This is a genomic window from Blastococcus tunisiensis (assembly GCF_900112815.1).
Classification (GTDB): Bacteria; Actinomycetota; Actinomycetes; order Mycobacteriales; family Geodermatophilaceae; genus Blastococcus_B; species Blastococcus_B tunisiensis.
Genome location: NZ_FOND01000029.1, coordinates 1 through 48,383, shown reverse-complemented (window position 1 = coordinate 48,383; position 48,383 = coordinate 1). Strand labels below are relative to the sequence as shown.

Sequence of the window (48,383 nt, the reverse complement as noted above, 5' to 3'; positions counted from 1 at the left end):
GCCAGTGCCCGGGCCAGCCCGAACCCGGTCGGCCCGGCCTCGTAGGTGACCGCCGCCGGACCCGGCAGGCCACGCACCCACTCGATCACGGTGTCGGTCGTGGGTACCAGCCGCTTCTTGATCAACTCGCCCGTGACGCCGTCGATCGCCGCCGCGGACACCGATCGTGCGTGCACGTCCAGCCCGACGCTCGTACGCTCCACACCCATCGGGGCCTCCCACACATGTCGGATAGGCCGGGCAGGGGCTCCTCCCCGGTAACCCACGTTTCTGGTGTGGAAGGCCCCGACCCGCAACCGCTCCCCACGGGATCGGTCGGGTCATACCGTCTGAGCGCAGGGCTCACCCCGGGACGAGCACCGACCAGGCGTGCCGCTCCACCCTCCAGGTGCGGGCGTCGACACCCTCCTCGACGTCCCCGTCGGCGTTGACGTCGACCGGGGCCCCGGAGAAGGTCACCTCCCGGCCGCGGAGCACCAGGACGTCGGGACGGTCGACGTGCCGCCCGCTCGGCAGGGCAGCGGCGAACGCGGCCCGGGCCACCGCGGACGTCGCGGTGCTGACCACCACCTCGGCCAGCCCGTCGTCGGGGACGGCGTCGGGGGCCAGGAGGGCGCCGCCGCCGATCGTGGCGCCGGTGCAGACGGCCAGCATGAGCACGTCGGTGCTCCCGTCGGCCGCCCAGCCCTCGCTGCCGTGGACCGCGACCCGTCCGTCGACCTCGACCCGGAGCGGCCAGCCCGAGCTGGTGACGCCGGCGATCGCGGCGCCCAGCGGGAAGGCGGCGGTGCCGAGCCGCTCCTTGAACCGCAGTGCCTCGGCCGCGGCGAGGGCGCCGACACCGACGTGCACGGCGTTGACGGCGAGGCCGCCGGCGTCGTCGCGGACCAGGTCCAGCCGCCGCGGCGTGCCGTCCAGCACCACGGCCGCCGCCTCCGCCGGGTCCAGCGGGAGGCCCAGCGTCCGCGCCAGGTCGTTGCCGGTGCCGCGCGGGACGATGCCGACGGGCAGCCCGGGATCCAGCACCCCCGCCCGGTCGAGGGCGCGGACGGCGGCGTGCACCGAGCCGTCCCCGCCGATCACGACCGGCCGACGGTCGCCGAGGCCGGACACCGCGGTGCGCAGCTCGGCCTCGTCGGCGGTCGCGGCGACCGTCACGTCGGCTCTGCGGCGCAGCGCGGCCACGGCCGCCTCGACCGACTCGTCGTCCGTCGTGCCCGCCGCGCCGTTGACCAGCACCAGGAGTCGCATCCGCCCATGATCGCCGTCCGGGGCCCGGTCCGCGTGCACGACGGCCCGGTGCTCACCTCATCGGGCGGGCAGCACCGTGCCGGTCACGTCACCGAACCCGATCCGACTGCCGCCCGGCCCCGGTGCCGAGGCGGTGACCGTGACGACGTCCCCGTCCTCCAGGAAGGTGCGGGTCGTGCCGTCGGCGAGCGTCAGCGGCCGCGTCCCGTCGGCCGTCAGCTCGAGCAGCGAGCCCCACCGGTCCGGCGTCGCGCCGCTGACCGTGCCCGAGGCGAACAGCTCGCCGGGTGACAGTGCGGCGCCGTTGACGGTCAGGTGTGCGAGCTGCTGGGCCGGCGTCCAGTACATGTCGCGGAAGAGCGGCCTGCTGACCACCTCCCCGTTGAGTCTCACCTCGAGGGTGAGGTCGAGACCCCAGCGAGCGTCGTCGTCGCGCAGGTAGGGCAGCAGTTCGGTGTCGCGGGGCGGGGCCGGGAGCCGGGCGGCCTCCAGCGCGGCGAGCGGCACGATCCACGGCGACATGGAGGTCTGGAAGGACTTGCCGAGGAACGGGCCGAGCGGCACGTACTCCCACGCCTGCAGGTCGCGGGCCGACCAGTCGTCGACCAGGCAGACCCCGAACACGTGCTCGGCGAAGTCCGTGACCGCCACCCGCTCCCCGGGCTCGGACGGCGCCCCGACCACGAAGCCCACCTCGGCCTCGAAGTCGAGCCGGCGGGTCGGGCCGAAGGGCGGGAGACCGTCCGACGGCGGACCGAGCTGACCGCAGGGCCGCACCACCGGCGTCCCCGACACCTCCACGGTGCCCGCGCGCCCGTGGTAGCCGATCGGCAGGTGGCGCCAGTTCGGCGGCAGCGGGTCGCCGTCCAGGCGGAACAACCGGCCCACGTTCTCGGCATGCGCCTTCGAGCTGTAGAAGTCGACGTAGTCGGCGACCCCGATCGGTCGGCACATCCGCACGTCGTCGAGCGGGAGCAGGTGCGGCTCGACGCGGACCCGGTTCCGCTCGTCGGTGAGCCACTCGGTGACCTGCTCGCGCCGGTCCTGCCAGAGACCGGGGCCGGCCACGAGGAAGTGGTCGAGGGTGCTGCGGTGGTGGATCAGGTCGTCGGTCATCGCGAACAGGTCGAGGACGAGGTCACCGATGCGGACGCCGTGCCGGAAGCCGACGCGCCCTCCGCCGAGGAACACCCCGAGCGGCAGGTTGTCGATGCCGAACCCGGTGTCGTCCGGCAGCTCCACCCAGGTCACGCGTTCTCCTCGCCGGCGCCCGTCGGCCGCGTGCCCAGAGGTGCTCCGTTCACGGGTGAGCTCGCACGCTCGCTCACCGGGACGGCCCGCGCCCCGACCAGGACCAGGCGTACCGGCCGTCGTCCACCGCCGTGCCGCCCTCCCCGAGGTGCAGCGGCCGGAACGTGTCGACCATGACGGCCAGCTCGTCGAAGCGCTCCGCGCCCAGCGAGGCCTCGACCGCCGCCGGTTGCGGGCCGTGCGAGTGCCCGCCCGGGTGCACGGTGACCGAGCCCTTGCCGATGCCCGACCCCTTGCGGGCCTCGTAGTCGCCGTCGACGTAGAACATGATCTCGTCGGAGTCGACGTTGGAGTGGTAATAGGGCACCGGCACCGCGAGCGGGTGGTAGTCGACCTTCCGCGGCACGAAGTTGCAGATGACGAAGTTGGGGCCCTCGAACACCTGGTGCACCGGCGGCGGCTGGTGCACCCGGCCGGTGATCGGCTCGAAGTCCGACACGCTGAAGGCGTAGGGGTACAGGCAACCGTCCCACCCGACGACGTCGAACGGGTGCTCCGGGACGACGTGGACCGTGCCGGCCAGCCCGCCCGGGCCGTCGCCACGGTGCTTCACGTACACCTCGACGTCGCTGCCCTCGGCCAGCAACGGTTCGGCCGGCCCGCGCAGGTCCCGCTCGCAGTAGGGCGCGTGCTCGAGGAACTGCCCGTACTTCGAGAGGTACCGCTTGGGCGGCGCGATGTGGCCGTTCGCCTCGACGGCGTAGGTACGCAGCGGCTCGTCGCCGGTGGGGAGCCAGCGGTGCGTCGTCGCCCGAGGGAGGACGACGTAGTCGCCCGGACCCACGTCGAGCGCACCGAACACCGTCTCGACCCGCGCCCTCCCCCGCTCGACGAAGACGCACTCGTCGCCCACGGCGTTGCGGTAGAGCGGGCTGGGCAGGCTGCTCACCGCGTAGGAGATGCGCACGTCGGCGTTGCCCAGGACCAGCCGCCGGCCGGTCACCGGGTCGACCGCCTTGTGCTCTTCCCCCGGGAAGAGGTCGTGCAGCCGCAGGTGCCGGGGCAGGAGCGGGGTGTTGGGCGTCGTCGTCTGGTCGGGCAGCTCCCAGGACCGGGCGTCGACCAGGGAGGACGGGACGCCGCGGTGGTACAGCAACGAGGAGTCCGAGGAGAAGCCCTCCTCCCCCATCAGCTCCTCGGCGTACAGCCGGCCGTCGGGACGGCGGAACTGCGTGTGCCGCTTCGGCGGGATCTCCCCCACCTGCCGGTAGTGCGCCATCGAACTCCTCCGTCCGGACCTTCTGCGCCGGGAGTCTGCGGATCCACGGCCCCCTTCCAGGGGCCCACCCTGAGCTCGCGAAGGGTGGGGAGGAAGGGGGTCCTCCTAGAAGTTGCCGCGCTTCTCCTGCTCGCGCTCGATGGCCTCGAAGAGTGCCTTGAAGTTGCCCTTCCCGAAACCGAGCGAGCCGTGCCGCTCGATCAGCTCGAAGAACACGGTCGGCCGGTCGCCGGTGGGCCGGGTGAAGATCTGCAGCAGGTAGCCGTCCTCGTCGCGGTCGACCAGGATGCCGCGGCTCTTCAGCTCCTCGATCGGCACCCGCACGGTGCCGATGCGCGCCCGGAGCTCCGGGTCCTCGTAGTAGGACCCGGGGGTGGGGAGGAACTCGACGCCCTCGGCCCGCATCGCGTCGACGGTGCGCACGATGTCGTTCGTGGCCAGCGCGACGTGCTGGGCGCCGGCGCCCCGGTAGAACTCGAGGTACTCGTCGATCTGCGACTTCTTCTTGCCCGGGGCCGGCTCGTTGAGCGGGAACTTCACCCGGTGGTTGCCGTTGGCGACCACCTTGCTCATCAGCGCCGAGTAGTCGGTGGCGATGTCCTCGCCGATGAACTCGGCCATGTTGGTGAAGCCCATGACGCGGTTGTAGAAGCCGACCCACTCGTCCATGGCGCCGAGCTCCACGTTCCCGACGACGTGGTCGACGGCCTGGAACAGCCGCTTCGGGGCGCCGTCGCGCGGGACGAAGGACGACGTCCGCTCGACGTAGCCGGGCAGGTAGGCACCGGCGTACCGCGAGCGGTCGACCAGCGTGTGCCGGGTGTCGCCGTAGGTCCCGATCGACGCGAGCCGCACGGTGCCGTGCTCGTCGCTGACGTCGTGCGGTTCCTCGAGAACCGTGGCGCCCTGGGCGCGGGCGTGCGTGATGCAGCGGTCGACGTCGGGCACCGCCAGTGCGATGTCGACGATGCCGTCGCCGTGCCGGCGGTGGTGGTCGGCCAGCGGGCTGTCCGGGTCGTAGGCACCCTGGACGACGAACCGGGCGGCGCCCGAGCGGAGGACGAAGGAGTGGTGGTCGCGGTTGCCCGTCTCGGGACCGGAGTAGGCCACCAGCTCCATGCCGAACGCCGACTGGAAGAAGTGCGCGGTCTGGACGGCGTTGCCGACGACCCAGACCAGGGCGTCCCAGCCGCTGACCGGGAAGGGATCCCCGGACTCGTCGTACTCGACCAGGCCGACGAGCTGCTCGAGCTGGGCGAGGTCCAGTCCGGCCAGCCGCTCCTGGTCGTTCAGTGTCTGCTCGAGGCTCATGGACGCTCTCCACTCCCGGGTCGACGGCGCTGTCTCCCCGACTGCACACCCCTCCGGGCGGCTGTGCAACGGGCGCCGGTGCAGCTGGTCCACCTGCCCGTTCGAGCCACCTCCCTGGTGGTCGGACTGCACAACCCGCATAGTTCGGGCATGACCGGACGCCGCACGCTGGACGAGCTGGACGTCGCCCTGCTCGCCGCCCTGCGGGACTCCCCGCGGGCGGGCGCCCTGGAGCTGTCCCGGATCACCGGGGTCGCCCGGGCCACCGTCTCCGCCCGGCTGCAGCGGCTGGAGGACGACGGCGTGGTGACCGGCTACGGGCCGGACGTCGACGTGGCCGCGGCCGGCTTCGGCGTCCAGGCGTTCGTGACGTTGGAGATCGCCCAGGGTGCCCTCGAGGACGTGCAGCGCGATCTGGAGGCCATCCCCGGTCTGCTCGAGGCGCACGCGACGACCGGCAGCGGGGACGTGCTCTGCCGGGTGGCGGCCAGCTCGCACGCGGGCCTGCAGCAGATCCTCGTGGACCTCAACCGGTCGTCGGCGATCGTCCGGTCGACCAGCGTCGTGGCCCTGTCGCCGCTGGTCCCCTGGCGCACGCTGCCGCTGCTGGAGTCCGAAGCCGCCCCCGGCGCCGGCCGCTCGGCGATGAACCGGCGCCCGGGCACCGTTCGCCCATAGCCGTTTCGCGGAACGGTGGGCGCCAGTGCGCAGTTCTCGCCGCTGGAACTGCAGACGGGCGCACACTGTTCGGGTCGCGGCGGCCGGGCTAGAGCAGATCCGCCAGCAACGCTGCCGCGCGCCGGGCCCCGTCGGTCTCGACCGGGCGGTAGGCGAGCTCTCGGGTCACCTCCTTCGCGATCGCCTCGGCGAACGCGTCGGGGTCCGTGGCGTCCTCGTAGGGCAGGCACCGCCCGGCCCCGTAGCGGTCCAGGCGGTGCCGCACGTGGAGATTCTGCTCGAAGTGGTTGCGCAGCGGGACGTAGACGAACGGCTTGCGCAGCGCCGTCAGCTCCATGCACGTCGTCAGCCCGCCCTGCACCACCGCCAGGTCGCAGGCGGCCAGGTGCCGGTAGAGGTCGGGCAGGTAGCCGGTCACCATGACCCCGGGGGTCCCGGGCAGGGTCGCCGGGTCGATCCGCGGCCCGGTGACCACGAGGAACCGCAGCTCCGGCACCAGGCGCCGCACCCCCGGGACGGCGTCCAGCACCCGCCGCACCAGGGGGCCGCCCACCCCGGAGCCGCCCACGGTCACCAGGCAGAGCTTCTCGTCGGGGCCGACGCCGAGGTCCCGCCGCAGCTCGTCGGTGCCCGCCAGCGCCGCCGGGTCGAACCCGGTGACGTAGCCGGCGAAGTCGAAGTTGGCCTCCGTCCACTCCCGGATCGGCGGCAGGCCGGGCCCGAAATCGGCGTCGACGACGTCGTCGGGGCTGCCGACGAAGACCGAGCGGTCCCGCACCCGACGGAACCGGGCCCGCTGCTCGATCATCTCCGCGTTGTAGTCGGCCGTGAGCGCCGCCTCGGCCGCGCCGCCGGCGGGCATCGGCAGCCAGCCGACGAAGTCGGTCATCCAGGCGAAGGCGAACCGCTTGAGCTCGGGGTTCTCGTGCAGGAAGTGGTCGACGTCCCAGGCCTCGTCGGCGATCACCAGGTCGTAGTGCCCCTCGGCGACGACGTCGGCGAACACCATGAAGTTGTTCACCAGGATCTCGTCCATCCGGCGGATGGCCTGGAAGGCGTGCAGGTCGTGCTCCCCCAACTCGTGCTCCACGTGCCCCGACTCGCTGGCCAGCCAGGCCGAGGCCGGGTGGATGCGCTCGCCACGCTCGGCGAGCACCGTGGTGACCGGGTGCTGCGCCAGCCAGTCGAGCTGCAGGTCCGGGTGCCGGAGCCGCAACTCGGCCGCGATGGCCGCGTCGCGCTGCGCGTGCCCCAGCCCGATCGGCGACGACAGGTAGAGCGCCCGTTTCGGCCGGCGGGCGGCCCGCGTCCACGTCGTCCGCTCGACGCGGGGGCACACCCGGTCGACGAAGGCCCGGATCAGGTGGTTGATCCGCACGGGATCGCGGGCGTGCGGGCCGTGCCCGCTGCCCTCGAGCAGCACGAGCGAGCCGCCGGTGAGCCCGGCCAGCCGCTCGCCGACCGCGTGCGGCCGCACGTGGTCCTCGGTGCCGTGCACGACGGTGACCGGGCAGCGGACCTGGCGGCAGAGCGGCTCCAGGGGGAGGCAGACGGCGCCGTCGCACCCCATCCGCCCGGCCGTGGTGTCGACCAGCGTCCGCGGCGCCACCTCGCGGCCCCACCCGATGGCGTCCTCGATCTGCTTGGAGGAGTGCGGCTCGCTGTACATCTGGCCGAAGAAGAAGGACAGGAAACCGTCGTAGTCGTCCTCCAGCCATGCGTACCGGTTGTAGCGGGCCCAGCCCTGCCGCGCCTCGTGCCGCAGGCCCCACGCGTACTGCTCCCGCTCCGGCTGGGACACGGGGAAGCCGCAGGCCGGCGCGATGGCGAACAGCCCGAGCACCCGCTCGGGGTGACCGGCCGCGACGTGCACCGACCAGGTGCCGCCGCACGACAGCGACACGAGGACGGCGGCCTCGGTGCCCGTCGCGTCCATCACCGCGAGGGTGTCCTCGGCGTACTGGTCGTCGGTGTAGGCCGCGGCCCCGGCCGGGCGGTCCGACCGACCGCTCCCCCGGCCGTCGAAGGTCACCACCCGGTAGTGCCGGGCGAGGTAGCCGATCTGGGCCTTCCAGTGCCGGGACGGCACGATGGACCACGTCGGCATCAGCAGCACCGTCGGGTGCTGGTCCCGGCCGAACACCTCGTAGGCCAGCCGGACGCCGTCCCGCTCGACGACGCCCTGGACGTCGGGGTCACGGGCCCGGCTCGGTGCATGCACCACGTCGGCATCCTCCTCCTCGGCGGCCCGCCGCCGGGCCGTCCGCATCGCGGTCACGGCCGGACCTCGAGGACGTTGTTGAACGGCGTGTTCGCCACCGCCGCGAACCGGCGGAAGCCCGCCGTCGTCGCCACGTCGCGGATCCGTGCCGGGCCTGCCTGGGTGCCCAGGGCCAGGCCGACGTCCTGGGACAGGGAGGCAGGGGTGCACAACAGCGTCGAGAACCCGTAGTAGGCCCGCCCCACCGGGTTGAGGTTGTCCTCGACGTGGTCGCCGGCCATCGGCTCCACGATCATCCAGGTGCCGTCGTCGGCCAGGGTGTGCCGCACGTGACGGGCGGCCCCCACCGGGTCGCCCATGTCGTGCAGGGCGTCGAACGTCGTCACGAGGTCGTGGCCGCTGCCGGTGAACTCCGTGGCCGGGGCGACCTCGAACCTGACGCGGTCGGCGACGCCGGCCTGCTCAGCCCGCCGGCGGGCGATCGCGATCGAGCCCTCGTGGTAGTCCGAGCCGACGAACGTCGACCGCGGGAAGGTGCGGGCCATGAGGATGGTCGAGGCCCCGTGCCCGCAGCCGACGTCGGCGACGGTGGCGCCCCGCTCGAGCTTCTCCACGACGCCCTCGAGCGCCGGCAGCCACTCGCCGATCAGGTGGGCGTTGTACATCGTCCGGAAGAACCGCTCGCAGCCGACGTGCACGTCGCCGTTGTGCGCGTGCCAGCCGATGCCGTCGCCGGTGCGCGCCGCCCCGATCACCGCGGCGGCGTCGCGGACGGTGCCGTGGGTGAGCTGGAAGAAGCCGGGCAGGTAGGCGGGGCTGGTCTCGTCGGTGAGCGCGGCGGCCTGCTCCGCGGGCAGGGTGTAGGTCCGCGTCGCGGGGTCGTAGTCGAGGTAGTTGCCGGCCGCCTGGGCGGCCAGCCATTCCCGGGCGTAGTGCTCGTCGGTCCCGGTCCGCTCGGCCAGCTCGGACGGCGTGATCGAGGCACCGTCGGCCATGGTCCGGTAGTAGCCCAGCGCGTCGCCCATGACGACGAGTGCGGTGTTGAGGGAGGCGCCCACCTCGTCGACGGCGCGGAAGACGAAGGCCATGAGCTTCTCCGGGTCGATCGGCCGCGGGGCAGGCCGGACGGGGGTGGTGGGCAGCTCGGTGGTGGTCATGACAGCTCCTCGGATCGGGACGGTTCGGTCACTTCCGACCCTGGTCGGCTGGGCCCCGCCGTCGCATCAGGGCACCCCCCTGGGATCTCCCTAGACTCGGCGGATGCTGCTCGGTCGCGAGCGCGAGCGATCCCTGATCGCGGGCCTGCTGTCGGGCGCGCGGGTGGGGCAGAGCGCCGTCCTGGTGCTGACCGGCGACGCGGGCATCGGCAAGAGCACGCTGCTCGACGACGCCGCCGCCTCGGCCGCGGGCATGCAGGTGCTGCGCGCGACCGGCACCGAGTCCGAGACCGAGGTGCCCTTCGGCGCGCTGCTGCAGCTCCTCCGGCCGGCGCTGGTGCACCTGGACCGGATCCCTGCCCCGCAGGCCGAGGCCCTGGGGTCGGCCCTGGCGCTGCGACCCGGGACCGGCAGCGACCGCTTCGCCGTCGGCGCCGCGACGCTGAGCCTGCTCAGCCGCTTCGCCGAGGACGGCGCGCTCGTGGTCCTGGTGGACGACGCGCACCTGCTCGACCAGCCGTCGGCGCAGGCGCTGGTCTTCGCCGCGCGGCGGCTGACGGCCGACCCGGTGGTGCTCCTGGCCGCCGTCCGCGACGGGCGACCGTCGGCCCTCACCGACGCCGGCCTCCCCGTCCTGCACGTCGGCGGGCTCTCCCCCGCCGCCTCCGGCGAGCTGCTGACGTCGACGGGGCGACGACTCGGCAGCTCCGTCGCGGCGCGCCTGCACGAGGCGACGGGCGGCAACCCCCTGGCCCTCCTGGAACTGGTCGACGACGTGCCGCTCGTGGAGTCCCTGCCGCCGGGTGCGCCGGTCCCCGTCCCGGCCCGGATCGCCCGCGCCTTCGCGCTGCGGGCCGACCGGCTGTCCGCGCCCGCGCGCACCGCGGTGCTGGTCGCCGCCGTCGGCGGTGCCGACCTCGCCGTCGTCGCGCGGGCCTGCGGGCTGCTCGGGATCGATGCCGCGGTGCTGGACGAGGCCGAGGCCGCGGAACTGCTGCGGGTCGCCGCCGGGGTCGTCGCGTTCCGCCACAACCTCGTGCGCTCGGCGGTGTGGTCGGAGGCGCACCCCGGCCTCCGGCGCGACGTGCACCGCGCCGTCGCCGCCGCGCTCCCCGAGGACGACGTCGACCGGCGGGCCTGGCACCTGGCCGAGGCGGCCCTGGGCCCGGACGAGGACACCGCCCTGGTCCTCGACGCCGCGGCCGCCCGTGCCCGGGACCGCGGCGCCCATGCGGTCGCGGCCACCGCATCGGAGCGGGCGGCCCGGCTGAGCCCGGAGCCCGCCGGAGCCGTCCACCGGCTGGTCGCCGCGGCCGACTCCGCGTGGCGCGCGGGCCTGGCCGGCCAGGCGACGGCGCTGCTGGCGCGCGCCGAGGAGCTGCCACAGCCGCCGGCGCTGCGGGTCAGCGCATCGGGGCTGCGCGGCACGATCGCCGCCCGCACGGGCTCGGTGGAGAGCGCCCGCGACGAGCTCATGGCGGCTGCGGACCTGAGCGCGCCGACCGATCCCGACACGGCGATCCTGCTGCTGGCCGACGCCATCCTCGCCTGCTTCATCCTGGCCGACATCGCCACCGTGGCCGACGCCGCCGCCCGGATCGACCGGCTCGTCTACCGGGCCGTCACCGAGCCGGCCCGGTGGACGGCGGCCGTGGCGACAGGCGGGGCCGGCGTCCTCACCGGGCACGGGGGGCCGGAGCGGATCCGCCGCGCCGTCCGGCTGCTGCGTCCCGAGGGACCGCTGTTGCGGGACCCGCGGCTGGCACCCTGGCTGGTGCTGGGCGTGCTGTTCCTGCGCGAGCGCGGCACGGGCCGCGACGTCGTCACCACCGTCGTCGACGATCTCCGGCGGCGCAGCGACCTGGGCGGGCTGCCGTTCCTGCTCTTCCTGATCGCCCGCGACCAGGCCACGGACGACCGGTGGGACCTCGCCGAGGTGAACTACACCGAGGGCATCCAGCTCGCCCGGGAGACCGGCTCCACGTCGGACCTCGCCGCGTGCCTCGCAGGACTGGCGTGGCTGGAGGCCCGCCTGGGCCGGGAGGCCGCCTGCCGGGCGCACGCCGCCGAGGCGCTGGAGATCTGCGCGCCCCGGCACCTGGCGACCTTCCAGGTGTGGTCGCTGTCCGCGCTGGGCGGCCTGGAGCTCGCCCTCGGCCGGCCGCAGCAGGCGCTGGAGCACCTTCGGCGCCTCGACGCGCTGCTCGCCGGCGTGGGACTGGTCGACGTCGATCTGTCCCCTGCCCCGGAGCTGGCCGAGGCGATGGTCCATCTGGGCCGCACCGGGGAGGCCCGTGCGCAGGCGGCCCGCCATGCCGCCCGGGCCGCCGAGAAGGGCCAGCCGTGGGCCCTCGCCCGGGCTGCCCGGGCCGTGGCCCTGACCTGCGAGGATCCGGAGTTCGATCGTGAGTTCGCCCGGGCGCTCGACTTCCACGAGCGGACGCCGGACCGGTTCGAGCTGGCGCGGACGCAGCTGGCCTACGGCGCACGGCTGCGGCGGGCGCGGCGTCGGGTGGACGCCCGCGTCCAGCTCCGCGCGGCACTGGACACCTTCGACGCCCTCGGCGCCGCCCCGTGGGCCGAGCAGGCTGCGGGAGAGCTGCGGGCGACCGGCGAGACGGCCCAGCGACGGGGGGCCGACACGGTCGGCGACCTGACACCGCAGGAGCTGCAGATCGCCACCCTGCTGGCGGGTGGCCGCACGACCCGGGAGGCGGCCGCCGCGCTCTTCCTGAGTCCCAAGACGGTCGAGTACCACCTGCGGCACGTCTACCAGAAGCTCGGGGTGTCCTCCCGGGCCGCGCTCTCCAGCCGCCTCACGGAGCGGACCTGAGCCGATCGGGCAGGTCCCTGCGTGCGTCCGCTGCGGCGGCCTCCGACGTTTGGCGGGCGGAGCGCAACCCTGGTGTCCCCGGGGCTCCGCCCGAGGACAGCATGTGCGACTCCGCACAGTCTCGCAAGTGGACGTCCAGGACGTCTCTGGACACGTCGGGCGGCTCGCCCCCGTCATCGTGGAGGACGACGACCGCGACGCCGACGAGCCGGAGACACCCGCCCGCGTCTAGCCCCGACACCCCGGCGCCGAGGGCGAGGCATCGGGTGTCGCCGTTCCCGCGCATCCGCCCCGGCCGCCGGCGCCGAAGACCGCACGGTGTTCGTCTTCCTCTTCGCCGTGCCGGTGCTGCTCGTCGTCGTCCTCGGCTACGTGATCGGCCACGCCGTCTGGACCTGGCTCGCCGGGATGGTCGACGCCGGCTTCGGGACGTCGCTCACCGAGGGGGCCGAGATCGCCGGCTGGACGTCGGGCGTCCTCCTGCTCGCCGGCACGGTGCGGGCCCTTCTCGTCGTCCGGTGCCGGCGGGCGCGGTAGCGAGGAGGCCGAGGGCCGCCTTCGGCGATCCCGTGGTGACGGCCCGCAGCCCCAGCACCGGGCGGCGGACCGGACGCGAGGACGCCGGGACGCGCGGGACCGGCCGGGCCGCTACGGTTCCGCCCATGACTGCGCTCCGAGGGACGCGATGAGCGACGACGTCGTCGCCGAGGTGCTGGCCGCGGAGGACCGCCGCTACGAGGCGCTGCTGGGACCGGACCTGCCCGCGCTCGAGCGGCTGTTCCACGACCGACTCAGCTACGCGCACTCCAGCGGCGTGCGCGACACCAAGGCCGAGTACCTCGCCAAGATCGAGAACGGGTACTACGACTACTCGCGCCTGGACCACCCGGTGGAGCGGGTCGACGTCCTCGGCGACACCGCCGTCGTGGTGGGCCGGATGGACGCCGACCTGCTGGTGGAGGGGACGCCGAAGACGCTCGACGTGCTCGCCCTGGCGGTGTGGACGCGCGACACCGGCGAGTGGCAGCTGCTGGCCTACGCCTCTACGCCGCTGCCCGCCTCGACGCCGCTGCCCCGCGGCTGATCCCCGCCGGTCACGGCGCCTTGGGGATCATGATCCACAGGATGATGTAGACGAGCTCGCCCACACCGAAGAGACCGAAGAGCACGAAGGCCACGCGCATGAGCCCGCGGGAGAGGCCGAAGCGATCGGCCAGCGCCGCGCAGACTCCCGCGATGACCTTGCCGGACCGGGGCCTGACCAGTGTCGATGCCATGCCGTGCCCCGTACCCGCGGTCCGGCCGGGCGAACACGCGCCCGGCCGGGCCGGTCAGCGGCTGCGGTAGAGCCGCGTCGTGATCGGCAGGAAGACCGCCGCCAGCACCGCGGCGACGACCAGGGCGACGACGATCGCCTCGCCGTCCGGGGTGCCGTCCATCAGCGACCGGCAGGCCGTCGCCAGGATCGAGATGGGGTTGACGTCGACGAAGGCCTGCAGCGGGCCGGGGAGGGTCTCGGGGTCGACGAAGACGTTGGACAGGAACGTCAGCGGGAAGATCCCCATGAAGCCTGCGTTCATCACCGCGTTCGGCGAGCGCAGCAGCAGCCCGAGCACCGAGAACACCCACGACAGCCCGAACGAGAAGACGACGACCAGGGCGAGCGAGGCGACCGCGCCGCCCACGCCGGCGTCGGGGCGGTACCCCAGGGCGACCCCCACGGTGATGATCACCGTGCCGGCGATGACGTAGCGGACGCTGTCCCCGAGCAGCGAGCCGAGCAGTGGCGCCGGCCGCCAGATCGGCAGCGAGCGGAAGCGGTCGACGACGCCCTTGGTCAGGTCGGTGTTGAGCGAGACGCCGGAGTAGACGGTGGTGAACAGGACCGACATGACCAGCAGACCGGGCAGCGTGTAGTCCAGGTAGGCGCTCGTCGAGCCGGCGATCGCGCCACCGAACAGGTAGGTGAACATCAGCAGGAACATGACCGGGGTGACGGTCACGTCCAGCAGCTGCTCGGGGACGTGCTTGACCTTGAGCATGCCGCGCCAGCCGAAGGTCAGCGCCGTCGACAGCGGCCCCGGCCGCGGCGGCCGGGCGGTGGTCGCGATGGCCTGGCGGACGGCGGCGGTGTCGGCGCCGCCGGTCGTCGAGGTGGCGGTGCTCATGACGGCTGCTCCTCGAGGGTCGGGTCGCGCTCCTCGGCCAGGTGACCGGTGAGCGCCAGGAAGACCTCGTCCAGGCTGGGCTGACCGAGGGAGAACTCCGCGATGCCCACGCCGGCGCGGGCGAGTGCGGCCACCCCGTCCGCGGCCAGGGCGGCGTCGGAGCAGGCCACCGACAGCGCGGCCGGGTCGGGCTCGAGGACGACGGCGCCGACGACGCGCTCCAGGATGCCGGCGGCGTCGGGGCGGCGGTCGGGGTCGAGCAGCCGCACGTGCAGCCCGCCGGCACCGACCGAGGCCTTGAGCTGTGCCGGGGTGCCCTCGGCGATCACCCGGCCGCGGTCGATCACCGCGATCCCGTCGGCCAGCTGGTCGGCCTCCTCCAGGTACTGGGTGCAGAGCAGGATCGTCGTGCCACCCGCCTGCAGCGCCCGCGCGATCTCCCACACCTGCCCGCGCGAGCGGGGGTCCAGGCCGGTCGTGGGCTCGTCGAGGAACATGAGCCGCGGCGTCACGACGATGCTGGCGGCGATGTCGAGCCTGCGCCGCATGCCGCCGGAGTAGTGCTTCACCAGCCGGCCGGCCGCCTCGGCGATGCCGAAGGCCTCCAGCAGCTCCTCCGCCCGGGTCCGGGCGCCCGGGCGCGACAGCCCGAGCAGCCGGCCGAGCAGGATCAGGTTCTCCCGGCCGGTCAGCTCCTCGTCGACCGAGGCCAGCTGGCCGGTGAGGCTCACCAGGCTCCGGACGGCGTCGCCCTCGGTGCGGATGTCGTGCCCCAGCACCCGGGCGCTGCCCGCGTCGGGCGGGATCAGCGTGGCCAGCATGCGGATGACCGTCGTCTTCCCCGCGCCGTTGGGCCCCAGGACCCCGTAGATGGATCCCTCGGGCACGGCGAGGTCGACCCCGGCGACCGCCTGCGTGGCCCCGAAGGACTTCACCAGCCCGGTGGCCTCGATCGCGAGCGGTGCGTGCGTCGTCATCGGTCTCCTCCCCCTCGCCCCCGCAACTCCTGTCCCCTGTCAGACGCAGGGTGCTCGCCGAACTGAGCGGTCGCCACCGACTTTCCTGCCCGACAGCGCGCGGATCCGGTCAGCCGCGGGGCGCGATGTCCAGGAGGTCGCCGGGTCGGCAGGCGAGGACGTCGCAGACCGCCGTGAGGGTGGAGAAGCGGACGGCACGCGCCCGGTCGTTCTTCAGCACGGAGAGGTTCACCACCGAGACCCCGGCCCGGTCGGCGAGCTCGGCGAGCGTCATCCCCCGGTCGGCCAGCACGGCGTCGAGCCGGCAGACGATGCGGTGACCGGTGGTACCGGTGTCGGTGTCGCCTCCGGTCACACGAGCCCGTCGACGTCGGCGGCCATCGCCGCGCCACGGCGGAACGCCTCGGCGACGCCCAGGATCACGACGGCGAGGGCGACGGGCGCCAGGGAGAACGAGGTGACGACCGTGAACCGGGAGCCGTCCGAGAGGACGCCCAGGTGCTCGAGCGCGGCCACCGCGGCGGCCTCGCGGAGCACCGGCGCGAGGATTCCCCCGGCCACCACGGCGACCGCCACCACAGCCAGCCAGGTGGGGTTGCGCCGTGCGAACGGCCGTCCCGTCCGCACGGTCCGCAGCACCTGGGCGAGTGCCAGCGCCCCCGTCGCGATCGCGAGGAACAGCACGACGTCGCCCGACTGCGCCAGCAGCCGCAGCCCGAGGGGGAGGTCCGGGACGTGCAGTCGGACCGGGATGAGGTTGCCCAGCAGGGTCGCACCCTCGGGGAGGTCGAGCCGGTCGTCCAGGTCGAGCCGGACCCGGTCGCTCAGGTCGACCCACACGTCGGCGGCGTCCCGGATGAGCCCCTGCACCAGGAGAACGGCTGCGACGAGGGCCGCCCCGGCGGAGACCAGCGCCAGCACGACTGCGTAGGCACCCGCTGCACGGGGGCCCAGCAGCGGCTTCGTCGTCGGCATGGCGGGGACCATATCGACAGTCGTTATGCCAGGGGAAGCGCTCCACGCCGGGGAAGGTGAGGGACGCGGGTTCGCCGTGACCGCCCGGCCGGTAGGAAGGGGGGATGACCGACGCCGCTCCCACCCTCGCCCAGCTCGCCGCCGAGGAGGAGGAACTGCAGTTCGCCCGGTTCACCGCCGACGACGCCTGGGAACTCGGCTCCGCCCTGGTCGCCACGGCGCGCGCGGACCACCTGCCCGTCGCCGTGGACATCACCCGCAACCGGCACCAGCTCTTCCACGCGGCGCTGCCCGGGGCGACGCCCGACAACGACTCCTGGATCCGCCGCAAGCGGCGCGTGGTGAACCGCTTTGGCCACAGCAGCCTGTTCGTGCGCCAGGACAGCATCGAGCGCGGGACGACGTTCGAGGCCGAGTTCGGCCTGGACCCGGACCGCTACGCGGCCCACGGCGGCGCCTTCCCGCTCCTCGTGCGCGAGGTCGGCCCGATCGGTGTCGTCGTCGTGTCCGGCCTGCCCCAGGTCGAGGACCACCGGCTGGTCGTCGGCGCCCTCCGGGACCGGCTCGGCGGCTGACGCCGGTTGCCCGAGCGACCGGTCGGCGCGCCGGCCGCCGGTACGCTGGGGACGTGCCGCCCGCCGACCCGCCTGCCCCCGGAGCACCGGTGAGCGGGTCGCCGCAGCAGCCCGGTCCGGACGTCGGGCCGGTGGCCGGGCCGGCGAAGGACGTCGTGCGCCCCGACCCGTTCCGCTGGATCTGGTACGCCCTGGGCGGCGGACTCCCGGCCCGGTTCGCCCCCTGGGTCCTGCACGACACGACGACCCGCACCTGGGCGGTGCGGCACGTGCTGCGGTCGATGACCCAGCTGGCCGTGCCGATCGCGCTGGTGCTGCTGCTCGTCCCCGGCGAGTTCTGGATCCGCGGCATGGCCGCGCTGGGCGGGGTCTTCCTGGGGCTGTTCTTCTCCGTCGCGTACATGCCGGAGACCACCGAGAACCGGGTGGTGCGCGCCGGGTACCCGGCCGGCACGGCGACGGCCGCCCGCGACCGGGCGGCGCAGGCACGCGAGGTCGAGGAGAGCGTGCGCCGCCGGGCCGCCGCCGGCCGCCGGGCCGAGCGCTACCGCGCCCGGCTGGGGCGCTGACCGCCCGTCCGCCGTCCGGCCGCCCCGGGGCGTCCTGACCTGCGCGGCGGCCCGCCGCGCGCCCGGAGCGGTGGCACCCGGCGGGTAGGCTCGTCGGCGATGAAGCGCGATGACCGGCGTGGCGAGAGGTTCACCTACGAGGGCGTGGACATCTCCCCCGCCACCGGCGAGGTCACCTCGCGGTACTCCCTCGACGGCCGGCCCTTCCGGGAGGTCGTGCACCTCCCGGGAGACCTCGACTGGGGCTCACCGGGTGTCGCCGCGGCGGCCCGCGTCCTGTTCCTGCTGAGCGGCATCTCCTACTACAAGACCGCCGCGCCGCCGGTGATCGATCTCGGCGACACCCCGGTCACCGCGGACGAGATCGCCTTCCTGCGCGAGTTCTACGTCCAGGGCCTCGGCGAGTTCAGCTACGTCAACGACCTGCCCATCGACGACCTGCAGATCGTCGGCGGTCGCCCCGACCTGGCCGAGCCGGTGCCCTGGCAGCTGCCCGAGGAGCGGCCGCTGATCCCGTTCGGCGGGGGCATCGACTCGGTGGTGGTCGTCGAGGAGACGAAGCAGCAGTTCCCGGACAGCAGCCTCTTCATCGTCGGCCGGTTCGACCCGATCGAGGACGCCGCGGCCGTCACCGGGCTGCCGATCGTGCGGGCGAGCCGCACGCTGGACCCGCAGGTGCTGCGCAGCCGCGAGCTCGGGTTCCTCAACGGGCACGTCCCGGTCACCGGGGTCCTCTCCGCGATCGCCGTCCTCGCCGCCGTGCTCGACTCCCGCAGCGCGGTGATCATGAGCAACGAGTGGTCCGCCTCCTCCCCGACGATCGAGGTGGACGGGCGGGGGATCAACCACCAGTACTCGAAGTCGCTGGACTTCGAGTCCGGCTTCCGCACGCTGCTGGGCGCCGTGCTGCCCGGCTTCCGCTACTTCTCGGCGCTGCGGCCCTACTCGGAGCTGTGGGTCGCCGAGCGGTTCGCGCAGCTTCCCGAGTACCACCCGGTGTTCCGCAGCTGCAACCGCGCCTTCCACGTCGACCCGGCCCTGCGCGCCTCGGCCTGGTGCGGCGAGTGCGACAAGTGCGCCTTCATCGACCTGATCCTGGCGCCGTTCCTCCCTGCCGAGCAGCTGCGCGCCGTCTTCGGTGGCCGGGAACCGCTGGACCGGACGGAGATGCTGCCGCGGTTCCGCGGGCTGCTCGGCGACACCGCCGCCACCAAGCCGTTCGAGTGCGTCGGCGACGTCGGCGAGTGCCGGGTCGCGCTGGAGCTGGCCGCCGCCCGGCCCGACCGCGCCGGCAACCCCGTCCTCGCCCAGCTGCGCGCCGAGCAGCCACCGGCACCTGCGCCGGCCGACCGCTACTTCGCCCCGATGGGCGAGCACTTCATCGAAGCGCCGTATGCCGCCGACGATCTCCTGGTCTGACCTGCGCGACCGCGCGGTCGGGGTCTGGGGGCTCGGGGTCGAGGGCCGGGCGAACCTCCGGAAGCTGGCCGCTCTCGGCGTGACCCCGCGGGTCATGGTCGACGACCGGCCGGCCACCGCCGACGTCGTGAACACCGGGGCCGGCGGGCTCGAGGCGCTGGCCTCCTGCGACGTCGTGGTGAAGTCCCCCGGCATCTCCCGGACCCGGGAGGATCTCCGGGCGCTCGAGGCCGGTGGCGTGCCGGTCACCGGCGGGCTGGGCCTCTGGCTCGCCGAGGCCGACCGCGACCGGGTGCTGTGCATCACCGGGACCAAGGGCAAGAGCACCACCACCGCGATCGCCGGCCACCTGGTGACCGGGCTGGGCCAGCGGGTGCTGCTGGGCGGCAACTTCGGGACGGCGCCCTGGGACCCGGAGGCACCGCAGGACGTCGACTGGTGGGTGGTGGAGACCTCCAGCTACCAGGCCACCGACGTGACGCTCGGCCCAGCCGTCGTGGCCGTGACCTCGCTGAGCGAGGACCACCTGGACTGGCACGGCGGCCCCGGGAACTACTTCCGCGACAAGCTCTCGCTGTGCCGGCGTCCCGGGGTCCGGCGGGTGGTCGCGGACGGCGACAGCCCGCTGGTGCGCGCGCACGCCGAGCTGCTCGGCCCCGCCGTGACCTGGGTGCACGCCGCCGACGACCCGGGCTGGACGGGCGGCCTGGGGCTGCTGGGCGAGCACAACGTGCGCAACGCGCTGGTCGCCCGCGCCGCGCTGGTCGAGCTCGGCGTCCCGGGAGCCGACGACGACGGGCGGATCGCGTCCGCGGCGACGGGGTTCGCCGGTCTGGGCAGCCGGCTGCGCCCGGTCGGCCGGGTGGCCGGCGTGGACTTCGTGGACGACAGCCTGTCGACCAACGTGCTGCCGACCCTGGCCGCCGTGGAGGCCTTCCGCGGGCGGCGGGTGGCGTTGCTCGTCGGCGGCCACGACCGCGGCATCGACTACGCGCCGCTGGCCGACGGGCTCACCGGCCGCGCCGACCTGGTGGCGATCTGCCTGCCCGACAGCGGGGCGCGGATCGCCGCGGCGCTGCAGGCGGGGGCGCCGGACGTCGAGGTGCGCGAGGTGGCGGACCTGGCCGAAGGGGTGCGCTCCGGCTTCGACTGGGCGCGGCCGGACGGCGTCGTCCTGCTGTCCCCCGCCGCGCCGAGCTTCGGCCGCTACCGCGACTACCAGGAGCGTGCGGACGACTTCGTGCGCACGGTGGAGTCGCTCAGCGGGAGCTGACGGCTGCCGGGCGCGGGCGCACCTCGCGCGCGCCGGCGAGCGCGTGCCCGTCCTCGCAGACGAGGGCCAGGTGCACCGGCGCCCCGCAGCCGCGGTGCTCCAGCGCCAGGGGGGCGACGCCGTCCTCGGCCAGGTACCTGTCGCCCCACTGCATGAGCGCCACCAGCGTCGGATAGAGGTCGATCCCCTTGGGGGTCAGCCGGTACTCGTGCCGCTGACGCTCGCCCTCGGCCTGGTAGGGCACCCGGTGCAGGATGCCCTGCTCCACGAGCGTGGCCAGGCGGTCGGTCAGCACGGCCTTGGGGGCGCCCAGGTTGCGCTGGAGGTCGGCGAACCGGCGGACGCCGAGGAACGCCTCGCGCAGCACGAGCAGGCTCCACTTCTCACCGACCACGGCGAGGGTGCCGGCCACCGAGCAGCGGGACCGGTCCAACGAGGCGTCGCTCACACCGGGAGTCTAACCGGGCTGGGTTCACTTGACGAACCCTAAACGGAGGAGCACAGTTCGTTCTACGAACCCAGGAGGCCGGGATGGACATCGCGCTGTCTCCGCAGGTAACGCCGTGCGGCGGTCGGCAGTTCTGGCCGCTGGAACTGCCGTCTGTCGCACACGGTCGGCCGAGAACAGCGCCTGGCGGGCGCCGTGACGCTCGACGTCGACGTCGACGTCCTCACCGTCACGGGTCCGCTGCCCTCGGAGCCGGTATCCGCGTCCGCGCGGCCGGACTCCCTCCTCGCGACCGCTCACCACTGAGAGAAGAAGAAGGAACCGCCATGTCCCGCCTGCACACCTCCCTCGCCGCCCGTCGCGCCGCCCGGCGCCACCTACGCGAGGAGCGGGCGCTCGCCCGCGCCCTGGCCTCGGCCCCCACGGTCGAGTCGGCCCACGAGATCGCCACGCTGTCCGCCCGCCGCTGACCGCGCGCAAGGCCCGCCCGCCGGGGCGTCGCGCCGCTACGGTCGGGCGGCATGGACGTCTGGTCCAGCGGTGCGCGCTACGACGCCTACGTGGGGCGGTGGAGCCGGCCCGTCGCGGCCGAGTTCGTCCGCTGGCTCGACCGGTCCCCGGGCGCCCGGTGGCTGGACGTGGGCTGCGGCACGGGCGCACTCACCGAGGCCGTCCTCTCCGCCGCCGCGCCGACCACCGTCCTGGGCGTGGACCCCTCCCCCGGCTTCCTCGCCTCCGCGCGGAGGTCCGTCCAGGACCCCCGCGCGCGGTTCGGCGCCGGGGACGCACGGGCGCTGCCGGTCGGGAGCGGCTCGTTCGACGCGGCCGTCTCGGGGCTGATGCTGAACTTCGTGGCCGAGCGCACCGCGGCCCTGGGCGAGCTGCGCCGGGCGGTCGGGCCCGGAGGTGAGGTCGCCGCGTACGTCTGGGACTACCCGGCCGGGATGCAGCTGATGAGCGCCTACTGGGACACCGTGACGGAGCTCGGCCTCGCCGATCCGGCCGCGCACGAGGCGGTACGGTTCGGATTCTGCCGCCCCGGCGCGCTGCGCGCCGTGTTCACCGCGGCCGGCCTGACCGACGTCCGGACGACGGCGATCGTCGTCCCGACGACGTTCCGGGACCTCGAGGACCTCTGGTCCCCGTTCCTCGGCGGCACCGGACCGGCACCCGCCCACCTGGCATCGCTGCCCCTGGCCGATCGGGACTCCGTCCGGGACGGCGTCCGGAACCGGCTGCCCGCGGCGGAGGACGGCTCGATCCGGCTGACCGCGCGGGCCTGGGCCGTGCGGGGCTCGGCACCCTGAGCCGCAAACCGGCGGGCACGACGACCGGACTGCTTCCGGCCGGCGGCCGGATCCGGGACAGTGGGCGTCTCCGCCGAAGGAGGGCACCGTCATGGGCAACCACCGGTCGATAGTCGCCGGGGCTCTCGCGGGATACGTCGCCAGCCGCACGATGGACGCCGTGACGACGGTGTTCCACGGCCGCCAGAGCGAGGCCTCACGGCGTCGCGAGCAGGAGCTCGCCCCCGGCGGCGCCCTGGTCCAGCTCGGCACGCAACTCGGTGCCGCGGCGGGCCGGGAGCTCGACCCCGCCGCTGCCGGCCGGGTGGGGGTCGCCGTCCACCGGACGCTGGGCGTCACCTACGGGGTGATCGCGGCCGGGCTCGTCGAGCGCGGCTGGCGGCCGGTGCCGGCCGGCCTGGCGGTCGGCGCGATGGCCTTCCTCGTCGTCGACGAGGGCACCGCGCTGCCCATGGCCACGTCCTACCCCCTGGTCAGCCACCTGCGCGGGGTCGTCGGGCATGCGACGGTCGGCGGAACCATCGGCGTCCTGCTCGCCCTGACGGCTCCCGACGGGCTCAGCCGGCGTCCGGGCGCGACCGGCAGGCGTAGAGGAACGCCGGCGGCACGTTGAAGGGCGAGATGCGGCGGCGCACCGAGGTGAACAGCCGGTGCAGCTCGGACTGGATGAGCGGCGAGTACTGGATGACCAGCGCCACGCCGTCAGGGCCGAGCGCGGCGGGCATGGCCTGGAGGATGCGCCGGCGCAGGCCCGGCTCGAGCGAGGTGAACGGCAGGGCGCACACCAGCACGTCGGCCCGCTCCCCGCCCAGGTGCTCCCCGAGGTTCTCGGCCGAGTCGCAGACCACCTGCAGCCGGGGGTCGTCGAACCGGTCGCGCAACACCTCCGCCAGGCGCGGGTCGATCTCCAGGGCGACCAGCCGCGCGTCGGGACCCATGCGGGCGAGGACCTCGCCGGTCTGCGACCCCGTCCCCGCGCCGAGCTCGACCACCAGGGAGGCGCCGGGCACGTCCGCCATGTCGAGCATGTCGCGCACGGCGAGCCGTGAGGTGGGCAGGATCGCGCCGACCTGGCGCGGGTTGGCGACGAACGCGCGGAGGAAGCGGAGCCGATCGGCCAGTTGCTGGTTCATGCAGCCCTTCCGGAGCCCGGTGGAGCGGGTCCGGTGCCCGGCTCTCCGCAGCACGATGGCACGGACGACGCCGCGATGCAGCCCTGCGGCGCCCGCGCCACCCTCCCGGACGCTCCCCGGACGGGTGACGCGACCGGTCGGAAACACGCTGGTGGGAGCCGACGTCCCCACGATCGCGCCGGACAGCGTAGGGTTCTCCTCGGTCGCTGTTGTGCCTCTGCTTCGTTCTTGAACGTCCGCAGTCGTCTTCTGCCTGACGTTCCTCTCGGTCCTGCCGGTGGTGCAGCGACCCGAGGACCGGCACTAGCTGGTCCGGACACCCCCAGCACGGAATGAGAACAGCATGGCTCAGGGCACTGTGAAGTGGTTCAACGCGGAGAAGGGCTTCGGGTTCATCGCCCAGGACGGCGGCGGCGCCGACGTCTTCTGCCACTACTCCGCCATCGTCTCGGACGGCTACAAGTCGCTCGACGAGGGCCAGCAGGTCGAGTTCGACGTCACGCAGGGCCAGAAGGGCCCCCAGGCGGAGAACGTTCGCCCCATCTGATCCATCGGGACGGGGGTCACGGCGCATCGCGCCGTGGCCCCCGTTCTGCTTTCCCGGCCCGGGTCCGACGTCGACCGCACCGGGCGGACCGCGCCTTTCCGGGACCCTTCCGGCGCGCGGGTGCGGGGCCGTCCGGGGGGCGCCGTAACGTTCACGCCATGAGTCGCACGCACCCCGAGCTCCGCACCCCGCCACCACTGACCGACGGCGGCCTGCGCGTGACCGCCCTGGGTGGCCTCGGCGAGATCGGCCGGAACATGACGGTGTTCGAGCACCGCGGGAAGCTGCTGGTCGTCGACTGCGGCGTGCTGTTCCCCGAGGAGCACCAGCCGGGCATCGACGTGATCCTCCCGGACTTCACCTCGATCCGGGACCGGCTCGACGACGTCGTGGCGATCGTGCTGACCCACGGCCACGAGGACCACATCGGCGGCGTGCCCTACCTGCTGCGCGAGCGCGCCGACATCCCGCTGGTCGGCTCGAAGCTGACGCTGGCGTTCATCGAGGCCAAGCTCAAGGAGCACAAGATCCGGCCGGTCACCGTGGAGGTGACAGAGGAGGACCTGGTCGACTTCGGTCCCTTCGGGCTGGAGTTCCTGGCCGTCAACCACTCGATCCCGGACGCGCTCGCCGTCGCCATCCGCACCGCGGCCGGGCTGGTCCTGCACACCGGCGACTTCAAGATGGACCAGTTCCCCCTGGACCGCCGGATCACCGACCTGCGCGGCTTCGCCCGGCTCGGCGAGGAGGGCGTGGACCTCTTCCTCACCGACTCCACCAACGCCGAGGTGCCGGGCTTCACGACGTCGGAGGGCGAACTCGTCCCGGCGATCGAGAAGGTCTTCCGCACCGCGCCCCGCCGGGTGATCGTCTCCAGCTTCGCCAGCCACGTGCACCGGATCCAGCAGGTGCTCGACCAGGCCCACGCGCACGGCCGCAAGGTGGCCTTCGTGGGCCGGTCGATGGTCCGGAACATGGGCATCGCCCGCGACCTGGGCTACCTGAACGTGCCCGACGGCCTGGTCGTGGACATGAAGGTCCTGGAGAAGCTGCCGGCCAACCAGGTCTGCCTGATCTGCACCGGGTCCCAGGGCGAGCCGATGGCCGCGCTGTCCCGGATGGCCAACCGCGACCACGTCATCCGGATCACCGAGGGCGACACGGTGCTGCTGGCCAGCTCGCTCATCCCCGGCAACGAGAACGCGATCTACCGGGTGATCAACGAGCTCACCCGCTGGGGCGCCGACGTGGTGCACAAGGGCAACGCGAAGGTGCACGTCTCCGGGCACGCGAGCGCCGGCGAGCTCGTCTACTGCTACAACGTCGTGCAGCCGCGCAACGTGATGCCGGTGCACGGCGAGTGGCGGCACCTGAAGGCCAACGCCGAGCTCGCGATCCGGACCGGGGTGCACCCCAAGGGGGTCGTCGTGGCCGAGGACGGGTTCGCCGTGGACCTCGTCGACGGCCGGGTGCGGATCGCCGGCAAGGTGCAGGCTGGCAACGTCTACGTCGACGGCCAGACCGTCGGCGGGGCCACCGAGACGCACCTGAAGGACCGGCGCAACCTGGCCGAGGAGGGCGTCATCACCGTGGTCGCCATCGTCGACGCCGACACCGGCCTGCTGGCCGAGCCGCCGGACTTCCTCGCCCGCGGCTTCGTCCACGACGAGCGGACCTTCGACGCCGTGGTCCCCCTGGTCGAGAAGGCGCTGGCGAAGGCGGCCGAGGAGGGCGTGGGCGGGGCGACGCAGCTGGAGCAGCTGATCTCCCGCGCCGTCGGCCAGTGGGCGCACCGCACCTACCGGCGGAGCCCGATGATCATCCCGATCGTCATCGACGCCTGAGCCGGCGTCCCGTCCCGAGGGGGTGACCCCGCCGGGGCGGGAACGCCGGCCGCGGGCGCAGCGTTCTGGATCTGGGCCCGCCTTCAGCTGCACCCCCGTGCTGCCGATGCTCCCCGTGGGACCGGCACCGACGATCGAGGAGTGGTCAGTGGACTACCTGCGCCAGCTGCAGATGGAGCGACCCGTCCTCTTCTGGGTGGTGGTGCTCGTCGCCTTCATCGTCGGGTTCCAGCTGCTGATCTTCGTGGCCGGGCTCGTCCTCGGCCCGCTCGGGCTGCCGCCGTGGGCACCGCTGGTCGCCGTCCTCGGCGTCCTCGTCCTCATCGCGCGCCGCCAGCAGCGGTGACCGGCCCGGCGCCCTCGCGGCGCTGACGGTGCCCCCGGCCGCTGAGCCGTTCCGCACGGCAGTCACCCGTCGGGGACGGTGCGACCGTCCCCGACGGGGAGATCAGGCCTGGCGCTGCAGGACGAAGTCGTACCGCGCCTCGATCCAGGGCACGTCGATCGACCCGCCGTCGGGCGTGGGGCCGGGCTCCCGCTCCTCGAACCGGACCACCAGCTCCTGCTTGGTGCCGAACACGACGTCGCTGTCGAGGTACTCCGCCCCCTCCTGGAACAGGTGGGTGATCAGCGGCTCGAAGCCGGGCTCGTTGATCAGGAAGTGGATGTGGGCCGGGCGGAAGTGGCTGATCGCCGTGCGGCCGATGAGGTCGCCGACCGGCCCGTCCATGGGGATCGTGTAGCCCTTCGGTGCGATGGTGCGGACGCAGTAGCGGCCGTCCTCGCGGGCGGCGTACTTGGCCCGGAGGCGTGCCTCGTCGACCTCGCCCAGCTGGGCCTCGTAGACGCCCTCGTCGTCGGCCTGCCAGACGTCGAGCACCGCGTTCGGCACCGGCGCACCGCCGAGGTCGCGCACGGTGCCGTGCACGAAGAGCGGCACCCCGGCCAGGCCCTGCGACATGTCGCCGCCGAACCCGAGGTCCGGGGAGCCCTCGATGTGGAACGGGCCGAGCACGGTCGCCGGAGTGGCGGCCGGGTCCAGCCTGTGGTTCATCTGGACGACGAGCATCGACAGGCCGAGGACGTCGGAGGCGAGGATGAACTCCTCGCGCTTCTCGTTGCTGATCTGGCCGGTGGCGGTCAGCCACTGCATCGCCGCCATCCACTCCGCCTCGGTCAGCCGGACCTCGCGGGCGAACTCGTGCAGGTGCCGGACCAGGGCGGTCATCAGCTCCGCCAGGCGCGGGTCCTTCGCCGTGGCCCAGCGCTCCACCGCCAGGTCGGTGATGTTCTCCTCGGTGACCAGCTGCACGGCTTCCTCCTGCGGTGGTGGTGCGGTCGGCGGGCGCCGGCCGCGGAACGGTCGGGTCAGGGTGTCAGGACCAGTCGCGCCGCGGCCCGGCCCTCGGCCTGGCGGGTCCAGGCCTCGGACACCGCCTCCAGGGGCAGGACCTCGTGCGCCACCGAGATCCGCCCCTGCGCGGCGTGCCGGGCCACCGAGGCGAGCGCGTCGGCCCGCTCGGCCGGGGTCAGCGCGTTGTTCGTGTACCCGAGCACGTCCGCCGAGCGGCTGCGCAGCACGGCCGAGGAGAACTCCGCGACGTCTCCCGAGGCGCCGCCGAGGTTCACCAGGCGCCCGTGGTCGGCGAGCACGCGGGAGGCCGCGGTGGCCGCGATCCCGAACACCGGGTCGACGACGACGTCCGCCCGGCCGCCGCACGCGTCGGCGAACCGGCCGGTGAGCGCGTCGACGTCGCCCTCCAGCGGCACCACCGCGTCGGCACCCAGCCGGCGGGCCCGCTCCTGGGCACCGGTCGACCGGCACACCGCGACCACGCGGCCCGCGCCGAGCACCCGGGCGGCACCGATCGCGGCCTGGCCGACCGCGCCGCCCGCGCCGAGGACGAGGACGGTCTCCCCCTGCGCGAGCCGGGCGCGGTCCGCGAGCACCATCCACGCGGCCACGGCCGAGAGCCCCATTGCCGCGAGGGATGCGTCGGGCAGGTCGACGTCCACGGGCACGAGGTCGGCCTCGGCGACGGTGCAGCGCTCGGCCAGGCTGCCGTCGCCCGGCGCCATGCCCGCGCTCGTGGCGAACCAGACGCGGGTCCCGGCCGGATGTGCGGCCGACTCCTCGACCACGCCCACGCCCTGCACCCCCGGCACGTAGGGGACCGCGGGGCGGCCGAAGTAGGAGGTGCCGGAGGCCGCGAGCTGGTCCAGCGGCACGATCGGCGCGGCGGTCACCCGGACGACGGCGCGGCCCGCGGCGGGCGCGGGATCGGGGTGCTCCGCGTGGACCGGGGCCTCCCCCGGCGTGGACAGGACGGCAGCGCGCACGTCGGCCTCCTCAGGCGCTCGCGTCGCCCCCGGCCGCCGGCAGCGGCGCGGGTTCGAACGGGTCGGGATCGACCGGCCGGTTGTTCAGGTCGACCGAGAGGAACACGTCGTTGGCCACCGGGTGGCGCAGCTCCTCGGCGAGCTGGCCGATCAGGCCGGCGGTGCGCGCGAGGAGGGCGAACCCGCGGAGCAGCTCCAGCGGCAGCCCCAGGTCGGCCAGCGCGGCTCCGCACACGCCCGCTCCGTTGAGCGGCAGCCGCTTGCCGAGCACCTGCTCGTGCACCCGGCCGATGGCGGTGAACAGCGACAGGTGCGGGCCGACCAATCCCTCCTCCGTCGCGATCTCGATCAGCCGTGGCGTCCGCGGGTCGCCCTGCTTGTGCACGTGGTGGCCGAGGCCGGGGACGAAGCGTCCCGCGGCCCGCTGGGCGGTCACCGTCTCCAGCGCCAGCGCGTCCCAGCCGGCGTCGTCCGTGGGCAGCCCGCCGTCGGTCCGGGCCAGGACGTCGTGCAGGAACCGGCCGCAGTCCTCGGTGACGCCCAGGAACCGGGAACCGCCGCCGAGCAGGCCCGCGGCGAGCGCGCCCTGGATCGAGTCCGGCGCCGACAGGTAGGTCAGCCGGGTGACGATGGCGGTCGGGGTGAACCCGTGGTCGGCCAGGGCGGCCAGGACCGCCTCGAACACGCGGGTCTCGCCGGGCGTGGGACGGCGCTGGGTGGCCAGCCAGAAGGACAGCTCGCCGAAGCCGACGGTGCCCATGACGTCCCGGGCGAGGTCGGTGCCGAGCAGGGTGATCGTCTCGAGGCTCGCCGCCCCGAGCGCCGTCGGGTACACCGGCTGGTCGGTCACGGTCGCCCCTCCTCCGCCGGGGTGCTGAGCCAGGACCGGATTTCGGCGCCGTGCTCGTCCAGGCCCGGCGGGGGCAGCCGGTAGTCGGCGGCGGTGGCGGAGAAGGTGATCGGGTTGCGGATCGAGGGCACCGCCGCGTCCCCCTCGCCCGCGGTGATCACCGGGTCCAGGCCGATCTCCTCGGCGAAGGCGACGCCCTGGTCGATGGTGTTGATCGGCCCGCACGGCACGCCGGCGCCGATGATGTCGCGGAACCAGTCCATCTTCGAGCGGGTGCGCAGCCGCTCGACCAGCAGCGGGCGCAACTCGTCCCGGTTGGCCGTCCGGTCCTCGTTGTGGCGGAACCGCGGGTCCTCCACCAGCTCGGGCAGCCCGAGCACCCCGCACAGCTTGCGGAACTGACCGTCGTTGCCGGCGGTGACGATCAGGTCGCCGTCGGCGCAGGGCAGCGGTTCGTAGGGGAAGAGGCTCGGGTGGCTGTTGCCCATCCGGAAGGGCACCACGCCGCCGGCGACGTAGGCACTGGTCTGGTTCACCAGTCCGGACAGCGCCGAGGACAGCAGGTTGACCTCCACGTGCTGGCCCCGGCCGGTCTCGCGCCGGTGGTTGAGCGCCGCCAGGACCCCGATCGTCGCGTGCAGGCCGGCCATGACGTCGAACAGCGCGACGCCGGCGCGGTACGGCTCGCCGTCCGGGTCGCCGGTCAGACTCATGAAGCCCGAGATCGCCTGCACGATCAGGTCGTACCCGGGCAGCTGGGCGCCCCCCGGCCCGCTGCCGAAGCCGCTGATCGACGCGTAGACGACGCCGGGGTTGACCGCCGCCACGCTGTCGTAGTCCAGCCGGAAGCGGCCCAGGCCCCCGGGCTTGAAGTTCTCCACGAACACGTCGGCCCGGCGGGCGAGCTCCTGGGCCAGCGCCGCGTCGTCCGGGTCCTTGAGGTCGAGGGCGACCGACCGCTTGTTGCGGTTGGCGCCGAGGTAGTAGGTGGCCACCCCCTCGCGCACCGGTGGCTGCCAGGTGCGGGTGTCGTCGCCCGCGGGGCCCTCCACCTTCACCACCTCGGCGCCGAGGTCGGCCAGCAGCATCGTGCTGTAGGGCCCGGCGAGGATGCGGGAGAAGTCGGCGACGAGGATGCCGGACAACGGCCCGCGGCCCGTTCCCGCCCCGGCGGCCGGTCCTGGAGTCATCGTGTCGCGTTCCCTTCGGCCAGCGGTAACGGACGGGCGTCCGCGGATGCGCCCTGCAGTCTCTTCACGCCCGGCGGGCGCTGTCAACCGGGACGGCGGCGGCGTTCCGGATGGGAGGCCTCCCCCCTTGACAGTCCGGCGCCGGCCCGTGAGGGTGACCTGCATCGCACCCGTTCGCCGCTCTGCGGACATTCGTCCGGATGCGGGACGACGACGTCCGAGGAGGAGACGATGACCCATTCCGAGCCCGCTCCCGAGCCAGGCCGCCCGGTGGTCCTGCGCGGCGGGACGGTCCTGACCATGGACGACAGCTGCACGGTGCTCCGCGACGCCGACGTGCTGGTGGTCGACGACCGCATCGCGGCCGTGGGGCCCCGCCTGGAGGTGCCCGAGGGCACCCAGGAGATCGACGCGAGCGGCGGCATCGTCATGCCGGGGATGATCGACACCCACCGGCACATGTGGCAGACCGCGATGCGCGGGTACGGCGCCGACTGGACCCTCACCCAGTACTTCGTCTGGTACTACCTCGAGCACGGCAAGAAGTTCCGCCCGGAGGACATCGCGGCCGGCAACCGGCTGGCGGCCATCGAGTCGCTGGACGCCGGTGTCACCACGACCGTCGACTGGTCGCACAACCTGCACACCGTCGACCACGGCGAGGCCGCGATCGACGCGCTGCGGTCGGTGCCCGGCCGCTACGTGATGGCCTACGGCAACATCCAGGCCGGCCCGTGGGAGTGGGCCACCGACCCGGCCGTCCGCGCGATCCTCGAACGCCTGCGCGACGCCGGCGACGACCTCATGGGCGTCCAGCTCGCCTTCGACGTCACCGGCGACCCGGCCTTCCCCGAGAAGGCGGCCTTCGAGGTGGCCCGCGACCTGGGCATCCCGGTCACCACGCACGCGGGCGTGTGGGGCGCGACCAACGACGACGGCATCCGGCTGATGCACGAGCACGGCTTCATGACGCCGGAGACCGTGTACGTGCACGCCTCGACGCTCACCCGCGACAGCTACCAGCGGATCGCGGCCACCGGCGGCTCGATCTCGGTGTCCACCGAGTCCGAGTGCAGCGCCGGCCAGGGGCACGCCCCCACCGAACAGGTCCTGCAGTACCAGATCCCGGTGTCGCTGTCGATGGACACCAGCGTCTGGTGGAGCGGCGACATGTTCTCCGCGATGCGGTCGACCCTGAACGCCGACCGCATGTCGGAGCACCTGACCGCCCACCTCAAGGGCGACACGATCACGCACCTGCGGCTGCGCGCCCAGCACGTGGTCGAGTGGGCGACGAAGGGCGGCGCGCACGCGATCGGGCGCACCGACATCGGCTCGCTCGAGCCGGGCATGAAGGCCGACGTCGTGCTGATCAAGAACGACGCCTCCCCCGTGTCGTTCCCCATGCTCAACCCGTTCGGGCACGTGGCGTTCCAGGCGCAGCGCGGGGACGTGCACACCGTGCTGGTGAACGGGCGGGTGGTGAAGCACGACGGCAAGCTGGTCGGCATCGACCTCGCCCCGGTCCGCCGGGAGATCGAGTCGACGATCGACCACCTGAAGGGCGTCTGCGGCGAGGACGTCTGGGAGCAGGGCATGTTCCCCGACATGCCCGAGGCCGAGGCGTCCATCCTGGCCAACCCGTACCAGTACTCCGACTACGAGGACGAGTCCAAGCGCGCCGGCGGCGAGGACCGCGTCCTCGGCCGCTGAGCAAGGGCCACCCTTCCCCCACGCCTCGCACGCCCGGCACGGGGGGAAGGGTGGCCGTACCAGCACGGCGGAGCCGACGAGGAGGACGAGCATGGCCGGACGTGGCACGGGGCCGGACTTCGTGGAGGCCCTGGCGCGGGGGCTCGACGTCCTCGCCAGCTTCGACGCCGCCCACCGCAGCATGTCGCTCACCGAGGTCGCGGCCGCGGCCGGGCTCGCCCGTCCGACGGCCCGGCGGCTGCTGCTGACCCTCGAGGAGCTGGGGTTCGTCCGCAGCTCCGGCGGCGCCTTCTCCCTCACCCCGAAGGTGCTCACCCTGGGGATGGCCTACGCCGGGTCGCTGGGCCTGTGGGAGATCGCGCGGCCGCACCTGGAGGCGCTGGTGGCCGGCACCGGCGAGTCCTCGTCGATGGCCCAGCTGGACGGCTCGGACATCGTCTACGTCGCCCGCGTGTCCGTGCCGAAGATCATCGCGTTGCGGGTGGAGATCGGCACCCGCTTCCCGGCGGTGCAGACCTCCCAGGGCAAGGTCCTGCTGGCCGCCCTGGCGCCGGACGAGCTGGCGGCGACGCTCGCCGTCCCCAGCCGGGCGGGCCTGCCCGCCTACATCGGCCGCTCCGCCGACCAGCTGCAGGCCGAGCTCACCGAGGTGCGCGCTCGCGGCTGGGCCCTCGCCGACGAGGAGCTGGCCCCGGGTGTCCGCTCGGTCGCGGTGCCCGTCCGGGACGGCGCCGGCATCGTCCGGGCCGCCATGAACGTCACGGTCCACGCGTCGGAGACCTCGCGGGAGCGGCTGCTGGAGGAGCACCTCCCCCGCCTGCTGCGCACCGCCGGCGACGTCAGCGCCGAATGGGCGCTGTGGCAGTCCCGGCCGCACACCGAGATCGCTTCCCCGGACGGCGTCGCGACCGCCTGAGCCGCGCGGCGCCGGTCACCCGGGCGGCGGCCGCTCGGCGACGAGGTCCCTCTGGTACCAGGCGACGTCGTGCCAGCGGCCGAGCTTCCAGCCCACCCGGCGGTAGGTGCCCACCGGAGCGAAGCCCAGTGCCCGGTGCAGGCCCTCGCTCGCCTCGTTGGGCAGGGCGATCCCGGCGAGCACGGTGCGGATGCCCCGGTCGGCCAGCCGGTCGAACAGCGCCGAGTAGAGCGCCCGGCCGCCGCCCGCGCGGCGCCGGGAGCCGTCCAGGTACACGCTGACCGTCGCCGACCACCGGTAGGCGGTCCGGCTCATGAACGGGCCCCCGTAGGCGTACCCGGTCACCCCGCCGCCGTCCTCGAGCACCAGCCACGCGTGCTCCCGCTGGGCCGCCGCGATCCGCTGCGCCACCTCTCCGGCGTCCGGCGGTTCCGTCTCGAAGGAGATCGCGGTGTCCCGGACGTAGGGCGCGTAGATCTCGGCGCACCGCGCCGCATCCGCCGGGACGGCGTCGCGCACCACGCCCGGGCCGTTCGTCGTCACCGGACCATGATCGTCGGCGTCCTGCCCGCTCCCGCGGGCACCCCGGTCGGCGGCCCGACGCGGTGCGGCCCGGCACTGGTCCCGGTGCATCCGGTCACAGTCGATCCACAGCCACCCCGCAGCTCGTCGCCGGGTGGGGGGAGGACGGTGCAGAGGCATGGACGACCCGCACGACTGGCTCTTCGACCCGACGGCCGCCCACCGGCTCGTCCTCGCGCGGCGGCCCTCCCCCGGGTCCGGCGTGGTCCCGGACGTGGTGTCGGACGTGGTCTGGTCGGACGTGGTGCGGCTGCTCCGCTGGGCGACCGCCGACGCCGGCGGGCTGGCCGAGGTCGAGTCGGGGCGGTGGTGGCGGCTGGCCGCCGAGTGCGGCGCGCTGCTGCGGCGGCTGCCCGGGCTGGCCGACGAGCTGGCCGAGCCGTGGGCGCTCGACCCGGCCACCTGGGGGGGCGCACCGGCCGACGGGCGGGCGCGGGTGGCCCTAACCGCGGCGCGGCTGACGGCACTGCTGCGCTCCGGGGAGCCGGTGTCGCTCCGCCGCCTCGCCGGCGAGGTCGACGCGCTGGGTTCGGCGGCGATCGCCGCGCTGGTCGAGCAGGCGCCGTGGGCGGCCGCTCCGTGATGCCGGCCCGGCGCACGCTCGACCTCGTGCTGCTGCTGACGCTGGCCGTGGTGGTGCTGCTGACCCTGGCGCCGACCGGGAGCGGCTGGACGTGGGGGGCGCCCCTCGCGGAGCTGCGCTGGTACGCCTCGGGCTGGGACTCGCCGACCGCGATGCTGCAGCTGACCGGCAACCTGGCGCTGCTGGCGCCGTCGGCCGCGCTCGCCGTGGCCCGGTGGCCGGGGCTGGCGGTCCCGCACCGGCTGGCGGCCGCGTCGGTCGGCGGCGCGACCGCGATCGAGCTGATGCAGTGGGCGCTGCCGCTGGGCCGCGTCGTCTCACCGCTGGACGCGCTGCTCAACGCGGCCGGCGCGGTGGCCGGCGGCCTGGTCGCGGCCCGCCTGGCCGCCGGCACCGGGCAGCAGGCCGGGCGGCCGCGGTAGGAGCGCTCCGGCGGGGCCGCGCAGCAGGTGCCACGGGCAGTGTGCCACCGTGTCCGGCTGTGGTGAACGTCCTCTCGATCCAGTCCCACGTCGCCTACGGGCACGTCGGCAACGCCGCCGCCGTCTTCCCGCTCCAGCGCCTCGGCATCGAGGTGTGGCCGGTGCACACCGTCCAGTTCTCCAACCACACCGGGTACGGCGAGTGGACCGGCCGGGTGTTCGACGGGCAGGCCGTGGAGGAGGTCGTGCAGGGCATCGCCGACCGGGGCGTGCTGGGCAGCTGCGACGCGGTGCTCTCCGGGTACCTCGGGTCGGCCGACATCGGGCACGCCGTCGTCGGGACCGTGGCGCGGGTCCGGGCGGCCAGCCCCGGCGCCGTCTACGCCTGCGACCCGGTCATCGGGGACGTCGGCCGCGGCGTCTTCGTGCGCCCCGGCATCGCAGAGTTCATGCGCGACGTCGCCGTGCCGGCGGCCGACGTCGTCACGCCCAACCACTTCGAGCTCGACCTGCTCTCCGGGCGGACGACGCGGACGCTGCCGGAGGTCGAGGAGGCGGTCGCCGCGGTGCAGGCCCTCGGGCCGGGCGTCGTCCTCACCACGTCGCTCATCACCGACGACACCCCGGACGACGCCGTCGACCTGCTGGCCTCCGAGGGCGGCCGGCACTTCCGCGTCCGCACGCCGCGCCTGGGGCTGTCGGTCAACGGCGCGGGGGACGCGATCGCGGCGCTCTTCCTGGCGCACTGGCTCGACACCCGGTCGGCCGACGTCGCACTGGGCCGGGCCGCGGCCTCGGTCTTCGGCCTGCTGCAGCGCACCGAGAACGCCGGCTCGCGGGAGATCCTGCTCGTGGCCGCGCAGGACGAGTTCGTCTCCCCGACGCGGACGTTCACGGTCGAGGAGGTCTGAGCCGACGCCGGGCTCAGCCCAGGGACAGTGCCCGGACCAGCAGCCGACCGGCCGCTCCCCCGGCCTCGGTGGCCACCGCCAGCGCCCGCGGGACGTCGAGGTCGTCGAGCAGCGCGTCGGTGACCTCCTCCTGCGCGGCCTCCGCCACCCCGGGCCGGGCCGCGGCGGCGTACAGATCGTGCAGCTTCCCCGTGGCCGCGCTCAGCAGCTCGGGCCGGAACTCCCAGCCCTCGGCCCAGCGCCGGTCGAGCAGCATCAGCCGCACGGCCGCGGCCGGCGTGGTCTCCAGCAGGTCGGCCACCAGCGTCAGGTTGCCGGTGGACTTCGACATCTTGGCACCGTCCTGCGACACCGCACCGACGTGCATCGCCCGGCGGGCGAACGGGGCGACGGACACGGCCGCCTCCACCATGGCGGCCTGGTATGCGTGGTGCGGGTAGCTCAGGTCAGCACCGCCGACGAGCACGTCCACGGTCGACCCGAGGGTTGCCGCCGCCATCGCGGCACACTCCGCGTGCCAGCCCGGCCGTCCCCAGCCCCAGGGGCTCGGCCACGCGGGGTCGGTCTCCCCCGAGGGACGCCACAGCGGGACGTCGAAGGGGTCCTCGCGCAGCGGGTCGCCGGGCTCGTCGCCGAAGGCGGCGGAGAGCTCCAGCGCGGCGGCGCGGTCCAGCCCGGCCCGGGCGGGCACGTCGGCGCCGCGGAAGAAGACGTGCCCCTCGCGCTCGTAGGCCGCGTCCCTGGCCAGCAGTGCGGCGGTCAGCTGCAGGACGTGGGTGACGTAGTAGCGGGCGCGGGGTTCGAGTGTGGGCCGGTGGACCGCCAGCTCGTCCATGTCCCGCTCGAACAGGTACTCCTGGCTCAGCGCGAACTCGTCGTAGTGCTTGCCGCGGGCCTCCGCGGCACGGGTCAGCACGTCGTCGACATCGGTGACGTTGCGGCTGCTGACCACCTCGACCCCCGCCAGGTCGAGGACGCCGCGCAACGCGTCCGCCCACACGAAGGTCGCCGCGTGCCCGAGATGGGTGACGTCGTAGGGCGTGATCCCGCAGGTGTAGACGCGGGCGGTCCCGAGCATCGGCAGGGACGCGCCGGCCAGCCGCAGGTCCGCGCTCCGGACCGGGCCGGCGGTGGCCACCCGGCCGGCGGCGCCGAGGACTCCGGACGAGGGCGCGGGACGAGGAGCCATCCCTGCATCCTGCCCGTGTCCCCTCCGCCTGCGCCGCCCGGCTCCCTGCGCCCGCCCGGCCCCTCTCTCAGGTCCGGCCCCTGAGCATGAGATTCCAGTACATGGCCGGCAGCCCGTAGCGCTTGACCAGCCACATGTCGTAGCGCTCGTGGGTGGTGTCGATGAACGGGATCGTCGGGTGCGGCTGCAGCGAGTAGTCGAACTCGCAGAGCAGCATCCGGTCGCGCGCGGTGGTGATCGGGCAGGACGCGTAGCCGTCGTACCGGGCCGGCGGCTCCGTCCCGGCCATGGCCGCCAGGAGGTTCGCCACCACGACCGGCGCCTGCTTGCGGATCGCCGCCCCGGTCTTGGAGTTGGGTGAGGAACCGGCGTCACCGAGGGCGAAGACCTCCGGGAAGCGGACGTGCCGCATCGTCTCCTTGTCGATCTCCACGTAGCCGTTCGGGTTGGCCGGGTCGGCCAGCGGCGTGGCCGTGAGCCAGTCCGGGGCCGACTGCGGCGGGACGACGTGCAGGAAGTCGTAGCGAACGGCCTCCTTGGTGCCGTTGGCGTTGTCGGTGACGATCACCGACCGGCCCTCGCCGTCGATCTCGGTGACCTCGCTGTCGAGGTGCACCTCGATGCCGTACCTGGCGACGACGCGGTCGAGCTCGTCGGAGAAGACCTTCACGCCGAACATCGCCGGCGTGGGGAGGACGAGCACGATCCGGATGTCCTTCAGCACCCCCTGCTCGCGCCAGTGGTCGGCCGCCAGGTAGGCGATCTTCTGCGGGGCGCCGGCGCACTTGATCGGGCCTGCCGGCATCGTGAACACCGCCGTGCCGCTGCGCATCGCCCTGATCCGCGACCAGGTCTTGGGCGCCAGGCCGTAGGTGTAGTTGCTGGCTACCTGCGGGGTGTCCAGGGCCTCGGTCATGCCGGGCACGCGGTCCCAGTCCAGCTGGATGCCGGGGGCCACGACCAGGTGGTCGTAGGTCACCCGGCGGCCCGACCGCAGGAACACCCGCCGGTCGACGGGATCGACGTCCTCGGCGGCGTCCTGGATCCAGTCGGTGCCCTTCGGCATGACCGTCGCCTCCGGCCGGGCGCTCTCGGCGATGGGTGCCCGACCGCCGCCGACCAGGGTCCACAACGGTTGGTAGTAGTGCGTGGTCGCCGGCTCGATGATGCCGACGTCCTCCTGCCCGGCCCGCCGCAGGCGGGCGGCGACGCTGATGCCGGCGGTGCCGCCGCCGACGATCAGGACCTCGTGGTGGGCATCGGTGGGTGGCATGGCTCACTCCTTCGAGAGCGCGGAATTCAGGCGGGCAGCCGGTTGGCGAGCGCCCAGGCGGCGAAGCCGCCGAGCAGGTCGGAGACGTCGGTCCAGCCGGCCTTGCGCAGCACGGAGGCGGCCACGCTGGAGCGGTAGCCGCCGGCGCAGTGGACGACGACGGGTCGGTCCCGGGGGATCTCCGCCAGCCGCTTCGGCAGCTGGGCGAGCGGGATGTTGACGGCGCCGGGGATGCTCCCGGTGATCAGCTCACCGGTGTTGCGGACGTCCACGACCGTCGGCGGCACCGGCCGCTCCAGGGCCTCGTCGAGCTCGCTCGCCGTGACGCGGCTGGCACGCACCACGCGTTCCGGTGCGCCGAGGAAGGCGCCCTCGGGCTCGCGCAGGTACCCCGCGACCCGGTCGAAACCGATCCGGGCCAGCCGGACGACGATCTCCTCCTCACGGTCCTGCGGGGCGATGACGACGATCTCCTCGTCGGGCCGCACGACCATGCCGGAGGTCTCGGCGAACCGGCCGTCGGCGGGGACGTTCACCGCGCCGGCCAGGTGCCCGGCGGCGAACTCCTGCGGCTCGCGGGCGTCCAGCACGAACGCCCCCGCCGCCTGCCGCTCGAGCAGCTCGGCCAGGTCCAGGGGCACCGGGGCGGCCGCCGCGTCGAAGACCGGGTGCTGCTGGCGGTTGAGGATCGCGTCGTAGACGAAGTAGTCCGGGGCCGAGGGCTGCCCCTCGGTGACGATGGCGAGGAACTGGTCCTCGGTCATCGGCTGGCAGGCGTAGTTCATCGCTCGCTGCTCGCCGATGGTCGACTGCCGCTCCGTCGAGAGGTTCTTGCCGCACGCCGAGCCCGCACCGTGGGCCGGGAAGACACGGACCTCGTCGGGCAGCGCCATGAGCTTCTGCTGCACCGAGGCGTAGAGCATCCGGCCCAGCTCGTCGGCGGTGACCCCGATGGAGGCGAGCAGGTCGGGCCGGCCGACGTCACCGATGAAGAGCGCGTCGCCGGTCAGGACTCCGTAGGGCACCTCGTCGTCGGCGTGCTCGAAGACCAGCACGGAGATCGACTCCGGGGTGTGCCCGGGGGTCTCCATGATCTGCAGGGTCACGTCGCCGAGGGAGATCCGCTCGCCGTCGGCCAGCCCGCGGATGGGGAAGTCGGCCTCCGCCCGCCGCCCGAAGCCGATCCACGCTCCCGTGGCCGCGGCCAGCTCCAGGTGGCCGGCGAGGAAGTCGGCGTGGAAGTGGGTGTCGATGACGCCGACGATCGTCAGGCCGTGGGCCTCGGCGTCGGCCAGGTACTCGGCGACGTCGCGACGGGGGTCGACCACCACGGCCTGCCGGCTCGTCTCGTCCGCGACGAGGTACGACGCCTGCGACAGGCAGTCGAGGTAGTACTGGGTGAAGAACACTGTGGCGCTCCTTCGGTCCGTCGTCCACCAATAGAGGTGAAAGTACCCCCCGGGGGTATGCGAGCCGCATTGGACGAAGGTCCTCGCCTCGCGCGACGTCCTGCCCTCGGCCGGTGGTTCGGCTCCGGATCCCCGGGCGTCCCCCGGACGCTCCGCCGGCCGGATTACTGTCGAAGGGTGTTTCCCTCCGCGCCCGCCCGGTTCCGTGCCGTCCTGAGCAGGGCCCGATGAGCGCGGTGGACCAGCAGGCACCGTCGGGCGCCACCGCCCGGGACGTCGTCGAGCAGGCCTCCCGGCGGCGCACGTTCGCCGTGATCAGCCACCCCGACGCCGGGAAGTCCACGCTCACCGAGGCACTCGCCCTGCACGCCCGGGTCATCGGCCAGGCCGGCGCGGTGCACGGCAAGGCCGGCCGCCGCGGCACGGTGTCGGACTGGATGGACATGGAGAAGGCCCGCGGCATCTCCATCACCTCGGCCGCGCTGCAGTTCGAGTACGCGGACGCGGTCGTCAACCTGCTCGACACCCCCGGGCACTCGGACTTCTCCGAGGACACCTACCGGGTGCTGACCGCCGTCGACGCCGCGGTGATGCTGATCGACGCGGCCAAGGGCCTCGAGGCGCAGACGATGAAGCTGTTCGCCGTCTGCCGGCACCGCGGCATCCCGGTGATCACCGTGGTCAACAAGTGGGACCGGCCGGGCAAGGACGCGCTCGAGCTGATGGACGAGATCAGCGAGCGGACCGGCCTCACGCCCACTCCCCTGACCTGGCCGGTCGGCATCGCCGGGGACTTCCGCGGCGTGCTCGACCGCCGCGACGGCAGCTACCGCCGCTTCACCCGCACCGCCGGCGGCGCCACCATCGCCCCCGAGGAGACGCTGTCCGCCGAGGCCGCCGCCGACCGGGAGGGCGAGCCGTGGCAGCAGGCCGTCGAGGAGGTGGAGCTGCTCGGCGCCAGTGGGCAGGACCACGAGCAGTCGCTGTTCCTGGACGGCGTGACCACGCCGGTGCTGTTCGCCTCCGCCGTCTCGAACTTCGGCGTCGGCGCACTGCTGGACACCCTCGTCGGGATGGCCCCCGCACCGACCGGCGTGACCACCGCCGACGGCGGGACGCGCGAGGTCACCGACCCGTTCAGCGCCTTCGTGTTCAAGGTGCAGGCCGGCATGGACACCGCGCACCGCGACCGGCTGGCCTTCATCCGCATCTGCTCCGGTGTCTTCGAGCGCGGCATGGTGGTCACCCACGCCCGCACCGGGCGGCCGTTCGCCACCAAGTACGCCCAGCACGTGTTCGGCCGCGAGCGGGAGAGCATCGACACCGCCTACCCCGGCGACGTCGTCGGCCTGGTGAACGCGGCCGCCCTCGGGGTGGGCGACACGCTCTACGCCGAGCGCCCGGTGACCTACCCGCCGCTGACCACGTTCGCCCCCGAGCACTTCGCCGTCTGCCGCGGCCGGGACACCGGCAAGCACAAGCAGTTCCGCCGCGGCATCGAGCAGCTGGACTCCGAGGGCGTCGTCCAGGTGCTGCGCTCGGACCGTCGTGGCGACGGCGCACCGGTGCTGGCCGTCGTCGGGCCGATGCAGTTCGAGGTGGCCACCCACCGCATGGAGAACGAGTTCGGGGCGGCGGTCGACCTCGACCGGTTGCCGTACAGCATCGCGATGCGCACCGACGAGGCCTCGGCGCCCGTGGTCGCGACGGCGCGCAACGCCGAGGTGCTCCAGCGGACCAACGGCGAGTACGTCGCGGTGTTCGGCGACAAGTGGGGCCTGCGGGTGTTCAAGGAGAAGCACCCCGACCTGCTGCTGGAGTCCCTGGTCGCCGCCCAGCTCTAGCGCCGCGAGCATGGATGTGCGCCGGGGCCCGGTTCCGACGTCCGGAACCGGGCGGGAGCGCACACGATCGGGCGCCGCCCCAGGCTCAGCCGATCCCGGCCGCGCGGAGGATCGCCACCACCTCGTCGGCGGTGGCCTGCTGCACCGGGAGGTGCGGCAGCACGCCGGGGACCTCCTCGGCGTCCAGCCCGTGCGCGAGCATCTCCTCGACGAGCCGCTCCGCCGAGTCCGGGCCCACCGGGAGCGGTGCACCCGTCGCCGTCACCGCGGCCTCGGCGAGGAACAGCGAGCCGGCCAGGTCCTCCGGCGGCGGGCCGGGGTCCGGGGGCGCCGCCGCGGCGCGGGTGACCGCCTCGGCCGCCCGCACCAGCGACAGCGGAAGACCCTCGGCCTCGACCTCGATCAGCGGCACGTCGCCCAGGGCGGCCAGCACCAGGTGCTCGGCGTCGATCCGCAGCGGCGCCTCCCACCCGCCAGCGCGCAGGACGTCGCCCAGGTCGGCCTCCTCCTCCCCCACGTCGTCGGCCAGCTCGGCCCAGGCGCCGGGACGGGTGCGCCGCGCCTGCTCGGCCGCCGCCAGGCAGGTCGCCTGCACGAACGGGTGGAGGACGTCGGCGTCGAACCGGTCGGCGGCCACCGTGCCGTGCCGGTCGACGGAGTTCAGCGCGGCCTGGAAGCTGCCCGGCCGGGCATCGCCCAGGTCGAGCCGGCCGTCCTCGTCCCCGCTGAGCGGCAGGCCGTGCGCCGCCCGCTCCCCCACGGTCAGCCCGGTGGCCACGATCCGGCCCCCCGAGCGCACGTGGTGCGGCTGGTCGGACATGCCCACGGCCCAGGCGCAGGTCTCGGCGATGAGGTCGGGGGCCCGCCCGCGGAGCACCTCTCGGGTCAGCAGGCCCATCCAGTCGACGTCGAACACCCCTCCACTGTCCCAGCGCGACCGGTCAGGTGGTGGGCTCGGCGAGCGGCAGCAGCACCTGGAAGCGGGTGTCCCCGGGCGACGAGCTGACCCGGATGTCGCCACCGTGGCGCTTGACGACGATCCGCCACGAGACGTCCAGCCCCAGTCCGGTGCCCTGCCCGACCGGCTTGGTGGTGAAGAACGGCTCGAACAGCCGCGGGCGCAGTTCGGCCGGGATCCCGGGGCCGCTGTCGCGGACCTCCACCAGCGCGCAGGCCCCGTCCCGGCCGGTGCGGAGGGTCAGGGTCCCCTCGCCGGCCATGGCGTCCAGGGCGTTGACGATCAGGTTGGTCCACACCTGGTTCAGCTCACCGGCGTACGCGGGCACCTGCGGCAGGCCGCGGTCGTAGTCCTTCACCACGGTGATCCCCGGCCCGATCTTGCCGCCGAGCATCACCAGGGTGGCGTCCAGCCCGGCGTGCACGTCGGTGGGCTGGTGCGGCGTCCGGTCCATCTGGGAGTACTGCTTGGCCGCGTCCACGAGGTCCGAGATCCGGCGTGTGCTGTCGGTGATCTCCAGCAGCAGCGTCTCCGTCTCGACGGTGTAGGCCAGCCAGCGCAGGGCGGGTTCCAGGAAGGTCGGCGCGACGGCGTCGGTGACCTGGTCGAGGTCCTCGGGGGTCAGCCCTGCGGCGACGAAGACCCCGGCCAGGTCCCAGGGCTGGGACACCTCGTGCTCGCCGAGCCAGTCGCCCAGCCGGTCCTCCAGGTCCGAGCGTTCCAGGGTGGGCAGCTCCCGGGCGCTGCCGATGCGGGCGACGAACTCCTCCTGCAGCCCGGTCAGCGACCGGAGCACCTCGCCGTCGATCTTCCCCTCGGACAGCAGCGCCAGCTTGTGCCGCATGCCGGCGAAGCGGTCGCGCAGCGCATCGGCCGCACGGGACGCCGCCGCCGCGGGGTTGTTCAGCTCGTGGGTGAGCCCAGCGGTCAGCTTCCCCATCGCCAGCAGCCGCTCCCGCTGGCCGACCAGCTCGGCGGAGTTCCGCTGCCCGACGAAGATGCCCTCCAGCAGGTGCACCGCCATCGGGTACCACTGCCGGAAGACGGCGGCGAACGGCCCGGCCGGCAGCGCCAGGAAGCTGCAGTCGGTGACCGCGCGGACGGTCGCGGGGTACCGCTGCTCGAGCCGGTCGCCGAAGTAGAACTGCACGGCGCCCGAGTACACGCCGCGGTGCGACGTCCGCACGGTCTCGACCTCGCTGCCCCCGACGAGCCGGACCATGGTCATGGTCCCCTCGAGCAGCACGAAGAAGCACTCCGCCGGCTCGCCCTCGACCGACACGTCCGTGCCTGCGGGGCAGTCGACGACGTCGCCGTTGGCCGACACCCAGGCCAGCTGGTCGTCGTCGAGGTCCTCGAAGAGGAAGAGCCCGCGCAGCTCGTCGGGGACAAGCCGGCGCTCGGTCGTGGTCACCGCTCCCCCAGGTACCGGTGCACGAGGGTGACCGCCATCGCGCCCTCGCCGACCGCCGACGCCACCCGCTTCACCGACTCCGCCCGCACGTCCCCGGCCACGAAGACGCCGGGCAGGCTCGACTCCAGGAAGTACGGGTCGCGGTCGAGCGCCCAGCCGTGCGGGCGGCGCCCGTTCCCGAGCAGCCCCGGGCCGGTCGGGATGAACCCGCGGTCGTCGCGCACGACCACCCCGTCGAGCCAGGACGTCCGCGGCTCCCCGCCGATGAAGACGAACAGGTGCCCGGCCGGGACGGTGCTCCGCTCCCCGCTGCGCGCGTCCAGCAGGGTGACCTGCTCCAGGTGGTCGCTGCCGTGCGTCTCGGCGACGGTGGTGCAGGTGTGCACGTGCACGTTGCCGATCGCCGCCAGCTGCTCGATCAGGTAGTGCGACATCGAGGCCTCGAGCGCCGGACCGCGGCACAGCAGGTGCACCGACTCGGCGTACCGGGCGAAGAAGACGGCTGCCTGCCCCGCCGAGTTGGCGCCGCCGACGATGATCACCTTCTGGTCCTTGCAGGCCGCCGCCTCGGTCATCGCCGAGCCGTAGTAGACGCCCCGGCCGGTCAGCCCGTCGGCCCCGGGGACGCCGAGGCTGCGGTAGGACACCCCGGTGGCGAGGACGACGGCGTGCGCGCCGATGGTGCCGCCGTCGGCGAACCGCAGCACCCGCTTGGAGCCGTGCGCCTCCAGGGCGACGCAATCGCGGGTGAGCAGCAGCTCGGCGCCGAACTTCCGGGCCTGGCGGCGCGCCCGGTCGGCGAGCTGGCTGCCCGAGACGCCGTTGGGGAAGCCGAGGTAGTTCTCGATCCGGCTGCTCTGCCCGGCCTGCCCGCCGGTCGCCTCCCGCTCGACGAGGACCGTCCGCAGCCCCTCGGAGGCGCCGTAGACGGCCGCGCCGAGCCCGGCCGGTCCGCCGCCGACGACGACGAGGTCGTAGAAGTCCGACTCCGCCTCGACGCTCAGTCCCACCACGGCGGCCAGCTCGCTCTCGGTGGGCGCCTTCAGCACCACGCCCTCGGGGGTGACGATCAGCGGGACGTCGTCGGCGGTGGCCTCCGCCGCCTCGAGCATCCGCCGCCCCTCCGCCTCCTCCGCGCTGTACCAGCGGTACGGGACGGCGTTGCGGGCGAGCAGGTCCCGCGCCCGGAAGGACGGCGCCGACCAGCGGTGGCCGACCAGCTTGACGTCCTCGACCACCGCGTCGGGGCTCTCCCGCCACGCCTCGATCATCTGGTCCACGACCGGGTAGAGCTTCTCCTCCGGCGGGTCCCAGGGCTTGAGCAGGTAGGCGTCGACGTCCACGACGTTGATCGCCGCGATCGCGGCGTCGGTGTCGGCGTAGGCGGTGAGCAGCGCCCGGCGGGCCCGCGGGAACAGGTCCATCGCCTTCTCGAGGAACTCGATGCCGTTCATCTCCGGCATCCGGTAGTCGGCGAGCACGGCCACCACCGCGTCCCCGCGCAGCTTCAGCTCCCGGAGGGCGTCGAGCGCCTCGGGGCCCGACGACGCCCGCAGCACGCGGTACTCCTCGCCGTACCTGCGGCGGAGGTCACGCGCGACCGCACGGGAGACCCCCGGGTCGTCGTCCACGCTGAGGAGGACCGGTCTGCCCATGCGGCGACTCCGTGGTCGTGGCCCTCCTGCGGAGTCCCGCCGCCGGCCGGCGGGGGCGGAGGGTCCGCGCGCCACGCTAGTCCCGCGCCGACCTGGGGTGCACCCCGCTAGACGTCGCGGTCGCGGACGACGTGCACGGCCGCCTCCTCCGCCGACGCCGCTGCGCCGTCGATGCCCTCGTCCCGGGCCCACAGCTCGTCGTCGGTGTCGACGGTCCCGCCGTCGTCGGCGTCGACCAGCCGGCCGGCCCGCGCATCCCCCACCTCGTCGTCGATCAGCTCGCCGTCGGTGTCGGAGGAGTCGCCCAGCCCGTCCCCGTCCCCGTCCGCGTCGGTCCCGTCGGGCAGCTCGCGGGCCAGCCGGCCGGCCAGGCTCTCCCCGGCGGACTCCTCGGCCTCCGTCGTCCCCCAGTCGTCGACGGCCCACGGTCGCTCCGGCGGGGACCAACCGGTGTCGAGGACGTCGCGCACCCCGCGGACGTCGTCCAGGGTGTCCGACGCCTCGAGCAGCCCGGAGGCTTCCTCGGGGTCGGTGCCGTCCGTACCGTAGATCCCGGGTTCCACTCTGGACGTCCTTCCGACGGGAGCGTGCGGATGACCGGTCCGGCGATCGATGCCACGGCGCCACCGTCGGGTCCCGGCTGCGCCGACTGCGAGGCGACCGGCAGCTGGTGGTTCCACCTGCGCCGCTGCGCCCGGTGCGGCCACGTCGGCTGCTGCGACTCCTCGCCGAACCAGCACGCCCGCACCCACGCCGCGGACGCCGGTCATCCGGTGGTACGCAGCTTCGAGCCGGGTGAGGCCTGGTTCTGGGACTTCTCCGCCGAACGGCCGGTCACCGGGCCGGAGCTGACCCCGCCGCAGCACCGGCCCCTCGACCAGCCCGTCCCCGGACCCCGCGGCCGGGTGCCCGCCGACTGGCGGTCGCAGCTGCACTGAAGGCGGCACCCGGCCGAGTCTGGCCGGGTGGGCGCGCGAGCACCAGAGCCGCGCGCCCGGCGGCCCTCACTCGGAGGCGGCCCCCGCGGTGTCGCCGTCCCCCTGCGCGCTGCTCGGCGGGCCGACCCACACCGTCTTGGCGTTCATGAACTCCCGCATGCCCAGCTCGGTCAGCTCCCGGCCGTAGCCGCTCTGCTTCACGCCGCCGAAGGGCAGCTCGGGATAGCTGGTGACCATCCCGTTGATGAAGGCCATGCCGGAGGCGACGTCCCGGACGAACTGCGCGCGCTCCCCCTCGTCCTCGCTCCACAGGTTGGCCCCGAGGCCGTAGGGATGGCTGTTGGCGATCTCGATCGCCTCACCGAGCGAGTCGACGGTGAACAGCGCGGCCACCGGGCCGAAGACCTCCTCGGCGTAGAGGTCCATCTCCGGGGTGATCCCGGTGAGCAGCGTCGGCTCGTAGAACCAGCCGGGCCGGTCGACGCGCGAGCCGCCGACCAGCACCGTCGCGCCCTTCCGCACCGCGTCGTCGACGTAGCCGGCCACGTCGTCGCGACCGGACTCGGTCGCCAGCGGCCCGATCTGGGTGTCGGCGTCCATCGGGTCCCCCACGGTCAGGGCCCCGATCTTCTCGGCGAACAGCCGGGTGAACTCCTCGGCCACGTCGCGGTGCACGAAGAAGCGCTTGGCGGCGATGCAGCTCTGCCCGTTGTTCTGGTTGCGGGCGGTGACGGCGACCTCGGCGGCCTTCTCCAGGTCCGCCGACGGCATCACGATGAAGGGGTCGCTGCCGCCTAGCTCCAGCACCGTCTTCTTCAGCGCGTCCCCGGCGATGGAGGCGACCGACTGCCCGGCGGGTGCGCTGCCGGTGAGCGTCGCGGCGGCCACCCGGTCGTCGCGCAGCACCCGCTCGATCGTCGAGGACCCGATCAGCAGGGTCTGGAAGACGTCGTCGGGGAAGCCGGCCTTGCGGAACAGCTCCTCCAGGTACAGCGCGGTCTGCGGCACGTTGCTCGCGTGCTTGAGCAGGCCGACGTTGCCGGCCATCAGGGCGGGGGCGGCGAACCGCATCGCCTGCCAGAGCGGGAAGTTCCACGGCATGACCGCCAGGACCACCCCGATCGGCTGGTGCACGACGTAGGCGTCGGTGGCGCCGACCGCCTCGGCGTCGCAGGGCTGCGGCTCGAGCAGCGCGGGACCGTGCTCGGCGTACCAGCGCAGCGCCTTGGCGCACTTGCCCACCTCGGCCTTCGCCGCGGCGAGCGTCTTGCCCATCTCGGTGGTCATCAGCTCGGCGACGGCATCGCGGTCGGTGTCCAGCACGTCCGCGGCCGCCCGCAGCCAGCCCGCACGCTGGTCCGGGGACGTCCTCCGGTAGGCCTCCCAGGCGGCCGCGGCGCGGGCGATCCGCTGCTCCAGCGCCTCGTCGGTGAGCGGCTCGTAGGTCTTCAGCGTCTCGCCGGTGGCGGGGTTGATGGTGGCGATGGCCATGGGTGCTCTCCCGTCGGTGGTGCTCGCTGCTCCCCTCCCCGTCCCCCGCCCGCTCCGCCGTCAAACGACGGAGCGGGCCCGCACGGGAGCCACCGCGGCGCCGATCGCCTACCGTGGAGCGGCAGCACCCGCGTCGGGTGGCAACGCGAGTTCTCGGGGTGGGCAGTGACGGGGTCGTCGGTGGTCGACTGGGCAGGCCTGCCCTCCGACCGCTACCTGCACGACGCGCTGATCCACGACGGTCCCGACGAGCTCGCCGCCACCGCCGTCCCCTTCCTGCTCGAGGGCCTGGCCGCCGGGGAGGCGGCCGTCGTGGTCACCCGTGACGAGACCGCGACGGTCCTGCGGGACGCCCTCGGCAGCGACCCCCGGGTGCACGTCCTCGACCGCGACGACGTGTACCGGGCCCGCACCCCCACGGCCATCACGGCCTTCCGGCGGCTGGCCGAGCAGCGCGCCGCCGAAGGGGTGAGCCGGGTCCGCGTCGTCGGCGAGGTCGACTTCGGCGAGACCGAGCGCGACTGGCTGGAGTGGCAGCGCTACGAGTCGGTGATCAACGTGGCGCTCGGCGAGTGGCCGCTGTGGGGCCTGTGCGTGTTCGACGCACAGCGGCTGCCCGACCCCCTCCTGGAGACGGCCCGTCGGACGCACTCCTGCCTGACCGGGCCCGGCGGACGCCGCCCCAACCCGGAGTTCGTCGCCCCGGCGGACTACCTCCGCTCCCTGCCCGTGCCGGCCGAGCCCCTGGAGGAGACGCCGCCCCGCCTGTGGGCCCGGGACGTCGGCGACTTCGTCGGCCTGCGGCACGCCGTCGCCGCCGAGCTGTCGACCGTGGTCGCGTCCTCCGACACGGTCGAGGACTACCTGCTCGCCGTCGACGAGATGACCTCCAACGCCGTCCGGCACGGCGGGCCGCCGGTGAGCCTGCGGCTGTGGGTGGGTGCCGACCGCGTCGTCTGCACGATCGACGACCGGGGCCCCGGCTTCGACGACCCGTTCGCCGGCTACGGCCCGGCGCACGGGGAGGACCTGTCGCGCGGCGGCATGGGGCTGTGGCTGGCCCGCCAGCTGTGCGACCACGTCGACATCTCCGGGGACGACGGGGGCGCGCGCGTGCGGCTCACCGTCCGCCTGGGCTGATATGTAGTCCCTCGCTGTCAAGAGGGCAGGGCGAGGCGCCGCCGGGGCTGGGTGCTCTGGCGGCGCCTCGCTTTTGTGCTGGCTCGGATCGGCGGTGCGACGGGGTGAGCGTGTCGGTGCGACGCGCGGTCGATGCTGATATTCGCGGGTTGGTTCCGCAGGACGGCGTTCGGCGGGGGCGCTTCGGCGTGTCTGAGGTCGAGCGTCACGCTCGTCGAACCGTACTGGTGGGTCGGCGTCGTGGCTCACAGCCCAATCGCCGGTTCGGCCCCTCGCGCTGCTGCCCGTCGGTGCCCGATACGAGCCAGGTCTGTGATGGGTCGGCTTGCTCCTGCTCCTGCTCCGTTGC

The 48,383-nt window shown here is 74.0% G+C and carries 48 protein-coding genes and 1 pseudogene; 22 read left to right on the top strand and 27 right to left on the bottom strand.

Annotated elements, in window-relative coordinates:
• From BM142_RS22920 to hppD, 5 genes and pseudogenes are all read right to left on the bottom strand, one after another.
• A pseudogene (locus tag BM142_RS22920) lies at nucleotides 1–209 on the bottom strand (hypothetical protein); the annotation flags it as partial.
• Nucleotides 210–342: 133 nt separating this feature from the next.
• Nucleotides 343–1,251 (bottom strand): diacylglycerol/lipid kinase family protein, encoded by a 909-nt coding sequence (locus tag BM142_RS22915; protein ID WP_092203647.1) that lies wholly within the window; start codon nucleotides 1,249–1,251, stop codon nucleotides 343–345.
• A gap of 57 nt (nucleotides 1,252–1,308) precedes the next feature.
• Nucleotides 1,309–2,502 (bottom strand): fumarylacetoacetase, encoded by a 1,194-nt coding sequence (fahA, locus tag BM142_RS22910; protein ID WP_092203645.1) that lies wholly within the window; start codon nucleotides 2,500–2,502, stop codon nucleotides 1,309–1,311.
• Between the two features lie 73 nt (nucleotides 2,503–2,575).
• Nucleotides 2,576–3,781, bottom strand: a complete 1,206-nt coding sequence (locus BM142_RS22905) for a homogentisate 1,2-dioxygenase (RefSeq protein ID WP_092203643.1) — start codon at nucleotides 3,779–3,781, stop codon at nucleotides 2,576–2,578.
• A 105-nt stretch (nucleotides 3,782–3,886) separates the two neighbouring features.
• Nucleotides 3,887–5,092, bottom strand: a complete 1,206-nt coding sequence (hppD, locus tag BM142_RS22900) for a 4-hydroxyphenylpyruvate dioxygenase (RefSeq protein ID WP_092203641.1) — start codon at nucleotides 5,090–5,092, stop codon at nucleotides 3,887–3,889.
• A 150-nt stretch (nucleotides 5,093–5,242) separates the two neighbouring features.
• Between hppD and BM142_RS22895 the strand changes: the two genes are divergently transcribed.
• On the top strand, nucleotides 5,243–5,770 hold the full coding sequence (locus tag BM142_RS22895) for an Lrp/AsnC family transcriptional regulator (protein ID WP_092203639.1): 528 nt from the start codon (nucleotides 5,243–5,245) through the stop codon (nucleotides 5,768–5,770).
• 88 nt (nucleotides 5,771–5,858) lie between these two features.
• Here BM142_RS22895 and BM142_RS22890 read toward each other — a convergent pair whose 3' ends face one another.
• Both BM142_RS22890 and BM142_RS22885 read right to left on the bottom strand, forming a co-directional pair.
• On the bottom strand, nucleotides 5,859–8,039 hold the full coding sequence (locus BM142_RS22890) for an alpha/beta hydrolase (RefSeq protein WP_092203662.1): 2,181 nt from the start codon (nucleotides 8,037–8,039) through the stop codon (nucleotides 5,859–5,861).
• 5 nt (nucleotides 8,040–8,044) lie between these two features.
• Nucleotides 8,045–9,148 (bottom strand): class I SAM-dependent methyltransferase, encoded by a 1,104-nt coding sequence (locus BM142_RS22885; RefSeq protein ID WP_092203637.1) that lies wholly within the window; start codon nucleotides 9,146–9,148, stop codon nucleotides 8,045–8,047.
• A gap of 103 nt (nucleotides 9,149–9,251) precedes the next feature.
• On the opposite strand from BM142_RS22885, the gene BM142_RS22880 reads away from it, so the two are divergent.
• The 3 genes from BM142_RS22880 to BM142_RS22870 all read left to right on the top strand — a co-directional run bounded on the left by BM142_RS22880 (nucleotide 9,252) and on the right by BM142_RS22870 (nucleotide 13,065).
• Nucleotides 9,252–11,981, top strand: a complete 2,730-nt coding sequence (locus BM142_RS22880) for an ATP-binding protein (RefSeq protein WP_092203636.1) — start codon at nucleotides 9,252–9,254, stop codon at nucleotides 11,979–11,981.
• A 318-nt stretch (nucleotides 11,982–12,299) separates the two neighbouring features.
• The gene (locus tag BM142_RS22875) at nucleotides 12,300–12,518 is read left to right on the top strand and encodes a hypothetical protein (RefSeq protein WP_092203634.1); all 219 of its coding nucleotides are present in this window, start codon (nucleotides 12,300–12,302) and stop codon (nucleotides 12,516–12,518) included.
• A gap of 148 nt (nucleotides 12,519–12,666) precedes the next feature.
• Complete coding sequence (locus BM142_RS22870; protein ID WP_092203632.1) at nucleotides 12,667–13,065, top strand: nuclear transport factor 2 family protein; 399 nt, start codon at nucleotides 12,667–12,669, stop codon at nucleotides 13,063–13,065.
• A gap of 10 nt (nucleotides 13,066–13,075) precedes the next feature.
• On the opposite strand, the gene BM142_RS22865 is transcribed toward BM142_RS22870, so the two are convergent.
• From BM142_RS22865 to BM142_RS22845, 5 genes are all read right to left on the bottom strand, one after another.
• Nucleotides 13,076–13,258, bottom strand: coding sequence for a PspC domain-containing protein (locus BM142_RS22865; RefSeq protein ID WP_092203630.1), 183 nt, complete (start codon nucleotides 13,256–13,258; stop codon nucleotides 13,076–13,078).
• Nucleotides 13,259–13,312: 54 nt separating this feature from the next.
• Entirely contained in the window at nucleotides 13,313–14,149 is an 837-nt protein-coding gene (locus tag BM142_RS22860) for an ABC transporter permease (protein ID WP_092203628.1), read from the bottom strand.
• Nucleotides 14,146–15,126, bottom strand: coding sequence for an ATP-binding cassette domain-containing protein (locus BM142_RS22855; RefSeq protein ID WP_092203626.1), 981 nt, complete (start codon nucleotides 15,124–15,126; stop codon nucleotides 14,146–14,148). The genes BM142_RS22860 and BM142_RS22855 overlap by 4 nt, the downstream gene beginning before the upstream one ends.
• Before the next feature lie 109 nt (nucleotides 15,127–15,235).
• Nucleotides 15,236–15,481, bottom strand: coding sequence for a helix-turn-helix domain-containing protein (locus BM142_RS22850; RefSeq protein ID WP_254791184.1), 246 nt, complete (start codon nucleotides 15,479–15,481; stop codon nucleotides 15,236–15,238).
• The gene (locus BM142_RS22845; protein ID WP_175527417.1) at nucleotides 15,478–16,101 is read right to left on the bottom strand and encodes a DUF2975 domain-containing protein; all 624 of its coding nucleotides are present in this window, start codon (nucleotides 16,099–16,101) and stop codon (nucleotides 15,478–15,480) included. Before BM142_RS22845 ends, BM142_RS22850 begins: the two co-directional genes overlap by 4 nt.
• A 104-nt stretch (nucleotides 16,102–16,205) precedes the next feature.
• Between BM142_RS22845 and BM142_RS22840 the strand changes: the two genes are divergently transcribed.
• From BM142_RS22840 to murD, 4 genes are all read left to right on the top strand, one after another.
• The gene (locus tag BM142_RS22840) at nucleotides 16,206–16,676 is read left to right on the top strand and encodes a heme-degrading domain-containing protein (RefSeq protein WP_092203622.1); all 471 of its coding nucleotides are present in this window, start codon (nucleotides 16,206–16,208) and stop codon (nucleotides 16,674–16,676) included.
• 89 nt (nucleotides 16,677–16,765) lie between these two features.
• Nucleotides 16,766–17,245: a DUF5313 family protein gene (locus BM142_RS22835; RefSeq protein WP_254791183.1), complete on the top strand. Its 480-nt coding sequence runs from the start codon at nucleotides 16,766–16,768 to the stop codon at nucleotides 17,243–17,245.
• Nucleotides 17,246–17,344: 99 nt separating this feature from the next.
• Nucleotides 17,345–18,664, top strand: coding sequence for a MurL-like N-terminal domain-containing (locus BM142_RS22830; protein WP_092203620.1), 1,320 nt, complete (start codon nucleotides 17,345–17,347; stop codon nucleotides 18,662–18,664).
• Nucleotides 18,639–19,937, top strand: coding sequence for a UDP-N-acetylmuramoyl-L-alanine--D-glutamate ligase (gene murD, locus BM142_RS22825; RefSeq protein ID WP_092203618.1), 1,299 nt, complete (start codon nucleotides 18,639–18,641; stop codon nucleotides 19,935–19,937). Before BM142_RS22830 ends, murD begins: the two co-directional genes overlap by 26 nt.
• On the opposite strand, the gene BM142_RS22820 is transcribed toward murD, so the two are convergent.
• On the bottom strand, nucleotides 19,924–20,385 hold the full coding sequence (locus BM142_RS22820) for a winged helix-turn-helix transcriptional regulator (RefSeq protein ID WP_092203616.1): 462 nt from the start codon (nucleotides 20,383–20,385) through the stop codon (nucleotides 19,924–19,926). The two genes, murD and BM142_RS22820, sit on opposite strands and share 14 nt — an antisense overlap.
• Nucleotides 20,386–20,711: 326 nt before the next feature.
• Here BM142_RS22820 and BM142_RS24775 point away from each other — a divergent pair, with 326 nt between their 5' ends.
• The 3 genes from BM142_RS24775 (at nucleotide 20,712) to BM142_RS22810 (ending at nucleotide 22,305) form a co-directional block, all read left to right on the top strand.
• On the top strand, nucleotides 20,712–20,855 hold the full coding sequence (locus tag BM142_RS24775) for a hypothetical protein (protein WP_175527416.1): 144 nt from the start codon (nucleotides 20,712–20,714) through the stop codon (nucleotides 20,853–20,855).
• A gap of 51 nt (nucleotides 20,856–20,906) precedes the next feature.
• Nucleotides 20,907–21,692 carry a class I SAM-dependent methyltransferase gene (locus BM142_RS22815; RefSeq protein ID WP_092203614.1) on the top strand — a complete coding sequence of 262 codons (786 nt, stop codon included), beginning with the start codon at nucleotides 20,907–20,909 and terminating at the stop codon, nucleotides 21,690–21,692.
• A 91-nt stretch (nucleotides 21,693–21,783) separates the two neighbouring features.
• Nucleotides 21,784–22,305 (top strand): hypothetical protein, encoded by a 522-nt coding sequence (locus tag BM142_RS22810; protein ID WP_092203612.1) that lies wholly within the window; start codon nucleotides 21,784–21,786, stop codon nucleotides 22,303–22,305.
• On the opposite strand, the gene BM142_RS22805 is transcribed toward BM142_RS22810, so the two are convergent.
• Complete coding sequence (locus BM142_RS22805) at nucleotides 22,250–22,825, bottom strand: class I SAM-dependent methyltransferase (protein WP_092203657.1); 576 nt, start codon at nucleotides 22,823–22,825, stop codon at nucleotides 22,250–22,252. The genes BM142_RS22810 and BM142_RS22805 overlap by 56 nt on opposite strands.
• 343 nt (nucleotides 22,826–23,168) lie before the next feature.
• On the opposite strand from BM142_RS22805, the gene BM142_RS22800 reads away from it, so the two are divergent.
• From BM142_RS22800 to BM142_RS22790, 3 genes are all read left to right on the top strand, one after another.
• On the top strand, nucleotides 23,169–23,372 hold the full coding sequence (locus BM142_RS22800; RefSeq protein ID WP_089334648.1) for a cold-shock protein: 204 nt from the start codon (nucleotides 23,169–23,171) through the stop codon (nucleotides 23,370–23,372).
• Nucleotides 23,373–23,530: 158 nt separating this feature from the next.
• Nucleotides 23,531–25,216, top strand: coding sequence for a ribonuclease J (locus tag BM142_RS22795; protein WP_092203610.1), 1,686 nt, complete (start codon nucleotides 23,531–23,533; stop codon nucleotides 25,214–25,216).
• A 148-nt stretch (nucleotides 25,217–25,364) separates the two neighbouring features.
• Nucleotides 25,365–25,562 carry a hypothetical protein gene (locus BM142_RS22790; RefSeq protein ID WP_092203655.1) on the top strand — a complete coding sequence of 66 codons (198 nt, stop codon included), beginning with the start codon at nucleotides 25,365–25,367 and terminating at the stop codon, nucleotides 25,560–25,562.
• A 102-nt stretch (nucleotides 25,563–25,664) separates the two neighbouring features.
• Here the strand turns inward: BM142_RS22790 and BM142_RS22785 are convergent, their stop codons facing one another.
• From BM142_RS22785 to BM142_RS22770, 4 genes are read right to left on the bottom strand one after another with little or no spacing between them, the layout of a single operon-like run.
• Nucleotides 25,665–26,528 carry a dioxygenase family protein gene (locus BM142_RS22785; protein WP_092203608.1) on the bottom strand — a complete coding sequence of 288 codons (864 nt, stop codon included), beginning with the start codon at nucleotides 26,526–26,528 and terminating at the stop codon, nucleotides 25,665–25,667.
• 56 nt (nucleotides 26,529–26,584) lie between these two features.
• Nucleotides 26,585–27,556, bottom strand: coding sequence for a quinone oxidoreductase family protein (locus tag BM142_RS22780; protein WP_092203606.1), 972 nt, complete (start codon nucleotides 27,554–27,556; stop codon nucleotides 26,585–26,587).
• 10 nt (nucleotides 27,557–27,566) lie between these two features.
• Nucleotides 27,567–28,406, bottom strand: a complete 840-nt coding sequence (locus BM142_RS22775; RefSeq protein WP_092203604.1) for a citryl-CoA lyase — start codon at nucleotides 28,404–28,406, stop codon at nucleotides 27,567–27,569.
• Complete coding sequence (locus BM142_RS22770; RefSeq protein WP_092203601.1) at nucleotides 28,403–29,596, bottom strand: CaiB/BaiF CoA transferase family protein; 1,194 nt, start codon at nucleotides 29,594–29,596, stop codon at nucleotides 28,403–28,405. The genes BM142_RS22775 and BM142_RS22770 overlap by 4 nt, the downstream gene beginning before the upstream one ends.
• Before the next feature lie 231 nt (nucleotides 29,597–29,827).
• Between BM142_RS22770 and BM142_RS22765 the strand changes: the two genes are divergently transcribed.
• Nucleotides 29,828–31,309, top strand: a complete 1,482-nt coding sequence (locus tag BM142_RS22765) for an amidohydrolase family protein (RefSeq protein ID WP_092203599.1) — start codon at nucleotides 29,828–29,830, stop codon at nucleotides 31,307–31,309.
• A gap of 91 nt (nucleotides 31,310–31,400) precedes the next feature.
• The gene (locus BM142_RS22760) at nucleotides 31,401–32,225 is read left to right on the top strand and encodes an IclR family transcriptional regulator domain-containing protein (protein ID WP_092203597.1); all 825 of its coding nucleotides are present in this window, start codon (nucleotides 31,401–31,403) and stop codon (nucleotides 32,223–32,225) included.
• 15 nt (nucleotides 32,226–32,240) lie between these two features.
• Here the strand turns inward: BM142_RS22760 and BM142_RS22755 are convergent, their stop codons facing one another.
• Complete coding sequence (locus tag BM142_RS22755) at nucleotides 32,241–32,768, bottom strand: GNAT family N-acetyltransferase (RefSeq protein WP_254791181.1); 528 nt, start codon at nucleotides 32,766–32,768, stop codon at nucleotides 32,241–32,243.
• A gap of 157 nt (nucleotides 32,769–32,925) precedes the next feature.
• Here BM142_RS22755 and BM142_RS22750 point away from each other — a divergent pair, with 157 nt between their 5' ends.
• From BM142_RS22750 to pdxY, 3 genes are read left to right on the top strand one after another with little or no spacing between them, the layout of a single operon-like run.
• The gene (locus tag BM142_RS22750) at nucleotides 32,926–33,390 is read left to right on the top strand and encodes a hypothetical protein (RefSeq protein ID WP_092203593.1); all 465 of its coding nucleotides are present in this window, start codon (nucleotides 32,926–32,928) and stop codon (nucleotides 33,388–33,390) included.
• The gene (locus BM142_RS22745) at nucleotides 33,372–33,812 is read left to right on the top strand and encodes a VanZ family protein (protein WP_254791180.1); all 441 of its coding nucleotides are present in this window, start codon (nucleotides 33,372–33,374) and stop codon (nucleotides 33,810–33,812) included. The genes BM142_RS22750 and BM142_RS22745 overlap by 19 nt, the downstream gene beginning before the upstream one ends.
• A 59-nt stretch (nucleotides 33,813–33,871) precedes the next feature.
• Nucleotides 33,872–34,723 (top strand): pyridoxal kinase PdxY, encoded by an 852-nt coding sequence (gene pdxY, locus BM142_RS22740; protein ID WP_217640849.1) that lies wholly within the window; start codon nucleotides 33,872–33,874, stop codon nucleotides 34,721–34,723.
• Between the two features lie 13 nt (nucleotides 34,724–34,736).
• Here pdxY and BM142_RS22735 read toward each other — a convergent pair whose 3' ends face one another.
• The 3 genes from BM142_RS22735 to BM142_RS22725 form a co-directional block, all read right to left on the bottom strand.
• Nucleotides 34,737–35,912, bottom strand: coding sequence for a cysteine--tRNA ligase (locus tag BM142_RS22735; RefSeq protein WP_092203591.1), 1,176 nt, complete (start codon nucleotides 35,910–35,912; stop codon nucleotides 34,737–34,739).
• A gap of 67 nt (nucleotides 35,913–35,979) precedes the next feature.
• On the bottom strand, nucleotides 35,980–37,185 hold the full coding sequence (locus BM142_RS22730; RefSeq protein WP_092203589.1) for an NAD(P)/FAD-dependent oxidoreductase: 1,206 nt from the start codon (nucleotides 37,183–37,185) through the stop codon (nucleotides 35,980–35,982).
• A 26-nt stretch (nucleotides 37,186–37,211) separates the two neighbouring features.
• Nucleotides 37,212–38,594, bottom strand: a complete 1,383-nt coding sequence (locus tag BM142_RS22725; RefSeq protein ID WP_092203587.1) for an MBL fold metallo-hydrolase — start codon at nucleotides 38,592–38,594, stop codon at nucleotides 37,212–37,214.
• A gap of 227 nt (nucleotides 38,595–38,821) precedes the next feature.
• Between BM142_RS22725 and BM142_RS22720 the strand changes: the two genes are divergently transcribed.
• Nucleotides 38,822–40,438, top strand: coding sequence for a peptide chain release factor 3 (locus BM142_RS22720; protein ID WP_092203585.1), 1,617 nt, complete (start codon nucleotides 38,822–38,824; stop codon nucleotides 40,436–40,438).
• An 85-nt stretch (nucleotides 40,439–40,523) separates the two neighbouring features.
• Here the strand turns inward: BM142_RS22720 and BM142_RS22715 are convergent, their stop codons facing one another.
• From BM142_RS22715 to BM142_RS22700, 4 genes are all read right to left on the bottom strand, one after another.
• Entirely contained in the window at nucleotides 40,524–41,354 is an 831-nt protein-coding gene (locus BM142_RS22715) for a hypothetical protein (protein ID WP_092203583.1), read from the bottom strand.
• A 25-nt stretch (nucleotides 41,355–41,379) separates the two neighbouring features.
• Nucleotides 41,380–42,810 carry an ATP-binding protein gene (locus BM142_RS22710; RefSeq protein ID WP_092203581.1) on the bottom strand — a complete coding sequence of 477 codons (1,431 nt, stop codon included), beginning with the start codon at nucleotides 42,808–42,810 and terminating at the stop codon, nucleotides 41,380–41,382.
• Nucleotides 42,807–44,465, bottom strand: coding sequence for an NAD(P)/FAD-dependent oxidoreductase (locus BM142_RS22705; protein ID WP_092203579.1), 1,659 nt, complete (start codon nucleotides 44,463–44,465; stop codon nucleotides 42,807–42,809). Before BM142_RS22705 ends, BM142_RS22710 begins: the two co-directional genes overlap by 4 nt.
• Nucleotides 44,466–44,572: 107 nt before the next feature.
• Nucleotides 44,573–45,028, bottom strand: coding sequence for a DUF5709 domain-containing protein (locus BM142_RS22700; RefSeq protein WP_092203576.1), 456 nt, complete (start codon nucleotides 45,026–45,028; stop codon nucleotides 44,573–44,575).
• Between the two features lie 30 nt (nucleotides 45,029–45,058).
• On the opposite strand from BM142_RS22700, the gene BM142_RS22695 reads away from it, so the two are divergent.
• Nucleotides 45,059–45,403: a UBP-type zinc finger domain-containing protein gene (locus BM142_RS22695; protein WP_092203649.1), complete on the top strand. Its 345-nt coding sequence runs from the start codon at nucleotides 45,059–45,061 to the stop codon at nucleotides 45,401–45,403.
• 66 nt (nucleotides 45,404–45,469) lie between these two features.
• On the opposite strand, the gene BM142_RS22690 is transcribed toward BM142_RS22695, so the two are convergent.
• On the bottom strand, nucleotides 45,470–46,894 hold the full coding sequence (locus BM142_RS22690) for an NADP-dependent succinic semialdehyde dehydrogenase (RefSeq protein WP_092203574.1): 1,425 nt from the start codon (nucleotides 46,892–46,894) through the stop codon (nucleotides 45,470–45,472).
• Nucleotides 46,895–47,074: 180 nt separating this feature from the next.
• Between BM142_RS22690 and BM142_RS22685 the strand changes: the two genes are divergently transcribed.
• Nucleotides 47,075–48,034: a sensor histidine kinase gene (locus BM142_RS22685; protein ID WP_254791179.1), complete on the top strand. Its 960-nt coding sequence runs from the start codon at nucleotides 47,075–47,077 to the stop codon at nucleotides 48,032–48,034.
• The last annotated feature ends 349 nt before the right edge of the window (nucleotides 48,035–48,383 follow it).

Coding starts and splice junctions, on each gene's coding strand:
- BM142_RS22905 (WP_092203643.1), bottom strand. CDS start 3,781: ATGGCGCACTACCGGCAGGTGGGGGAGATCCCGCCGAAGCGGCACACG.
- BM142_RS22880 (WP_092203636.1), top strand. CDS start 9,252: ATGCTGCTCGGTCGCGAGCGCGAGCGATCCCTGATCGCGGGCCTGCTG.
- BM142_RS22800 (WP_089334648.1), top strand. CDS start 23,169: ATGGCTCAGGGCACTGTGAAGTGGTTCAACGCGGAGAAGGGCTTCGGG.
- BM142_RS22815 (WP_092203614.1), top strand. CDS start 20,907: ATGGACGTCTGGTCCAGCGGTGCGCGCTACGACGCCTACGTGGGGCGG.
- BM142_RS22855 (WP_092203626.1), bottom strand. CDS start 15,126: ATGACGACGCACGCACCGCTCGCGATCGAGGCCACCGGGCTGGTGAAG.
- BM142_RS22705 (WP_092203579.1), bottom strand. CDS start 44,465: ATGGGCAGACCGGTCCTCCTCAGCGTGGACGACGACCCGGGGGTCTCC.
- BM142_RS22750 (WP_092203593.1), top strand. CDS start 32,926: ATGGACGACCCGCACGACTGGCTCTTCGACCCGACGGCCGCCCACCGG.
- BM142_RS22695 (WP_092203649.1), top strand. CDS start 45,059: ATGACCGGTCCGGCGATCGATGCCACGGCGCCACCGTCGGGTCCCGGC.
- BM142_RS22770 (WP_092203601.1), bottom strand. CDS start 29,596: ATGACTCCAGGACCGGCCGCCGGGGCGGGAACGGGCCGCGGGCCGTTG.
- BM142_RS22690 (WP_092203574.1), bottom strand. CDS start 46,894: ATGGCCATCGCCACCATCAACCCCGCCACCGGCGAGACGCTGAAGACC.
- BM142_RS22865 (WP_092203630.1), bottom strand. CDS start 13,258: ATGGCATCGACACTGGTCAGGCCCCGGTCCGGCAAGGTCATCGCGGGA.
- BM142_RS22735 (WP_092203591.1), bottom strand. CDS start 35,912: ATGGCTCCTCGTCCCGCGCCCTCGTCCGGAGTCCTCGGCGCCGCCGGC.
- hppD (WP_092203641.1), bottom strand. CDS start 5,092: ATGAGCCTCGAGCAGACACTGAACGACCAGGAGCGGCTGGCCGGACTG.
- BM142_RS22830 (WP_092203620.1), top strand. CDS start 17,345: ATGAAGCGCGATGACCGGCGTGGCGAGAGGTTCACCTACGAGGGCGTG.
- BM142_RS22890 (WP_092203662.1), bottom strand. CDS start 8,039: ATGCGGACGGCCCGGCGGCGGGCCGCCGAGGAGGAGGATGCCGACGTG.
- BM142_RS22765 (WP_092203599.1), top strand. CDS start 29,828: ATGACCCATTCCGAGCCCGCTCCCGAGCCAGGCCGCCCGGTGGTCCTG.
- BM142_RS22845 (WP_175527417.1), bottom strand. CDS start 16,101: ATGCCGACGACGAAGCCGCTGCTGGGCCCCCGTGCAGCGGGTGCCTAC.
- BM142_RS22860 (WP_092203628.1), bottom strand. CDS start 14,149: ATGAGCACCGCCACCTCGACGACCGGCGGCGCCGACACCGCCGCCGTC.
- BM142_RS22795 (WP_092203610.1), top strand. CDS start 23,531: ATGAGTCGCACGCACCCCGAGCTCCGCACCCCGCCACCACTGACCGAC.
- BM142_RS22720 (WP_092203585.1), top strand. CDS start 38,822: ATGAGCGCGGTGGACCAGCAGGCACCGTCGGGCGCCACCGCCCGGGAC.
- BM142_RS22885 (WP_092203637.1), bottom strand. CDS start 9,148: ATGACCACCACCGAGCTGCCCACCACCCCCGTCCGGCCTGCCCCGCGG.
- BM142_RS22840 (WP_092203622.1), top strand. CDS start 16,206: ATGACCGACGCCGCTCCCACCCTCGCCCAGCTCGCCGCCGAGGAGGAG.
- murD (WP_092203618.1), top strand. CDS start 18,639: ATGCCGCCGACGATCTCCTGGTCTGACCTGCGCGACCGCGCGGTCGGG.
- BM142_RS22805 (WP_092203657.1), bottom strand. CDS start 22,825: ATGAACCAGCAACTGGCCGATCGGCTCCGCTTCCTCCGCGCGTTCGTC.
- BM142_RS22895 (WP_092203639.1), top strand. CDS start 5,243: ATGACCGGACGCCGCACGCTGGACGAGCTGGACGTCGCCCTGCTCGCC.
- BM142_RS24775 (WP_175527416.1), top strand. CDS start 20,712: ATGTCCCGCCTGCACACCTCCCTCGCCGCCCGTCGCGCCGCCCGGCGC.
- BM142_RS22810 (WP_092203612.1), top strand. CDS start 21,784: ATGGGCAACCACCGGTCGATAGTCGCCGGGGCTCTCGCGGGATACGTC.
- BM142_RS22870 (WP_092203632.1), top strand. CDS start 12,667: ATGAGCGACGACGTCGTCGCCGAGGTGCTGGCCGCGGAGGACCGCCGC.
- BM142_RS22760 (WP_092203597.1), top strand. CDS start 31,401: ATGGCCGGACGTGGCACGGGGCCGGACTTCGTGGAGGCCCTGGCGCGG.
- BM142_RS22730 (WP_092203589.1), bottom strand. CDS start 37,185: ATGCCACCCACCGATGCCCACCACGAGGTCCTGATCGTCGGCGGCGGC.
- BM142_RS22915 (WP_092203647.1), bottom strand. CDS start 1,251: ATGCGACTCCTGGTGCTGGTCAACGGCGCGGCGGGCACGACGGACGAC.